Here is a 40660-nt window from a genome sequence, read left to right as displayed (position 1 = left end):
AGCGGAGTGTCAGTGACAAATCACTAACTGACAGGACGCCTTCGCGAGCAAGCTCGCTCCCACAGAGGATCAGAGTGTTCTTCAGTGCAAATCCAGCCATTGCCGTTATCATGTCGCCCATTCCGAGCGCCCGGCGCTTCTTTCCCTGGACAGTGAACACCTACATGCACACCCTTGCTCAATTGCGCGCCGGCGAGTTGTCGGGCATTACCCGGCTTGATCTGTCTTGCGGTCTGACCGAGTTTCCCCGCGAGATTTTCGAGCTGGCCGACACGCTGGAGGTACTCAACCTCAGCGGCAATGCCTTGAGCAGCCTGCCCGACGACCTGCATCGCCTGACCCGAATGCGCATTCTGTTCTGCTCGGACAACCACTTCACCGAGGTACCAGCCTGTGTCGGCCAATGCACGGCGCTGACGATGATCGGCTTCAAGGCCAACCGCATCAGCCACGTGCCGGGCGCAGCACTGCCGCCGCTGCTGCGCTGGTTGATCCTGACCGACAACTGCATCGAAACCCTGCCGACCGAACTGGGTGAGCGTCCTTACCTGCAAAAACTGCTGCTGGCCGGCAATCGCCTGCAAACGCTGCCGGCCTCCATGAGCCAATGTCACCGTCTGGAGCTGATCCGCATCGCCGCCAACCGCTTGCGCGAACTGCCGCAATGGTTGCTGACCCTGCCAAGCCTGACCTGGCTGGCCTATGCCGGTAATCCGCTGGAAACCGAAGCCGACGCCGCCGCGCTGGAAGCCACGCCGCTGATCGACTGGTCGGCGCTGCGTCTGGAGCAACGCTTGGGCGAAGGCGCTTCGGGGGTGATTTCCCGGGCATTGTGGCAGCGCGCCGACGGCTCGCAGGTGCCGGTCGCAGTGAAGCTCTATAAAGGTGAAATGACCAGCGACGGGTCGCCGCTGCACGAGATGAACGCCTGCATCACCGCCGGCCTGCACCCGAACCTGATTCGCGTGGAGGGCCGCATTCACGATCATCCTGACGGCCAACATGGCCTGGTGATGCAACTGATCGATCCGAGCTTCCGTAACCTCGCGGCATTGCCAAGCCTGGCCAGTTGCTCGCGGGATGTGTATGCCGAGGATTGCCGGTTCAGTGCAGAGGTGGCGTTGAACATTGCCCAAGGCATCGCTTCGGCGGCTGAACACCTGCATCAACAGGGCATCACCCACGGCGATCTCTACGGCCACAACATTCTGTTGAACGATCAGGGCGATTGCTTGCTGGGGGATTTCGGCGCGGCGTCGTTCCATGCCACCACCGACAACCTGGAAACCCGGGCGCTGCAACGCATCGAAGTGCGGGCGTTCGGGATTCTGCTCGGGGAATTGCTGGCGCGCATCGACTCAGGGTTGAGCGATGAGCGGCGCGAGCGGCTGCAAGCGCTGGAACAGCGTTGCTGTCAGCCGGATGTGCTGGCGCGACCGGGGTTCAGCGAAGTGATCGAGGTGCTGGAAAAGCTTTAACTGACGCAAATCCTGTGGCGAGGGCACTTGCTCCCGCTGGACGGCAAAGCCGTCCCAAAAACAACGACTGCTGCGCAGCCGAGCGGGAGCAAGCTCCCTCGCCACAGTTATCTTTGCAACAGATCAGCCCGCCAGACCAACAAACATGTCCTGCACATCGTCATGGTTGTCGAGGCCTTCCAGGAACGCTTCAACTTCAGCCATCTGCTCGGCACTCAGGCCGCTGACCGGGTTCTTCGGCTGGTAGCCGAGTTTGGCCGACAGCACAGTGAAACCTTGCTCAGGCAGGGCCTTCTGTACCGCGTCGAGGTCGGTCGGATCGGTCAGGAACAGGGTCGCGCCCTCTTCGCCCGGTTCGAAGTCCTGGGCACCGGCCTCAATCGCGGCCATTTCCGGATCGGCGTCCGGAGTGTCCGGCGCAGCTTCGATCATGCCGACGTGGTTGAAATCCCAGGCCACCGAACCGGAAGCACCCAGTTGGCCCTTACGGAAGGCCACGCGAATTTCTGCGACGGTGCGGTTGATGTTGTCGGTGACGCACTCGACGATCAACGGAACCTGATGCGGCGCGAAACCTTCGTACGTCACGCGGTGGTACTGCACGGTTTCGCCCAGCAGGCCGGCGCCTTTCTTGATGGCGCGGTCCAGGGTTTCCTTGGGCATCGAAGCTTTCTTGGCCTGTTCGACCACCAGACGCAGGTGTGCGTTGGTGGCGGTATCGGCACCGTTGCGGGCAGCGATGGTGATTTCTTTCACCAGTTTGCCGAAGATCTTGCCCTTGGCGTTGGCTGCCGCTTCTTTGTGTTTAACCTTCCACTGTGCGCCCATTACTCACTCTCTTGATCTGTGGCGCCGAGACATCTATTGGCCGACGCGTGGCGCCAAGTTTATACGGCCTAAAGTTGGCAATCGACCAAAAATATTCATTGTTGAATCGACATCTTCACCACACCTTGTAGGGCGATTCTGAAAACCACACTAGCCATGACCATTCGTGCTCGCGTTTTCGTACCCTCTGCCGTCCGTATTGCCCCACAGAGCCCGTACGAATGCTCAATGACAAGGAAAGCCCTTTCACCCTGACCCTGAGTGACGGCCAACTGTGCCTGCCGGTGCTGCGTTTCAGCGGCAAGGAGGCACTGAATCAGCCTTTTCGTTTCGAGATTGACGTGATCGGCCTGGCCCCCGCCCTGCCGCCGGGAAGCCTGCTGCGCCAACCGGCGTTCCTGCGTCTGGGCGTCGATCACGGGATTCATGGCCTGATCCACAGCGTAAGTTGCGAACATCGCGCCAGCCACCGTATCGGCTACCGGCTGACGCTGGTCCCGCATCTGCTGAGTCTGGAGCAGTCGCCGCGGCGCCGGGTCTTCGTGCAAGCGAGTGTGCCGGCGATCCTCGCGCAATTGCTCGGCGAACATGAACTGCCGCCGGACAGTTACCGGATCGAGATGAGCGTCGGCCAATACCCACCAAGGGAATTTTGCCTTCAGTTCGAGGAAAGCGACCTGGCCTTCATGCAACGGCTGTGTGAGGAGGAAGGCATTCACTATCACTTCGAACATCGCCCGCAGGGGCATGTCGTGGTGTTTGCCGATGACAACCTGAGCCTGCCGCAGGAACCATTGCCCGTGCCGTTTGCCGTGACCGACGACACGCCGTCACCGCGCATCAGCACCCTGCTGCAACGCCATGACGCGACACCGGTCATGGCCGCGCACAGCATTCGCAACCGGGGCCAGGAGATCAGCGCCGCAGACGCGGCCAACCACCCCGTGCCCGCGCTCACACCGTTGAACCTGTCGGGCGAACAGCGCCACGCCGAACAACGCAGCCGTCGCCACCTGCAACGCCAGCGCTGCCAGTCGCGCACGATCCGGGGCTGCTGCGATTGCAGCGCACTGCGCAGCGGCCATCTGTTGCAGATCAGCGGGCACCCGATCAATGCCTTCAACGAACAATGGCTGATCACCGAACTGCACCATCAAGGCCAGCACCCTTCGATTCTTGATCCGACTACGGGTGTGCATCGCTATCAAAACGACTTTACTGCCCTGCCTTGGTCGAGCGATTTCCGCCCGCCTCTGGCACAGCCACGTCCGAACATCGGCGGCTATCACCTGGCGCAAGTGCTGGGATCGCCCGGCCAGCCAGCGCCACTGGACGATCGCGGGCGCATCGGCGTCAGCCTCTGGCCGGCGCAGACCGCTGAGTCTGCATGCCTGTGGCTGCCGATCGCGCTGACCGGCGCCGGCCAACTCGCCGCCCACCAGCTACCCCGCGCCGGCAGTGAGGTGTGGGTGAGCTTCCTCGACAGCGACCCGGATCGACCGATCCTCTGCCTCGCCAACCCGCGGCCCGCGCCACCGCGCGAAACGTCGCCACCGCGCGACAGCAGCCTGTTGCTCGATTGGCTGCTCCATGGCGCCGATCCGTAAGCGCCGCAGACATTGGAATTGAGTACAGCGGCCGGAACCTGGTTGGCTGGGAGGGCGCTATCGCGAGCAGTCTCACTCCTACAGTTGGAATAAGTGTGGTCAGTTAGAGAATGGTCGGCTGTCAGGCCGCCATCGCCAGCAGGCTGGCTCCTACAGCTCAGAGAGCGTGCCCCGCATGCGGCGAAGCCGCCCCACTTAACACAATGAGCGTTAGCTCGAGTAAAGCTTTTGATCTCAGGGCCCGTCGGCAGGCTGAGTGGAGGGATTTATCCGGGGGTGGGAGCGCAGCGACCGTTTGGCGCAGCCAAACACAGCGAGAGGAGGTGCAGCGAAGCAAACCGTAGGCGCTGCCCCCCGGATGAATCCCGGAGCGAAGGAACCCGAGCCCAGGCGAGGGCCGAACGTCAGGGCATAGACCTTTTGGTTACTTTTGGGGCGTTTGCCAAAAGTGACCCGCCGTAAGGGCGGAACCATAGGAGGCCGTTACCGCAGCAACGGATATGCCCCCATAAATCAAAGCCCCCCAATCATCCCTTGTCAGCCTTCCCCGCCGCCGCCGCAAACCTCGCCAACCGCACATCCAGATGCCGCGGCCGCCGCCCATGATCCTCAGCCCGCTCCTTGCGCCGAATCGCATTACGCACCATCAACGACCCCAGATACCGAATCGGCTCCGGCGGAAAATACCCCAACGGCCCATTCACCAATGGCGAACGGGTCCAAGGGTTATCAAGCCCCTGCACCAACGAGGCAAGAATCTGCCCGCCCATGTGACACGGCCCGACACCACTGCCGGAATATCCAAAGCCATAAAACACATTGCCACTGGCACTCATCTGCCCAAAAAACGGCAACCCGGTCACCGAGCGATCCGACGGCCCATTCCACGTCGCATCGACCTTGACCTCGGTAAACGCCGGAAAAAACTCCCCAAGGCTGCGCTTGAGCAAATCCGCATAAGGCGACGGCTGATCGAACACCGGCAACATCCGCCCACCAAAAGCGAAGGTGTTACCCCCCTTGCCAAGCATGATCCGGCCGTCCGGCGTGTTGTGGTAGTAGTGCACGAAAATCCGCGAATCGAGCACCGTGACGCCGCTGGTCAAACCGATGTCCTGCAGCAGATCGGGGCGCGGCTCGGTGATCAGCATGTCGCTGGAAACAATCGCCACGCTACGCTCGAACTGCGGAAACGCCCGGGCCATCCACGCGTTCATCGCCAGTACCACCCGGTCAGCAATCACACTGCCGCCGGCGGTGTGAATACGCGCTGGGCGCCCTTCTTCCAGGCCGGTCATCGCAGTGTTTTCATGGATCTTCACGCCCAGTTGCAACGCCACCCGGCGCAGGCCGCGCACCAGCTTGCCCGGTTGCACACTGGCAGCTGCCGGCGAGAACCAGCCCTCCAGATGCTTGCCGGAACCGGCCATGCGCTGCACATCGGCCACCGGGCGCTGGGTGAATGAGTTGATGCCCTGCCCCTCCAGCGCCGCGATCACTGCGTCGGTCGAGCCGACCTGCGCCTTGTTTGTAGCGGTGTACAGCGTGCCGTCGAGGCGGTAATCGGCCTCGACGCCGTACTGTTCGCAGAACGCGCCGATGGCGTGGATGCTGCGCTCGGATTCCTTGACCAGACGTACCGCCTCCTCGACGCCGAACAGCCGCTCGAGGGTGAAATACTTGGCTGACCACGACAACGCACAACCGCCGTTGCGCCCGCTGGCACCGGCGCCGCAGATGTCGGCTTCGATCAGCAGCACGTCGAGTTCAGGGTTCTGCTGCTTGAGCATGATCGCCGTCCACAACCCGGTGTAGCCGCCGCCGACGATGCACACGTCAGTGCGTACTTCGCCTTGCAGCGGTGGGCACGTTGCGGATGGATCGGCCTGCAAGGCCTGTTCGAGCCAAAACGGTCGCATGGGATTCTCCAGTCAGATGGCCACGACACAGCCTGCCGCGAGCGCCGCAGCAGGCCGCGAGGCAAGGGTTTTCAGTTACGCAGGGGTTTGATGGTCAGCGGGCAATTGGGGATGGACGCGCGCGGTTCCATCACCCCGACCGGGCGGCTGTTCCAGTGCGGAATCAGCACCAGCGCCGAGAACAATGCGCAGCCGGCGAAGACGATGAACACCGTCACCGAATCGAAGTAACCCGGCAGCAATCCGCCGAGCACTGCGCCGACCGAGCCGCAACCGTTGACGAAACCGGCCGCGGTGGCACCGGCCTTAGCCTTGCCAAAGTCGATCGCCGCCGCGCCGCTGATCATCGAGTCCGGTCCGTACAGGGTCAGACCCATGACAAACAGCAGCGCCACCACCAGCATCACGCTGCCGGTGTGCAACGCGCCCATGAACAGCGCTAGGGTCACGGTCAGCGCCAGCAGGCTGAGGACGCAGGCTGGCATGCGCCGGGCGCCGAACAGTTTGTCCGAGGCCATGCCGATCATGATCGGCCCGAGCAGACCGGCCAGTTCGAACGAGGTGGGAATGATCGCCGCGCCGACCTTGCCGACACTGGGCATCTGTTCGAAGACAATCACCGGGCCCCACAGCAGAATCGCGTAGCGCGCCGGTTTCAGCATGAAATACGCCAGGCCCAGCACCAGCACCGTGCGGTTGCGCAGGATTTCCTTCAACGGCTCCCAGACGCTGAGTTTGCTGTTGGCTTCGGTCTCTGCCGCACTCAATTCCGGCTCCGGCTCCACCGCTGGCAAGCCGACGTCTTCCGGTTTGTTGCGCTGGAATATAAAGAACAGCACCGCCACCGCCGCCACTACCGCCGCACTGGAAATGAACGCGGCGTGCCAGGTGCCCATCAGCGTATACGCCCACCAGCCGGCAAACGGCGAGGCCACCAGACCGCCAAACGCGTAGCAGGAACTCCACAGACCGAGTACCCGCCCACGCTGTTCGGCCGGGAAGAAACTGCCGAGGTTCTTGCACAGCCCCGACCAGCCGGTGGATTGCGCCAGGCCCTGAATCAGCATGCAGGTGGCGAAAATCGGCAGCGTGGCGAAGCTGCCCATCACCAGTGCCGCACCCGCGGAAATCAACAGCCCGCCGAGCACCACAACCCTTGGGCCAAAGCGGTCGGCGAGCATGCCCCAGGTGAATTGGCCGATGGCGTAGGCCGCCAGATAGATCGCATCGAGGTTGGCCATGGCCATCTTGTCGAGCATGAACGTCGGGTCTTCGGCGATGCCCAGTTTGGCCACCGAAAACGCTTTGCGGGTGAAATAGAAAGCGGCGTACGCGAGCCAGGTGATAGCGAAAATCTGCATGCGCCAACGCGCAATGGTGCCGATGTGCTTGTTCATTGTGGTTCTGACCTCAGGATGTGAGTGTGCCGGCAGAATCGTTAAGTAAACGCCTGTGTTTTTTATTGTTGAGCACTGCGCCAGCGCCCCATCCCTAATGGCGATAGCGGTCAGATGAGTCCTGTTCTTGCACGCACAGGCTCATCGCCAACCCTGCTGTCCGTACAGACAGGCAGCGATGGCGTGAGCGGATCAAAGCAATTACTGTTTAATAAATAAAATCGATTTATCGTATTTCACACATAAGCTCAGCTTGTTACTGGAGGCTGCATGTCGGTGTCCCACGCCCAGCTCAAAGCCTTTCACGCCGTGGCTGTCCACGGAAGCTTCACCAAAGCCGCCGAACGGCTTTTTCTCACACAACCGGCGATTTCCGACCAGGTGCGCAAACTCGAGGAACGCTTTGGCGTGTTGCTGTTTCACCGCAACAAGCGTTCGGTGCGCCTGACCGATCTCGGTGAGCGTCTGCTGGCGATTACCCAACGGCTGTTTGTGATTGAGGCTGAAGCACAGGAGTTGCTGCAGGATTCCCGGGCCTTGCAAACCGGCAGCCTGATTCTGGCAGTGGATGCGCCGGTGCATGTGCTGCCGCAGATCGCGCGGTTTTGCGAGCGCTACCCGGGGATCAGCGTGAAGATCGAAACCGGCAACACCGATGAATCGCTGTTTCGCCTGTTCAACTATCAGGCCGATCTGGCGCTGCTCGGGCGCGATGTCACTGATGAGCGCCTGCTGTGCGTGCCACTGCGCAACGACCCGATGGTGGCGTTCGTTTCGCGCCATCACCCGTGGGCCGAGCGTGAGTCGATCTGCCTGGCCGATCTCGACGACACGCCGCTGGTGCTGCGCGAACACGGCTCGGTGACCCGGCAGACCCTGGAAGAAGAAATGGCCCGCGCCGGGTTCCGTATTCGCCCGGCGATTCAGGTCGAGGGCCGGGAAGCCGCGCGTGAGGCGGTGGTGGTGGGAATTGGTGTGGGGGTGGTGTCGGCAGCGGAGTTTGGCGCGGATTCGCGAGTCTGCGCGTTGCCGATTACCGATTGCACCCGGCGATTGACCGAGACGCTGGTGTGCTTGCGTGAGCAGAGTTCGCGGCGGGTGGTGGCGACGTTTCTCGATATGGTGCGCGAGAGTCTTGCGTAAACAGGTCTGGCCCCTTCGCGAGCAAGCTCGCTCCCACAGGGTTCTCGGTCGTTCACACATTATGTACACGCCACAATACCTGTGGGAGCGAGCTTGCTCGCGAATGACGCGCCGCGAATTGTCAGACTGTCGTCAGACCAAAGAACGCCTGAATCAAGCGCAATTCCCGCCGCCGCTCCATGCACCCGATCATGTGCCGATTGACCAACCCGTCCCCGACAATCGGAATCGCCACCACCCGCGGGTCATGGCTGACCTCCACCGACGACACCACACCCACCCCGAGTTCCGCCGCCACCGCTTCGGTCACCGCCTCGCGACTGTCCAGCTCCAGCAACACTCGCGGATGCACCGCCGCCTGCGTGCAGGCCTGATCAAAGGTGCGCCGGGTGATCGAACTCGGCTCGCGCAGCACCATGATCACCTGATCCAGCTCCTTGAGCTTTACTTCGCCGGCACGCTGCGCCCACGCATGCCCGGCGGGCACCAGCGCGCAGATCCTCGATTCGCTCAAGGCTTGCAGATGCAGGCCCTTGCGCGGTTCGACCTCGGTCAGCACCGCCACGTCCGCATGCTCGGATAGCAGCGCGGCGAGGGTTTCCTGCGCATTGCCCAGGCGCAGATTCACCGTGATCCCCGGATAACGTGCGCGCAGGCTGGCGAGCATCGGCATGACCATGTGCGGCCCGTCCGCCGCCACCTCCAGACGCCCGGTGAGCAACTGGCGGTTGGCCTCAAGCATGGTCTGCGCTTCTTCGGCCAGACCGAACATGGCGCGGGTGATCGCCGCCAGTTTGGTGCCCTCCTCGGTCAGCTCCACCCGGCGTGCCGTACGGCGCAACAAGGTGATCTGGTAGTGCTCCTCCAGCGCTTTGATATGCCCGGTGACCGCCGGCTGGCTGATAAACAAGCGTGCGGCGGCGCGAGTGAAGCTGCCTTCCCGGGCCACGGCGTCGAAGGCACGCAGCTGGAACAGATTCATGAATAACCCTCACTGATGGCTGGCATAACAACAAACAATTTGATTGATGCAACGCCGAATTGCAACGTATGCCCCGTAGCTTCATCCCACAGCGCTTTCGCGAGGACACACGAATGAGTACTGCCGCCCCCATCCTGCTCACTCCCGGCCCGTTGACCACCTCGGCGCGCACCCGCCAGGCAATGATGGTCGACTGGGGGTCATGGGATGACCGCTTCAATCAACTGACCGCCAGCCTCTGCGAGCAACTGCTGGCGATCCTCAACGGCGCCACCACTCACCACTGCGTGCCGTTGCAGGGCAGCGGCACCTTCGCCGTCGAAGCTGCCATCGGTACCCTGGTGCCGCGTGACGGTAAAGTCCTGGTGCTGATCAACGGCGCCTACGGCAAGCGTCTGGCAAAGATCTGCGAAGTGCTCGGCCGCTCGTTCAGCACCTTTGAGACTGCCGAAGACGAACCGACTACCGCCGCCGACGTCGATCGTCTGCTGCGCGCCGACGGCGACATCACCCACGTTGCGCTGATTCACTGCGAAACCAGCACCGGCATCCTCAACCCGTTGCCGGAGATCGCTGACGTCGTTGCGCAACACGGCAAGCGCTTGATCATCGACGCCATGAGCTCGTTCGGCGCACTGCCGGTGGACGCGCAAAGAGTGCCGTTCGACGCACTGATCGCCGCCTCCGGCAAGTGTCTGGAGGGCGTGCCGGGAATGGGTTTCGTCTTTGCTCGCAAAGAATCACTGGCCGCAGCCGCCGGCAATTCGCACTCGCTGGCGATGGACCTGTACGACCAGCACAGCTACATGCAGAAGACCGGCCAGTGGCGCTTCACCCCGCCGACCCATGTGGTCGCGGCGCTGCACGAAGCGCTGCTGCAATACAACGAAGAAGGTGGTCTCCCCGCTCGCCATGCGCGCTACGCCGCCAACTGCCAGGCGCTGATGGAAGAGACGGGCAAGCTCGGGCTGCGCAGCTTTCTGCCGGCGGCGATCCAGGCACCGATCATCGCCACCTTCCATGCCCCGCAAGACCCGCGCTACCAGTTCAAGGACTTCTACGAACGGGTCAAGGCCAAGGGTTACATCCTCTACCCCGGCAAGCTGACCCAAGTCGAAACCTTCCGCGTCGGCTGCATCGGCCACGTCAGCCCGGACGAAATGCGCCAGGCCGTCGCGGCAGTGGGTGAAGTGCTGCGCGAGATGGAAGTCCTCGAGATCTGAACAACACCCCAATCCCCCTGTGGGAGCGGGCTTGCTCGCGAAAGCGGTTGAACATTCAACATTAATGTCGACTGACACAACGCCTTCGCGAGCAAGCCCGCTCCCACAGTTTTGAACCGTATTGCCAACTCAGGAATTGATTGCCATGAACTACACCAACCCAAGCAAACTGCAAGCCGCCATCCTCGACTGGGCTGGCACCGTGGTCGATTTCGGCTCGTTCGCGCCAACCCAGATCTTCGTCGAAGCCTTCGCCGAATTCGACGTGCAGGTGTCCATCGAAGAGGCCCGCGGCCCGATGGGCATGGGCAAGTGGGACCACATCCGCACCCTGTGCGATCAGCCGCAAGTGGCCGAGCGTTATCGCAAAGCGTTCGGCCGCACGCCGACCGATGACGACGTCACCGCCATCTACAACCGCTTCATGCCACTGCAGATCGAGAAGATCGCCGAACACTCGGCACTTATCCCCGGCGCACTGGACACCATCGCCAACCTGCGCCAGCAAGGGATCAAGATCGGCTCCTGCTCCGGCTACCCGAAACAGGTGATGGACAAGGTCGTGGCGCTGGCCGCCAGCAACGGCTACGTCGCCGACCACGTGGTGGCCACCGACGAAGTGCCAAATGGCCGTCCGTGGCCGGCCCAGGCCCTGGCCAACGTGATCGCCCTGGGCATCGACGACGTCGGCGCCTGCGTGAAGATCGATGACACCGTGCCGGGCATCCTCGAAGGCCGTCGCGCCGGGATGTGGACTGTGGCGCTGATCTGCTCGGGCAACGCGCTGGGCCTGGATTACGCGGGCTACCGTGCACTGGGTAGCGACGAACTGGCCAGTGAACGCAAACGCATTCACGCGCTGTTCGCCGATTCGCGTCCGCACTACATGATCGACACCATCAGCGACCTGCCGGAAGTGATTGCCGATATCAACAAGCGCCTGGCCAACGGTGAAATGCCACAATCGAGCTGATCGCCGCTGCGTTAAAAGAAAAAACGCCAGTGTCTTCGTGACACTGGCGTTTTTTTATGAAAAAGCAGCACAACACCTGATTCAGCGCATTAAAAGACCGATCAGCATCAGGCAAATCCGTCAAAGCGGATTACAGTTAAAGCATGCCGTCGCACAAGAACGGCACGCAGTGACCCTGATCCGTGAGGAAATACCGTATGCCGTGGACAAGTTCCGAATCCCGCTACAGCACCGTGTCCGTGCTGCTGCACTGGCTGATGCTGGTCCTGTTGATCCTGGTATATGCCAGCATGGAGTTGCGCGGGATCTTTCCCAAGGGCAGTGGCGGCCGCACGCTGATTCGCGAAGTGCATTACATGCTTGGCCTGACCGTGTTCGTGCTGGTGTGGTTTCGTCTTGTAGCCCGCAGCATCGGCCCGGCACCGAAAATCTTCCCGGCGTCCCCCCAATGGCAGACCTTGCTGGCGCGGGTGATGCACTGGCTGTTGTACCTGTTCATGATCAGCATGCCGATCCTCGGCTGGCTGATCACCAGCGCCGAGGGGCATCAGGTGATGTTCTACGGCTTCGATCTGCCACTGCTGGTCAATGAAGACAAGGCTTTCGCCAAGCAGGTGGAACACTGGCACGTGTTGATCGGCAACATCGGCTACTGGCTGATCGGCCTGCATGCGCTGGCGGGGCTGTATCACCATTATGTGGTCGGCGATAACACCCTGTTGCGGATGATGCCCAAGCGCGCGGAACGCTGAGGCCCAGTTTTGACCATGCCTTGTGGTGAGGGAGCTTGCTCCCGCTGGGCTGCGCAGCAGACCCAAATTCTGAAAATGCGGACAGTCAGGCAGAGCGATGTCGCTGGACTTGCGACGGCTGCGCCGCCGAGCGGGAGCAAGCTCCCTCGCCACATAAGTTCAACTGCAGGAACTGAATCCGCGGCGCCCCTGCAAGCCGCCGGTATGCACGAAGATCAGCCGCGTGCCGTGCTCGAACCTGCCCGCTTCAACCTGCTGCTTCAGCGCCAATAACGCCTTGCCGGTGTACAGCGGCTCCAGCGGAACGCCACTACTGCGCTCAGTGCTGTCGATGAATTCAAGCAACTGCGCATCAACCTTGGCAAAACCACCCCGGCTCGCGTCGAACAGCGCGTAGTCCACCGCAACCCGCCCCGCCTCCTGAACAATCGCCTCAACCTGCGGCGCCACGCCATGGTCCTCCGGCACCGCCAGCGCACCGTACACCGGATGCTCTCCCGCCTCGGCGAGCACCAGCCCTGCCAACGTCGTCCCGGTGCCGCAGGCCAGCCACCAGCCGTGATAATCGCTCCAGCTCAATCCGGCCAATTGCGCGTTGACCTGCGCCTTCAGCGCCGCACAACCGAGCGCCCCGGGCAATCCGCCGCCGCCCTCCGGCACCGCATGAAAGTCCGGATACTGTGTCTGCCACGGCTGCCAGAACCCCGGCGCATGCCGATCCCGATAGCCGCCAAACCCCAGCCAGTGCAGTTGCATGCCGAACGCCTGCAAATCCGCAACCGTAGGTGTCTGCTGCGGATGCCCGCGCAACAGGCCGACTGTTTTGAAGCCCAGACGTTTGCCCGCCGCTGCGAGCGCATGCAGATGATTGGAATGCGCGCCACCAAGACTGATGATGCCTCGCGCCCCGGCGCGATCGGCGGCCTTGAGGTGCTCAACGAGTTTGAACCACTTGTTGCCACTGATCAGCGGGTCGATCCGGTCCAGACGCAGGATGGCGACCTCGATACCGGCGGTGCTGAGCCAGTCGAGCTGAAGTCGTTCGAGGGGGGCTTGGGGTAGCCAGTTGGCGGGAGGGAGAAGCATGGCCGAATGATCATTCTGGATTGAGCCGGCATTCTAATCGCTCACAGGACGCCATCGCGAGCAGGCTCACTCCTACAGGATCCGCGCCATCCATAAATTCTGCGAACACCACAAATCTACTGTGGGAGCGGGCTTGCTCGCGAAGGCGTCGTGTCAGTCGACATGTGTATTGGCTGACACTCCGCTTTCGCGAGCAAGCCCGCTCCCACATTGGAGATTTGTGGGGCTTAGAGTTCAGCAGCCAGACGCGACCCCTGATTGATCGCGCGCTTGGCATCCAGCTCCGCTGCCACATCGGCGCCGCCGATCAGGTGCACGTTCTGCCCCGCCGCCACCAGACCGTCCTGCAGCTCACGCAGCGGATCCTGGCCGGCGCAGATCACGATGTTGTCCACTGCCAGCACTTGCGGCTCGCCGGTTTCGCCGATACGGATGTGCAGGCCTTCGTCGTCGATCTTCAGGTATTCGACGCTGTTGAGCATCTGCACCTGCTTGTTCTTCAGGCCAGTGCGGTGAATCCAGCCGGTGGTCTTGCCCAGACCGTCGCCGACCTTGGTTTTCTTGCGCTGCAACAGGAACACTTCACGGGCCGGTGCATGCGGCGCCGCTTTGATCCCGGCCACGCCACCACGGGCTTCCAGATTCGTGTCGATGCCCCACTCTTTCCAGAACGCGGTGCGATCCAGACTGGTGGCCACGCCTTGGTGGACAAGGAATTCCGAGACGTCGAAACCGATACCGCCCGCACCGATCACCGCCACGCGTTTGCCCACCGGTTTGCGCTCGAGGATCACGTTCAGGTAGCTCAGCACCTTGGCATTTTCGACACCCGGAATCGCCGGCACACGTGGCGCGATGCCGGTGGCGAGGATGATTTCGTCGTAACCGCCCTCGACCAGTTTCGCCACGTCAACGCGAGTGTTCAGGCACACCTCGACATGGGTGGTCTGCAGCTTGCGCTTGAAGTAGCGCAGGGTTTCGAAGAACTCTTCCTTGCCCGGCACACGCTTGGCGATGTTGAACTGGCCACCGATTTCGCTGGCCGAATCAAACAACGTCACCTGGTGCCCGCGCTCGGCGGCCACGGTCGCGGCGGACAGACCGGCAGGGCCGGCACCGACCACCGCGATCTTCTTGATCTGCTGCACCGGCAGGTAGTTGAGCTCGGTTTCGTGGCAGGCACGCGGGTTGACCAGGCAACTGGTGAGCTTGCCGCCGAAGGTGTGATCGAGGCACGCCTGGTTGCAACCGATGCAGGTGTTGATTTCATCGGCGCGACCTTCCGCGGCCTTGTTGACGAAGTCCGGATCGGCGAGGAACGGCCGGGCCATCGAGACCATGTCGGCATCGCCTTCAGCGAGGATCTGCTCGGCGATTTCCGGGGTGTTGATGCGGTTGGTGGTAATCAGCGGAATGCTCACCGAACCACGCAGTTTGGCGGTGACCTTGCTGAACGCGGCGCGCGGCACTTTGGTGGCGATGGTCGGGATGCGTGCTTCGTGCCAGCCGATGCCGGTGTTGATGATGGTCGCGCCGGCCTGCTCGATGGCTTTGGCCAGGGTCACGATTTCTTCCCAACTGCTGCCGCCCTCGACCAGATCGAGCATCGACAGGCGGAAAATGATGATGAAGTTCGGGCCCACCGCTTCACGTACACGACGGACGATTTCCACCGGCAGGCGCATGCGGTTTTCGTAGCTGCCACCCCAGCGGTCGGTACGGTGGTTGGTGTGCGCGGCGAGGAACTGGTTAATGAAATAACCTTCCGAGCCCATGATTTCCACGCCGTCGTACTCGGCGCTCTGCGCCAGTACCGAACAGGTGACGAAATCGCTGATCTGTTTCTCGATGCCTTCCTCATCCAGCTCTTTGGGCTTGAACGGGTTGATCGGTGCCTGAATCGCACTCGGCGCGACCTGTTTCGGGCTGTAGGCATAACGCCCGGCGTGGAGGATCTGCATGCAGATCTTGCCGCCCGCCTCATGCACCGCGCGGGTGACGATGCGGTGCTTGAGCGCTTCTTCCTCGGTGGTCAGTTTGGCTGCGCCGGAGTACACGCCGCCCTCGTCGTTCGGGCCGATACCGCCGGTGACCATCAGGCCGACACCACCCCGGGCGCGCTCGGCGAAGTACGCCGCCATGCGTTCGAAGCCGCCCGGTTTTTCTTCGAGGCCAGTGTGCATCGAACCCATCAGGGTGCGGTTGCGCAGCGTGGTGAATCCCAGGTCCAGCGGGGCCAACAGGTGCGGGTAATGGGCGGTCATCGGTAACTCCACAACGAGCGATCACGGAAATTGCGGGAGCTCTGCGTCCCCCGTCAGTCATGTTCGACAGACTAAGAGTCGCACTGCTGTCACTCAATGACCGAAACTGACAACTTATTGATCCAAATGCGCAGCGCCCCTTGGCAAGCGCCGGCATGCGCCCTACCCTAGGTGCCACACCCTGTACCCGGCTGTTGTTGGTTTTCATGCGCAAACTTCTGTACCTGTTTTTCTCCATGGCCATCGTTGCCGCCCTGACCACCTACGCCATGTGGGCGGCGGACCGGCCGGCGGGCCATTACCTGTCGGACCTGCGCATCAAACTGGCGGTCGATCAGGGCACCCCAGCTGATCGAGGCAACCTGCTGGGCATCCAGCCGGAACTGTTCCCTACCGACTACCAGAGCCCCGAGCGCCTGCACCGCAAACTCGCGTCTTATCTGCAGCAGGCGCAGGATCAGGGGCTGCTGAACGAAAAAACCGTGGTGGTGCTGCCCGAGCATGTCGGTACCTGGCTGATGATCAGCGGCGAAAAAGACGAGCTGTACCAGGCGCCGACTCTCGTCGAAGCGATGAACTGGCTGGCGGCGAGCAATCCGCTGCTATTTGCTCGCGCCTGGCTCACTGCCAAGGGCGAAAATCGCCTCGACGACGCGCACCTGCGCATGAAGTCCAAAGCCATGGCCAAGGATTACCAGGCGCTGTTCGGCGGGCTGGCCAAGGAATTCCACGTGACCTTGGTGGCCGGTTCTATCGTCTTGCCCGAACCGAGCATCCGCGAAGGCCAGCTCAAACCCGGCAGCGGCGCGCTGTTCAACAGTAGCGTGGTGTTCGGCCGTGATGGTGTGCCGCTGGGCCAGCCACAGCGGCAGATGCACCCGATTTTCGAACAGCGCGACGTGATCAATAGCGAAGACGAGCATGCGATCAACGTGATCGAGACCCCGGCCGGGCGTCTGGGTGTGCTGATCGGCAGCGACAGCTGGTACCCCGACAACTATCGCCGACTCGACGAGCAAGGCGCGCAACTGGTGGCGGTGCCCGCCTTCGTCGTCGGTCACGATGCCTGGAATCAGCCGTGGGCCGGCTACAAGGGTTCGAGCACACCGGGTTCGGTCAGCCTCAAACCCGGGGAAATCAGTGAAGGTCAGGCCTGGCATCGCCTGACGCTGACCGCGCAGCCGCCGAGCAGTCGCGCGATTGCTGGGATGAGTGTGTTCCTGCGCGGCCAGTTCTGGGACAAGCCCGGTTCGGGACAAAGCTTCCTCAGCAGCAACGGCCAGCAATTCGCCGATGGCGAAGCCCGTGGCGCGCGTCTGCTGAACATCTGGTTGTAACCCATGAAACCAATGCCGATGCGCCTTGGGGATCTGTCGGTTGGCTTCGTCCACAGCCTTGCCGATGCCGTGCGCAGCCATGGCGTCGACCCGCAACCGCTGCTGGAACAATACGGACTGGACGCCGCTCGACTGGCCGAGGCCGGCGCGCGGCTGTCGATCCCGCGCTACATGCGTCTGGGGCACAGCGCGATTCAGTTGACCGGCGACCCGGCTCTGGGCCTGCGCATGGGCCAGCTCAGTCGTTTGAGTCAGGCAGGACTCGCCGGGGTCACCGCCGCTCAGGCGCCGACCGTGCGCGAGGCCGCCCGTTGCCTGATCCGCTTCGAGCCGTTGTACGGTTCCAACTATCGCGGCCAGTCGAGTTTTCATGAAGACGCGAATGGCGCCTGGCTGCGCTTCTATTCGATCAGCCCGTACAACGCCTATAACCGCTTTGTGGTGGATTCAATCATCGCTGGCTGGCTGCATCAGCTGTCCAGCGTCGGCCGCGAGCAACTGCGAGCGGAACGCATCGAAATCGAATTTGACGAGCCAACCTATCGCGACGCCTACAGCGTTCTGGGCGACTGCCCGCTGCAGTTCGGCGCCGAACGCAATCAACTGCGCTTAAGCCTCACCAGCCTCGCTCAGCGCAACCCGGAGCACTGCCCGAGCACCTGGAAGCATTTGCTCGCGTTGTGCGAACGGGAGCTGGAGCAATTGACCCGCACCCGCAGTCTGCGTGAACGCATCACTCAGCTGTTGGGGCCGTTGCTCAATGGTGGCCGGGAACCCGACCTGGAAGAAGTGGCGGCGCGTCTGAAGCTGCCGACCTGGACGTTGCGGCGCAAACTGGCCGAGGAAGGCACGCAGTTTCGCGCGATCCTCAATGACACCCGCCGTGATCTGGCGATGACCTACATCCGCGACACCGAACTGGCGTTCGGCGAAATTGCCTACCTGCTGGGCTTTGCTTCAGCCGAGGCGTTTCAGCGCGCTTTCAAACGCTGGAGCGGTCAGACCCCTGGCGAGTTTCGCCGCAGTCACCGCAAAACCGCCTGACGCCTTACAGCTCGGTGGCGTCTTCTGCCGGTTCTGGCTGATCGAGTTCAAAGGCCTGGTATTCGAGCAGTTCTTCTTGATAGTCATCCATCGTGTCATCCCCCTGCTGCTCGCTTGAAAAATAGCCCGGTCAAATAACCAATGCTTCGAGCATAACGTGCCCGTGTGAAGGAAAAGTGAAACCCTTCCTTCATGAAATAAAACGTAGCAGGTGGTCAGGAATTTATCGCGGGATTTTTGTCGGGGGAATGTAACGAGAGTTGAGTACACCACAAAACAAATGTGGGAGCAGGCTTGCTCGCGAAGCCGGAGTGTCAATCAACATATACATTGACTGACACTCCGCTTTCGCGAGCAAGCCCGCTCCCACAGGAGGGCTGCGCGCAGCTTATTGCATCGCCGGAATCGGCTCGGACGGCGGCGGGATATTGGTCGGGTTGGCCGGCGGCGTGATCGTTTCGGTAGCCGGAGCAGGTTCAGCACTCGGTGCCGGGGTGATCGGCGCGGGCTCGGCAGGCGGCACCACAGGTTCGGAACCCACTGGCGTCGGTGCAACCGGGGCCGGCGCTGGGGTCGCTGCTGGGGCTGCCGGCGCCGTGGTCTGGGCTGGCTCGACAATCCCGGCTGGCGGCGGCGCAGGCGTTGTCTCTACCGCCGGTGCCGGGGTAGCCGGGGTTGCCGGCGCTACAGCGGCAGGCTTCGGCTCCGGCACGCCGAGGTCGGTCTTGGGTTTTTCTTCGATGTGCGCGGCTTTCTTCGCATCCGCCGGCAGGAACAGTTCGACCAGGGTGAAGAATCGCTCGTAGAACTTCTGCGAGGTCACGGTCTCACTGGCGACCTTGACCATCGAATCATCGGAGGAACCGATCGGCATCGACACCGAACCCAACACGCCGACTCCGAGGCTGGCGGAGTTGTTGGTCTTCTTCAGCGCGTAGCGATCCTGCAAGGCGTTGGCGAACACTGTGGCATGGTGCTTGGCACTGCCATCTTCGGCGCAGACCACGTTGAAGCTGATCTCCAGGTGGGTTTCACCGGTCTGCTGGAAGCTCTTGTGGCCACTGACCAGTTTCGGGTCACTGCTGGTGATGATGTAGCCCTGGCTGAGCAGCGCACGACGGGCCGCCTCGCAACTGGCGACATCGGCAACCGGGTAATTGCGAGAATACGTACCGGAATCGTCGAAATTCTCATGCTCATAGATCGGCTTGTCTTTCGAACAGCCGGCCACAGCGGTCAACAACAGCGCCAACCCAACGACACGCATGGGAGTTGAAATCAACATTAAACATCCTGAGGGAAAACGGTCCGGGGCGTATTGTGCAACAGATCGCGGCCCCGCGGCGCACGGATTAGTGTCTTAAAACAGTTACAACTTTACCGAGGATGAGCGTCGGGAAAAAGCCGCGTCGATAAATGATCGATAAATACCCGCAATTTGGCGGTTGCATGGCGGCTCGACGGCCACAACACCCAGAACTGACCGACGTGTTGCAGATGAGCATCCAGCACCCGTTGCAAGCGCCCCTGCGCCACCGCCTCATGGGTCATGAAGTCCGGCAGGCAGGCGATGCCCATGCCGGCAATGGCTGCATGGCTGACGGCTTCGATAGAGGTGCTGACCAGTCGGGTCGGCAGACGCGCTTCAGGTGCGCTTTCCTCGCGGATCAACGGCCACGGTTCCAGTTTGCCGGTGGCGTGAAAGGTATGCCGCAAACAGGCGTGATCCGCCAGATCGGCTGGGATCTGCGGCATGCCACGTTGCTGCAGATACAGCGGGCTCGCCACCAGCACCATGTGAAAATCACCCAAGGGCCGCGCCATCAGCCGTGAATCCCGAGGCTTGCCGGTGCGAATCACTGCGTCGAAGCCCTCCTCGACCACATCGACCATGCGATCGGTCAGGTCCAGATCCAGCTCGATCTGCGGGTACAGCGCCATGAACTCGTTCATCACCGGCATCACCAGTCCATGCACCTGCGGCAGGCTGATACGCAACTTGCCATGGGGTTGCGACGCGGAATTGCACAGTTCGAACTCGGCGGCTTCCACCTCGGCGAGAATCTTGCGACAGCGCTCGAGGAACAGCGCACCCTCGCTGGTCAGGGTGATGCTGCGAGTCGTGCGATGAAACAGCCGCACGCCAAGTCGCGCCTCCAGCCGCGCGATACTTTTGCCGACCGCCGAAGACGACACGCCCTGCAGCCGCCCCGCTTCGGTAAAACTGCGGGTCTCGGCAACCTGCACAAACACCGAAATACTGCCCAGGCTGTCCATTCCACTCCTCCCATTCACGACATCCGTGTCCGATATGTTCGGAACCGTAACCCATTTTTCTCCAATGCGCAGCGCCCTAGCCTATGGCCTTCATCCCCTTCGGCACATGGACGCTGAATCATGAACGACGCACAACTCACCTCACCAGGCCTCGACAATGCACTTGAAGAACCCGAACGCTTGCCCCTCGGCGCCCTGCTGGCCCTGGCCACCGCCGGCTTCATCACCGTGCTGACCGAAGCCATGCCCGCCGGCCTGCTCCCACAGATGAGCGCTGGGCTGAATGTCTCGCAAGCGCTGATCGGCCAACTGGTCACGCTGTACGCCATTGGTTCGATGCTCGCCGCCATTCCGCTGACCATCGCCACCCGCAGCTGGCGCCGGCGCCCATTGTTGCTGTCAGCCATCGGCGGCTTCGCCATCGCCAACAGCATCACCGCCCTGTCAGAGCTGTACTGGCTGACCTTGATCGCACGACTGCTGGCCGGGGTCTTCGCCGGGTTGCTCTGGGCATTGCTGGCAGGCTATGCCAGCCGCATGGTTGCGCCCCACCTGCAAGGCCGGGCCATCACCGTCGCCATGCTGGGCGCGCCGCTTGCACTGTCGCTGGGCATCCCGGCGGGAACGTTGCTCGGCACGATGGTTGGCTGGCGCCTGAGCTTCGCGATCATGACCGCACTGACGCTGCTGCTGGTGGCCTGGGTGCGCTGGCAAGTGCCGGACTTCCCCGGCGAGCGCGTAGGAAAACAACTGCCCCTGCGTCAGGTCTTCACCCTGCCCGGCGTGCGACCGGTACTGTTTGTGACCCTGTCCTACGTGGTTGCTCACAACCTGCTGTACACCTACATCGCGCCGTTCCTGCAACCGTCGGGGCTTGGCGGCGATATCGACCGCGTGCTGCTGGTATTTGGCCTGGCGTCGGTGCTGAGCCTGTGGATCGTCGGCAGCCTGATCGACCACTGGCTGCGCGAGCTGGTGCTGATCAGCACGCTGCTGTTCATGCTCTCCGCCATCGCCTTGGGCCTGTGGCGAGAATCGGCGACCGTGGTGTACATCGCCGTCGCCGTGTGGGGCCTGGCGTTCGGTGCGATGCCTTCGCTGCTGCAGACAGCTTCGGCGAAAACCGCTGGAGAGGCTGCTGATACGGCGCAGTCGATGCTGGTAACGCTGTGGAATGTCGGGATCGCCGGCGGCGGACTGGTGGGGGGATTACTGCTGGGGAATCTGGGGGTTGGCGCGTTTCCATGGATTGTTGTGGGGTTGCTGGTTTTGACTTTGTATGCGGCGCTCAGGGCGCGGGGGAATGGGTTGGCTTGATTGGGACTGTGAGGGAGTGGGTGGCTGCTAGGCTGCCTTCGCGAGCAAGCCCGCTCCCACAGTGGGGCCGAGTACATCAGTAAGAGGTTGGTCGGCTGTCAGGCCGCCTTCGCCAGCAGGCTGGCTGGCTCCTACAGTTTAGAAAGCGTGCCCCGCATGCGGCGAAGCCGCCCCACTCAAATGGCCGAGTGTCAGCTCGCCGAAAGCTCTTGATCTTGCCGTGCCGGCCCCATCGGCAGGCTGAGTGGAGGGATTTATCCGGGGGTGGGAGCGCAGCGACCGTTCGACGCAGTCGAACACATCGAGAGGAGGTGCAGCGAAGCAAACCGGAGGCGATGCCCCCGGATGAATCCCGGAGCGAAGGAACCCGAGCCTAAGCGAGGGCCGAACGCAGGGGCCCAGACTTTTGGTTACTTTGGGGCGTTTGCCAAAGTGACTCGCCGTAAGGGCGAAACCGCCAGCCGCAGCACCCGAAGCAACGGATATACACCCAAATCCCAACCATAAAAAAAAGCCCCGACCATAAGGTCAGGGCTTTCCTGCTACCACTCAGTCAAACATCAATACCGCTTGATATCAGCCTGGCTTTCCAACTGCTTACGGAACGCCGCAAAGTCCTGCTGGCCTTCACGCGACGCGAGGAAGCGACGGTACTGAGCCTTCTCTTCCTCAGTCGGCGCCACCGCCTCGTTGACACCATTCAGACGCACAATCATCAGACTGCCGTCCTGCAAGGTCACGCTGGTGAACGTCGGTTTGTCCTTGGCCGCCGGTTTCGGCATGCGGAACAACGCCTGCAGCACAGTCGGATCAATGCCTTCCTGAGCACGGGTCGCCGCCGTCACAACCTTCCAGCTCAGGCCATCAACCGCCTTGTCCAGCGGAGTCTTGCCATCACGCAGACTGGCGATCAACTGTTCAGCCTTGGTCTTGGCCGCAGCGCTGGCATGCTCTTTGGTCAGCTGGGCACGAATAGCAGTGTTGACAGCTTCCAGCGGCAGTTGCTCAGGCTTCAGGTGTTCCTTGGCGCGCAGCACGACCACAGTTTCCGGATCCAGCTCGATGCCGGTGCTGTTGGCATTTTCTTCCAGCACTTCCTGGCTGAATGCAGCGGCCACCACAGCACGGTTGGCCGCGATGCCTTCGCCACCTTCGCGGCCGAATGGCTTGGAGGTGTGCACAGTCAGTTTCAGATCTGCCGCAGGCTGGGCCAGGTCAGACGCTTCGAACGCCGAGTCTTCCAGTTGCTTGGTCGCCTCGACGAAACGCTGCTCGACCTGTTGGGTCTTCAGCTCGCGGGTCAGCTTGTCTTTCAGGCTGGCCAGGGTCGGGACTTCCGGCGCTTCAACACCCAGCAGCTTGATCAGGTGGTAACCGAAATCGGTACGCACCGGCTCGGACACCTGGTCCTTGTTCAACGAGTACAGGGCTTTTTCGAAGGCTGGGTCATAGACGCCAGGACCTGCGAAACCGAGGTCACCGCCATTGTTGGCCGAACCCGGGTCCTGCGAGAACTCCTTGGCCAGCGCTTCGAATTTCTCGCCCTTGGCCAGACGCGCCTGGACTTCTTCGATCTTCGCCTTGGCCTGAGCGTCGGTCGTCTTGTCGTTGACTTCGATCAGGATATGCGCCGCGCGACGCTGCTCCGACAGGTTGGCGATCTCTTTCTGATACGCCGCCTGCAGGTCTTCGTCCTTGACCGCAACCTGGTCAAAGAACGAGGACTTCTTCAGCTCGACGTAGTCGACAACCACCTGCTCAGGAGTCATGAACTCCTTGGCGTGCTCGTCGTAGTAAGCCTTGACCTCATCGTCGGTCAACTTGACCGCGGCCGGATCGGCCTTGACGTTCAACGAAGCGAAGTCGCGGGTCTGTTTTTCCAGACGGGCGAATGCCAGCACTTCGGCGTCGGTGACGAAGCCGCTGCCGGCAACACCGGCGCGCAACTGACCAATCAGCATTTCCTGAGCCAGCATCTGGCGGAATTGCATACGGGAGTAGCCCAGTTGACGGATCACCTGGTCGAAGCGCTCGGAGCTGAACTTGCCGTCCACCTGGAATTCAGGGGTCTGCAGGATCACCTGATCCAGTGCGCCTTCGGAGAAAGCGAATTTCGATTGTTCTGCGCCTTGCAGCAGCAGCTTGCGATCGATCAGGCCCTTGAGGGCCGACTCGCGGAGCATTTTTTCGTCAAGCAAGGAAGCATCGAAGTCCTTGCCCAGCTGTTGCATCAACTGGCGACGTTGCATGTCAACGGCCTGGCTCAGCTCGTTCTGGCTGATTTCTTCACCATTGACCTTGGCCGCATCGTTGGAGTGCGTAGTGGCCTTGAAAATGGCATCGAAACCGGTCAAAGCCATCAGTGCAACGATGACCCCGATAATGGTCTTGGCAATCCAGCCTTGTGAATTGTCCCTGATATTCTGCAGCATGCGTCCCCCAGAAACGGTTGAACTTCAAAAATTAGGCAACCGTGGAGCGTGGGTAGAATCCGGATAGAAGAAAGGCGCATCCGAGGATGCGCCTTCTCGTAACTGGCGGAGCGGACAGGGCTCGAACCCTCGATCCCGGCTTAACAGGCGGCTGTTCCAGCGACCTGCTCTACCGCTCCGCTGCCAAGTCAGGCTTGACCCCGACCCGGATGGGTAAAAACCTGAAACAAACTAACTTAGTTGACAGCTTCTTTCAGTGCTTTACCGGCTTTGAAACCTGGCTTTTTAGCAGCAGCGATTTGCAGCGTCTTGCCGGTCTGTGGGTTACGACCAACGCGAGCTGGACGATCAGTCACGGAGAAAGTGCCGAAACCAACCAGAACAACGGAGTCGCCAGCCTTGAGAGCGCCAGTGACGGATTCGATTACAGCGTCCAGCGCACGGCCAGCAGCAGCTTTCGGGATATCAGCGGATGCAGCGATAGCATCAATCAGTTCCGACTTGTTCACTCTAAGTCCCCTTATATCTATTTTGAGATGATTCTAAGTTTTTTGGTGAAAGCAAAAACAGTGCTGAATGGCCTACAGACACTTAAGAGCCGCTTTATAACAAGGGCTCTAAAAAGCTGTCAAGGAAGCCCCCCAGGCAAAAACGGATTAATGCGTGCTAATTCTTTCCTTTGAATCAGACTCACGTTTTTCGTCCTTGGAAACTATCTCCGGAGCCACATCCGGCAAGGGCTCCGGCGCGTATTGCAGCGCAATTTGCAGGACCTCGTCAATCCATTTAACCGGTTTAATCTGCAGATCCTGCTTGATATTGTCAGGAATCTCCTTCAGATCGCGCACGTTCTCTTCCGGAATAATCACAATCTTGATTCCGCCGCGATGAGCCGCGAGCAGTTTTTCCTTCAGACCACCAATTGCCAGCACTTGACCACGCAGAGTGATTTCGCCGGTCATGGCGACATCGGCGCGTACCGGGATCCCGGTCAATGCCGACACCAGTGCCGTGCACATGCCCACACCAGCGCTAGGGCCGTCCTTCGGGGTCGCCCCTTCCGGCATGTGAATGTGGGTGTCGCGCTTCTCGTGGAAGTCCAGAGGAATGCCCAGGCTCTTGGCACGGCTGCGTACAACAGTCAGCGCGGCAGTGATCGATTCGACCATTACATCGCCCAGCGAACCGGTCTTGATCAATTGACCTTTACCCGGCACCACAGCCGCTTCGATGGTCAGCAGTTCGCCGCCCACCTGCGTCCACGCCAGGCCAGTCACCTGACCGATCTGGTCCTGTTGCTCAGCCAGACCGTAACGGAATTTGCGCACGCCGAGGAAATGCTCCAGCAGATCAGCTGTCACTTTTACCGAGAAGCGTTTTTCCAGCGCGTGCTCTTTGACGGCCTTGCGGCAGACCTTGGCGATCTGACGTTCGAGGCCACGCACACCGGCTTCGCGGGTGTAGTAACGGATGATGTCGCGAATCGCTTCTTCGTCGAATTCCAGCTCGCCCTTCTTCAGACCGTTGGCGGCAATCTGCTTCGGCGACAGGTACTTGACGGCGATGTTGATCTTTTCGTCTTCGGTGTAGCCCGGCAGGCGAATGACTTCCATCCGGTCCAGCAGTGCCGGCGGGATGTTCATCGAGTTCGAGGTGCACAGGAACATCACATCGGACAGGTCGTAATCGACTTCCAGATAGTGATCGTTGAAGTTGTGGTTCTGCTCCGGATCAAGCACTTCCAGCAACGCCGACGCCGGGTCGCCACGCATGTCGCTGCCCATTTTGTCGATTTCATCGAGCAGGAACAGCGGGTTGCGCACACCCACTTTTGTCATCTTTTGAATCAATCTTCCCGGCATCGAACCGATGTAGGTCCGGCGGTGACCACGAATTTCCGCCTCGTCACGCACGCCACCAAGGGCCATGCGCACGAATTTACGGTTGGTGGCGTGGGCAATCGACTCCGCCAGCGAGGTTTTACCCACGCCAGGAGGACCGACCAGGCACAACACCGGGCCACGAATCTTCTTCACGCGCTTCTGCACGGCGAGGTATTCAAGGATGCGTTCCTTGACCTCTTCAAGGCCATAGTGATCGGCGTCGAGAATGTCTTCAGCACGCGCCAGGTCGAGGCGTACCTTGCTCTGTGCCTTCCACGGCACCTGCACCAGCCAGTCGATGTAGGAGCGCACCACGGTGGCTTCAGCGGACATCGGCGACATCTGCTTGAGTTTGTTCAGCTCGGCGGTGGCCTTGGCCAGGGCATCTTTTGGCAAACCGGCAGCGTCGATGCGCTTTTTCAGCTCTTCGATTTCGTTGTGACCTTCGTCACCGTCGCCGAGCTCTTTCTGAATGGCCTTCATCTGCTCATTCAGGTAGTACTCGCGCTGGCTGCGCTCCATTTGCTTTTTGACGCGGCCGCGAATGCGTTTTTCGACTTGCAGCAGATCGATCTCGGCATCCAGCAACGCGAGCACGTGCTCGACCCGGGCCGACAGATCGATGATTTCGAGAATTTCCTGCTTCTGCTCGATTTTCAGCGCCATGTGCGCGGCCATGGTGTCGACCAGGCGGCCAGGCTCATCGATGCTGTTGAGCGATGACAGGACTTCAGCCGGGACTTTCTTGCCCAACTGCACATATTGTTCGAACTGCGACAGCAGGCTGCGCACGAACACTTCGGATTCGCGCTCGGCGGCATCGACTTCATCGATCAGCGAGACTTCGGCGCGGCAATGCCCGTCGACTTCACTGAAGCGCTCTACAGCGCCGCGCTGCTCACCTTCGACCAGAACCTTGACCGTGCCATCCGGCAGCTTCAGCAGCTGCAGCACAGTAGCAATCGTACCTACGCGATAGAGAGCGTCTTCACCGGGATCATCGTCAGCCGGGTTTCTCTGGGCCAGCAGCAGGATCTGCTTGTCGCCCGTCATCGCGGCCTCGAGGGCTTCGATGGATTTCTCGCGCCCCACGAACAGCGGGATAACCATGTGCGGATAAACCACGACATCGCGCAATGGCAGGAGAGGCAATTCGATGGTTGTCTTCATGATTTCGCCTCTACGGCGGCCATATGGCCGTAATCAGATGGAATTAAGCTTGAAACCAAGATGGGGGCTGCCTTGAAAAAAAACAAGCGCTAAGCGGATGTAAAAAACGACATAAAAAAAGAGGCCCGAAGGCCCCTTCTTTGTTCCGGCAGTGTGGACGCTTACGCGTCCGGCGCTGCCTTGGCCGTCGGCTCACTGTTTTCGTAGATATACAGTGGCTTGGACTTGCCTTCAATCACGCTTTCATCGATGACGACTTTGCTCACCTCGGACTGCGAGGGGATTTCGTACATCGTGTCGAGCAGCACACCTTCGAGAATCGAGCGCAGGCCACGAGCACCGGTTTTGCGTTCCAGGGCACGCTTGGCGACCGATTTCAGGGCGTCGGTCCGGAACTCCAGATCCACGCCTTCCATCTCGAACAGCTTGGCATACTGTTTGGTCAGAGCATTTTTCGGCTCGGTGAGGATTTGCATCAGCGCAGCCTCGTCGAGCTCGTCCAGCGTCGCAAGCACCGGCAGACGACCGACGAATTCCGGGATCAGACCGAACTTGACCAGATCGTCAGGCTCGACTTCACGCAGGGATTCACCGACTTTCTTGCCTTCTTCCTTGCTGCGTACTTCTGCGTTGAAACCGATGCCGCCCTTGGTGGAACGGTTTTGAATAACCTTTTCCAGACCGGAGAACGCACCACCACAGATGAACAGGATGTTACGGGTGTCGACCTGCAGGAATTCCTGCTGCGGATGCTTGCGGCCACCTTGCGGCGGAACGGAAGCGACCGTGCCTTCGATCAACTTGAGCAAGGCCTGCTGCACGCCTTCACCGGAAACATCGCGGGTGATCGACGGGTTGTCGGACTTGCGGGAAATCTTGTCGATTTCGTCGATGTAGACAATGCCCATCTGGGCCTTTTCCACGTCGTAATCGCACTTTTGCAGCAATTTCTGAATGATGTTCTCGACATCTTCACCTACGTAACCGGCCTCGGTGAGGGTGGTTGCGTCAGCGATGGTGAACGGAACGTTCAGCAGGCGAGCCAGTGTTTCGGCCAGCAGGGTTTTACCGGAGCCTGTCGGGCCGATCAGCAGGATGTTGCTCTTGCCGAGTTCGACGTCGTCAGCCTTCTTGTCACGCTGATTCAGGCGCTTGTAGTGGTTGTACACCGCTACGGCCAGAACCTTTTTCGCACGCTCCTGACCGATTACATACTGATCAAGGATGCCGCTGATTTCTTTAGGCGAAGGCAATTTATGCGCGCTGCTTTCGGCCTGGGCTTCCTGCACCTCCTCACGGATGATGTCATTGCACAGGTCGACGCACTCGTCGCAGATAAAGACCGAGGGGCCGGCAATCAATTTGCGTACTTCATGCTGGCTTTTGCCACAGAAGGAGCAATAGAGCAGCTTGCCGTTGTCCTCGCCGTTGCGGGTGTCAGTCATTCGTTCGATCCAAATCCGATAGGCTTGCAACACAAGATGAAGGCTATTGCGGGCTTTTTCAAGCCCGCTGGTGGTCGGACCTGCCGACCAACCTTATTTTGAGCTGCTTATTTTACGCAGGACGCTGGCTGATGACTTCGTCGATCAGGCCGTATTCCTTCGCAGCTTCTGCACTCATGAAGTTGTCGCGATTGGTGTCGCGCTCGATTTCTTCAAGGGTACGACCGCTGTGCTTGGCCATCAGCGTGTTCAGACGCTCGCGAATGAAGAGGATTTCCTTGGCATGGATTTCGATATCCGAAGCCTGACCCTGGAAACCGCCCAGTGGCTGGTGAATCATCACACGCGAGTTCGGCAGGCAGAAACGCTTGCCAGGAGCACCGGCCGTCAGCAGGAATGCACCCATGCTGCACGCCTGACCAATGCAGGTCGTCGATACGTTTGGCTTGATGAACTGCATGGTGTCGTAGATCGACATGCCCGCTGTCACCGAACCGCCCGGGGAGTTGATATAGAGATGGATGTCCTTGTCCGGGTTTTCCGCTTCAAGGAACAGCAATTGCGCACAGATCAGGTTGGCCATGTAGTCCTCTACAGGACCCACCAGAAAGATTACACGCTCCTTCAGAAGGCGCGAGTAGATGTCATAGGCGCGCTCGCCACGAGCAGATTGCTCGACAACCATCGGGACCAGGCCGCCGGCGGCCTGGATATCAGAGTTCTGCTGAATATACGAATTACGGAACATGCTCTGCAGTCACTCCCAAATAGTTATGTCTTGAATACGCATAAGCCAGCTCGAAGGCTGGCTTATGTGTGTACTTCTTAACGCAAAAACAATCAGTCGGCTTTTGGAGCTTCTACCGGCTTGACCGCTTCTTCGTAAGAGACCGATTTGTCGGTCACGCTAGCTTTCTGCAGAACAGTATCCACAACTTGTTCTTCCAGCACAACCGAACGGACTTCGTTCAGTTGCTGCTCGTTCTTGTAGTACCAGGACACAACCTGCTCAGGCTCCTGGTAAGCAGAAGCCATTTCCTGAATCATTTCGCGAACGCGGGCTTCGTCAGGCTTCAGGTCGAATTGCTTGACCACTTCAGCCACGATCAGACCCAGCACTACGCGGCGCTTGGCTTGCTCTTCGAACAGCTCGGCCGGCAGTTGGTCAGGCTTGATGTTGCCACCGAACTGCTGAACAGCCTGCACGCGCAGACGGTCAACTTCGTTGGACAGCAGAGCCTTAGGCACTTCGATCGGGTTGGTGGCCAGCAGACCGTCCATAACCTGATTTTTTACCTTGGACTTGATGGCCTGACGCAGCTCACGCTCCATGTTCTTGCGAACTTCGGTGCGGAAGCCTTCCAGACCGGTTTCCTTGATGCCGAATTGAGCGAAGAACTCTTCGTTCAGCTCTGGCAGCTTTGGCTCGGAAACGGTGTTTACAGTCACGGTGAACTCGGCGGTTTTGCCAGCCAGGTCCAGGTTCTGATAGTCCTCTGGGAAGGTCAGGTTCAGAACGCGCTCTTCGCCCGCTTTAGCGCCCACCAGGCCTTCTTCGAAGCCCGGGATCATGCGACCCGAACCCAGCACCAGCTGAGTACCTTTGGCCGAGCCGCCAGCGAATGCTTCGCCGTCAACCTTGCCAACGAAATCGATGTTCAGCTGGTCTTCGTTCTGAGCGGCACGATCGGCCACTTCGAAACGGGTGTTCTGCTTGCGCAGGATGTCCAGCATCTTGTCCAGATCAGCGTCAGCCACTTCAGCGCTCAGGCGCTCGACAGTGATGCCGTCGAAACCGGCAACGGTGAACTCAGGGAACACTTCGAATACGGCAACGTATTCCAGGTCCTTGCCAGCTTCCAGCGACTTAGGCTCGATCGAAGGCGAACCGGCAGGGTTCAGCTTCTGCTCAACCACAGCTTCGTAGAAGGAGGACTGGATGACATCACCAACAGCTTCCTGACGAGCGTCAGCACCGAAACGGCGCTTGATTTCGCTCATTGGCACTTTGCCTGGACGGAAGCCAGCAATTTTGGCCTTTTGGGCAGTCTGCTGCAGACGCTTGTTGACCTGGCTCTCAATGCGCTCAGCCGGCACGGTGACGCTCATGCGGCGCTCAAGAGCAGTAGTATTTTCAACAGAAACTTGCATGGATATTCCTCGTTGCACAGACGTTAGCCGGCCGTTTCCGACCCCAGAATCAAGGGCATGCATTCTAGTGGGTCAAACTCAAGAAGTCACCCTACTGAAAACGGGTAAAAAAACAGCAGGCCATTTATAGGTGTGAATGCATCAATGCACTCCACCCCGAAGATGAATAAAGACCATCACGCCAGGGCTCTGCTTCAACCGCTTCTATATATAGAAGAGACCGCGAGCCATCTCCCTGACGGCCGATCCTGCGAACATGGCCGGTGGTCGGCACGCTGGCCGCAAGCCCATGAACACGACGAAACGCCTTGCCCTTCGAGCCGAAACCCAGCGCAACAAACCACAAGCCGTAAAACAAAAAAGGCGCCAGACTGTTAAATCTGGCGCCTTTCGAAATATGGGGTGGACGATGGGGATCGAACCCACGACAACGGGAGTCACAATCCCGTGCTCTACCAACTGAGCTACGCCCACCATATCGCGTCACAAAAAAGCCATTCAACTTCTTTGCTGAACTTCATCAGGCCTGCGGCATGAATGAAGCTTTAATTGGTGCGGATGAAGAGACTCGAACTCTTACGCCTCGCGGCGCTGGAACCTAAATCCAGTGTGTCTACCAATTCCACCACATCCGCAGATGAAGCTTTTTAAAGCAAAGGCGCCAGACTGTTACATCTGGCGCCTTTCGAAATATGGGGTGGACGATGGGGATCGAACCCACGACAACGGGAGTCACAATCCCGTGCTCTACCAACTGAGCTACGCCCACCATATCGCGTTACTTGTGCCAAAGCTGCCTAATGGCGCACCCGGCAGGACTCGAACCTGCGACCATCCGCTTAGAAGGCGGATGCTCTATCCAGCTGAGCTACGGGCGCCTTGTTAATCTGTACCCTTGGAGGACTACAAACTAAGTGCTTTCCAGCTTCGCAGAACCGTAATTCCGCTCGACCTTCTTAACCAGTGCTAGGCTGTGCCCGACAAGTGCGACGAATAGTATAGAGCGACCTTTAGGTCGTCAAATCTTTTTTGAAAAAAATTCATTTAATTAAAGGAGTTAGGGGAATTTGCTGACCAAGCGCCTTTGCCCTCACCGCCTGACATGCGAGAATGCGTTCTCTTTTTTTCCCCTCTCGATGGTTAATCACGCGCAATGACTGCACAACTAATCGACGGCAAATCGATCGCCGCCAGCCTGCGCCAGCAGATCGCCCAACGAGTTGCCGAGCGTCGCCAGCAAGGCCTGCGCACTCCCGGCCTCGCGGTGATCCTGGTCGGCAGCGATCCTGCCTCTCAGGTTTATGTCTCGCACAAGCGTAAAGACTGTGAAGAGGTCGGCTTCCTCTCTCAAGCCTACGACCTGCCTTCCGAAACCACTCAAGAAGCACTGACCGATCTGATCGATCGCCTCAACGACGACCCGGCCATCGACGGCGTATTGCTGCAATTGCCGCTGCCGGAGCACCTGGATGCCTCCAAACTGCTGGAGCGCATCCGCCCGGACAAGGACGTCGATGGTTTCCATCCTTATAACGTCGGCCGCCTGGCCCAGCGCATTCCGCTGCTGCGCCCGTGCACTCCGAAAGGCATCATGACCTTGCTGGAAAGCACCGGCGTTGACCTTTATGGTCTGGATGCGGTGGTGGTTGGCGCGTCCAACATCGTCGGTCGCCCGATGGCGATGGAACTGCTGCTGGCCGGCTGCACCGTGACCGTCACGCACCGCTTCACCAAGGATCTGGCCGGCCACGTTGGTCGTGCCGATCTGGTAGTGGTAGCCGCCGGCAAGCCAGGTCTGGTCAAGGGCGAGTGGATCAAGGAAGGCGCGATCGTGATCGACGTCGGCATCAACCGTCAGGACGACGGCAAGCTGGTCGGTGACGTGGTGTACGAAACCGCCCTGCCCCGCGCCGGCTGGATCACTCCGGTACCGGGCGGCGTTGGCCCGATGACCCGTGCCTGCCTGCTGGAAAACACCCTCTACGCGGCAGAAACCCTGCACGCCTGAGACGTTTTTTCGCAATAAAAGAACCCCGCCCTGTGCGGGGTTTTTTGTTCCTGAGAAAAAACTCTAACCGTTCGACGGAAACCCCTCTTTTCACAGGCCTTTTCACGAGATTTTCAGGTCATTCAAACAACCATCGACAGTTCTTCAGCCATACTCCTAAAATGCGCCGTTTCTAAGAAATAACCCGTTACAAAATAACGGAATATCCAACCTTTATGAGTTCGCCCGCGTGAAAATTCGTCTTTCGATCCTGAGCCTGTTTTTCGCTTTTTCAGGCACATTCGTCACGCCAACCGTCAACGCCGCTGAAACCACCGCCGCGCCGCGCGACGCTTCGCAACTGAAGATCGCCTCCGGCAGCGCCCTGCTTATGGATTTGCAGACCAATAAAGTCATCTATTCGAGCAACCCGGATGTGATCGTGCCGATCGCTTCGGTGAGCAAGTTGATGACTGGCCTGGTAGTGGTCGAGGCGCACCAGAACATGGACGAATGGATCGACGTCGACATCAGCCACACGCCGGAAATGAAAGGCGTGTTCTCCCGAGTCAAACTCAAGAGCGAACTGCCGCGTCGCGAGATGTTGCTGATTGCCCTGATGTCCTCGGAAAACCGCGCAGCCGCCAGCCTCGCCCACCATTATCCGGGTGGCTATGCCGCGTTCATCGCGGCAATGAATGCCAAGGCCAAAGCGCTGGGCATGACCAACACTCACTATGTCGAGCCGACCGGTTTGTCGGAACGCAACGTTTCCACCGCCCGCGACCTGAGCAAATTGTTGGTGGCCGCGAGCAAGCATCCGATCCTCAGCGAGTTGACCACCACCAAGGAAAAAACCGTGTCGTTCCGCAAACCCAATTACACGCTGGGTTTTCGCAACACCGACCATCTGGTGAACAAGGCCGACTGGGACATCAAGATCACCAAAACCGGCTTTACCAACCCGGCGGGCCATTGCCTGGTGCTGGTGACGCGGATGAGCAACCGTCCGGTCGCTCTGGTGATTCTCGATGCGTTCGGCAAGTACACCCACTTCGCCGACGCAAGCCGTATCCGCAGCTGGATGGAAACCGGCAGGAGTACCAACGTGCCGGCGGTGGCGCAACAATACAAGGCGGAGAAAAACCTCAAGGGTCGCCAGAGCGGCGTGGTCGAAGCCTCCAAGTAAAACGACGCACTCAACTGTGGCGAGGGAGCTTGCTCCCGCTGGGGCGCGTAGCGGACCTTCTTTTTTAACAAGAAAAGGCCTGCTGCGCAGTCCAGCGGGATCAAGCTCCCTCGCCACAGAGGTATTCAGCCAGCTGTTGAATACCCGTTATTCAATCATTGGGTAACGGCATTTTGTCGTCGTCCGGAATGCCGTCACCAGCGCTCGGATCTGGTGTCATCACATTAGGCCGCGCCAGCGGATCACGCAGCGGGCTGTCCGGGTCCAGCACGGGGTCCAGCTCTTCCTCGGGCGTAGTCGGCACACTGTCCGGATGTTTATCGTCGAAACTGGAATCGGTACTCATACGCACCTCACTTCAAGGTTTCAGATCGGCTAACGGGTCATAGGGTTTGGCCGGGCGCTTGCTGTCTTCGCCGGACTCCACGTCCTTCGGCGCCTTCGCGGGGCCAACCGGATCGACCTGCGGATCGTCGAGGTCCGGCGAGTCCGGGTCGAAGCCCAGTTCGTGACCAGAGGAATGCTCGCTCGAGTGCGGGCCTTTAGGGGATGGGGAATCTGCCATGCTCGCCTCCTGAATCACCCGCCAATTCGGGCTCTATCATTAAGAGGCGTGCCGGGCGTGAGGGTGCCCGGCAGATGACGAACGGAAGTTTAATGTGCTGCCAGCGCCTTTTTAGCTTGCGCAGCTTCACGTTCCTGCCCTGCCTGCGCCAGCTCGTCCGCAGCCTTGAGCCAGCGTTGACGGTCGACTTCGGCGGGAATCTGCGACGGTTTCTGGATCAGCACCGCCCAGCCGCCCGACTTCTCGAACGCCGACTCAAAGGAACTGAAACTCATCAATTCGCGATGGTTCATGCCGGCGCGCAACAATACTTTCTGCTTGCGTCGGTCGTAACCGGAGAGGATTGCGTAACGCGGTTCAGCCCAGAAGGCCGAACCCTCGCTGAATCGCACCATCACCGGATAGCCGGCCGCGACCTGGGTCAGCAAGGCTGGCAGGTTGCTGTCCAGCGGGTACACGACCATCCCGTATTCACGCGCGAGGCTCTGCAGGTTCTGTTGCAACTTGTCTTCGGCGCCCGGCAGATGCAGCGGCTTTTCCAGCAAACCCGGGGTGATCACGATGCCCTGCTGCGACAACAGGCTCGCCAACACCTGCGGCCCGCTCTGATTAGCCTCGCCGCGATAAAACGTACCACTGAGCTCGACCCGCTCCGGCAAGCGCTTGACCTGCGGCGCCACACTGCCCGCACACCCTGCCAACACCGCCGCGCAACCGGCTACCAGCAATGCCGCACGAATTCGAGAAAATACCTGGCCCATCATCGCTCTCTGTTCAGACGCCGGTCATCTTGTTCCGGCAAAGCCCCGATCATAGGTCGACACAGGTCAGCGGTATAGCCTTAAACGGCAGATGCAGTGCTTACATAGAGCAAAGTGATTGGTCACCACCGACCTTTGGTCAATAGCTTGAAACACGCCAATGACTAGACTGTCAGTGAAAAAGACTGAAATGAAAAAAGTGGGTGCCCGATGCAGGGCAAAGAGGAGGCACTGATGAGCCTGACCATGACTATCGTAATGCTGATTGCCGGCTGGCTGGCTGTGGCCACCGCCATGTTGTGGGGCGTGCTGCGCATCGCCCGGCGCCACCATCATCCGCTGCCGCCTGTGGCGGTCGAGAAACCGCAAAAGCACAACGCACGCCACGCGACCGCGCACTGAAAGCCCAAAACCTTCCTCCATAAAAAAGCCCCCTGAACTCAAACGGTTCAGGGGGCTTTTGGCTGGTCAGCGATTACGCCTGCTCAGCCAGTTTCCTCTGCTTCGCCCGGCGCGACATCATGTTCAGCACTTCAATCGCTGCCGAGAACGCCATCGCCGCATACACATAACCTTTCGGTACGTGGGCGCCGAAGCCTTCGGCAATCAGCGTCATGCCGATCATGATCAGGAAGCCCAGCGCCAGCATCACCACCGTCGGGTTGTCGTTGATGAACTTGGCCAGCGGCTCAGCCGCAAACAGCATCACCATCACCGACACCACCACCGCGATTACCATGATCGGCAGGTGTTCAGTCATGCCCACCGCGGTAATGATGCTGTCGATCGAGAACACCATGTCCAGCATCAGGATCTGACCGATCGCGGCAGCGAAGCCCAGAGTCACAGTCGATGTCGCGGTTTTCGGGTCTTCCGGCGCCGGGTCCATGCTGTGATGGATCTCGGTCGTGGCTTTCCACACCAGGAACAGACCACCGGCAATCAGGATCATGTCCTTCCAGGAGAACGCCTGACCCATGATTTCGAGCACAGGGGCGGTCAACTGCACGATGAAGGCGATGGTGCTCAACAGGGCCAGACGCAGGATTAGCGCCATGCCGATACCGATTCGACGCGCCTTCTGCCGATGTTGCACGGGCAGTTTGTTGGTCAGGATCGAAATAAAGATCAGGTTATCGATGCCGAGCACGATCTCCATCACCACCAGTGTGGCCAAAGCAACCCAGGCGGCGGGGCTGGCGGCGAGTTCTAACAGATATTCCATGGGTCAGTCCTGACTCTTCGTATGACGGTTTAGATGTTCTTGGAGGACGATTCGGATTTTTCCGCATCTTTTTCCGGTGCTTCTTTGTTCTCGATCAGGCCGCCGGTGGCGTCACTGAGCGCCTGTTCAGCAGCTTTGTGCGTATCGTCGATTGCCTGTTTGGCGCTTTCGGCAGCCTTGCCCATCAATTGCTGGGCGCTTTTCTCGGCCTGATCGCAACCGGCCATAAGCAGTAAAGACGTAAACATCAATGCAGGGATTGTGTATTTCATGAGGCTTTCCTTCGAATGAACAGACAGGGTCACAGACCGCCCGTCGATGGCTGGGCATTCTAGGGAGACAAACACTTCAGGAAAATTCGTATTTTTATCGGCTATACTTCGGCTTTAACGAACTATGACAATTAGTGTAGGAGCTGCCGAAGGCTGCGATCTTTTGATCTTGCTTGAAAAAATCAAAGATCGCAGCCTGCGGCAGCTCCGACAAAGGGGGACGCGGCGGATGCTGAATTACCGACAACTGCATTACTTCTGGGTGGTCGCCAAGACCGGCAGCATCGTGCGTGCCTGCGAGCAACTCAACCTGACGCCGCAAACCATCAGTGGGCAGATCTCGCTGCTCGAACAAACCTACGGCATTGAACTGTTTCAACGGGTCGGCCGGCAGCTTGAGCTGACTGAGGCCGGACGTCAGGCCCTGCCCTACGCCGAGCAGATGTTCCAGCTGGGCGGCGAGCTGGAATTGATGCTGCGCGCCCAGCCCAATGAACAGCAGATCCTGTTTCGCGTCGGCGTGGCGGATGTGGTGCCCAAATCCATCGTCTATCGACTGATCGCACCGACCATGGAGCTGAACGAGCCGCTGCGCATCACCTGCCGCGAGGACAAACTCGAACGTCTGCTGGCGGATCTGGCGATCCAGCGTCTGGACCTGGTGATTTCCGACAGCCCGATGCCGTCGCACCTCGACATCAAGGGCTACAGCCAGAAGCTTGGCGAATGCGGGATCAGTTTCTTCGCCACCGCAGAACTTGCGGCGCAATACGGGGAGGATTTTCCGCGCAACCTCAACGGCGCACCGCTGTTGATTCCCGGGGCGGAAACCGTGGTGCGCAGCCGTTTGCAGCGCTGGTTCGCCGAGCAGCAGATCCAGCCGCGAATCGTCGGGGAGTTCGATGACAGCGCCCTGATGCAGGCCTTCGGCCAATCGGGCAGCGGGATTTTCATCGGTCCGAGCGTGATTGCCGATGAAGTCAGACGCCAGTACGGCGTCGAAGTGATTGGCCAGACCGACGCGGTGACTGAGTCGTTCTATGCCATTTCGGTGGAGCGCAAGGTCAAGCACCCCGGCATCGTTGCGATTACCGAAGGTGCCCGACGCGAGCTGTTTACGGCGTTATGAAGCCTGCGCGCACTCTTCGCGCGGCTTGAGCGTCATCAGCACCATGGCGAGGAACACCGACAACAGAATGAATCCGGCAGCGGCGAACCCCAGAAAGCCGAGGCCGGCACTGTCGATCACCCGACCGCCGATCATCGCGCCCAGGCCGATCCCGAGATTGGCCCCGGCGATATTCAACGAAGCGGCAAACGCCGGTGCCTGCGGCGCGGCTTTCATCAGACGCACATGGCTGACCAGGAACAGCGCAGCCTGAGTGATGCCCCAGATGCCCATGGCCACCGCCAGTCCCACCGTCGAATGAATGTTCGGCACCAGCGACACCATGCCGGCAATCATGAACGCGCAGAACAGCACCGAAGCGCCCAGCGGATGTCGATCCACGGCGCGGCCGCCCAGCGAGTTGCCGATCAGCCCGACCGCACCGAAGCCCATCAGGCACCAGCCAACCACCGTGCCGTTGAAACCGGCCAGCCGTTCGAGAATGTCGGCCAGATAGGTGTAGGCCGTGAACATGCCGCTGAACACCAGAATCGACAACACAACATGGCCGATCATCAGCGGGTTGCGCAGGATCTTGAACTGCGAGGCGAAGCTGACCTGATGCTGGTGCAGGCTGGTTTTCGGCAGGTACACAAACAGCAACAAGGCCTTGGCGAAAGCGATGACCGCCAGAATCGCGAACGCGCTGCGCCAGCCGAATGCATCGGAAATCAACGTGCCCACCGGAATACCGAACACCGTCGCGCAAACAATGCCGAAGCCGATCTTGGCAATCGCACGGCCAGCGTAATCCGGGCCGACGATGTCCACCGCCGTCTCACTGGCCAAGGCCCAGAACACCGGCAGACCGAGCGCCGGGATCAACCGGGCGATCGCCATGACCCAGATGTTCGGCGCCAGCGCCGCCACCGTGTTGGCCAGGCCGAACATGATCAGAATGGTGATGAACAGCTTGCGCCGCTCGAAGCGGGCGAAATACGCGGTCAAGAATGGACCGAACATCGCCACGGTGAAAGCGAATAAAGTCACCAGCAGACCGGCCTGCGGAATGGTCACCGCCAGGTCTCGGGCGATTGCCGGCAACAGGCCGACGATGACGAATTCCGTGGTCAGCACCGTGAAGCCGGCGGCGGACAACAGAAGAATGGGCAACAGCATGAGCAACTCCAGCAAAACGACGACACCAGCGATGACCGAGAGGCCCGCTGGCAGACTATGAAAATGAGGATGGCGAATCTTAACAGAGTGTTTCCGGGCTGACTTGCACAAACCTGCCGACTTGCCGATCAATCCGGTGGCAGATCGTCACAGGCCTGAAGGATAACGCCTGCCCTGTGATAAAGTCCGCGCCCCGAAAAACGTACACCCTGATCAACGACCAGTTTAATGGCGTTGATATCGCGTCAGCCCTTTCGTTTCGTGCCGGTGACCTGCCCCCGATGTATCACCGGTTTCACGCAACCCTGAACCGTATAAAAACAGAGATGCCGTTATGACTGCTTCATCCCCTTCTCTCCTGCAACGCCTGAAAAACCTCAGCCTGGTCACACAGATCCTGATCGGCCTGATTGCCGGTATTGCCTTGGCGCTGTTCGCTCCGGAAGCGGCGAAAGGCTCGGCGTTCATCGGCAAAGTGTTTGTCTCGGCGCTGAAAGCCGTGGCGCCGATTCTGGTGTTCGTGCTGGTGATGGCGTCGATTGCCAATCACAAGCACGGTCAGGAAACGCACATTCGACCGATCCTGTTCCTGTACCTGCTCGGCACCTTCGCCGCAGCCGTAGTCGCGGTTGTCGCCAGCATGGCATTCCCCTCGCATCTGGTGCTGTCCACCGACAACGTGTCAGTCACCGCGCCGGGCGGCATCGCCGAGGTGCTGCAAAGTCTGCTTTTGAGCGTGGTCGACAATCCGGTCAGCGCCCTGATGAATGCCAACTTCATCGGCATTCTGGCCTGGGCGATCGGCATGGGCGTTGCCATTCGCCACGCCGGTGACACCACCCGCGAAGTGCTCGGCGACCTGTCCAACGGCGTGACGCTGATCGTGCGCGTAGTGATTCGTTTCGCGCCGCTGGGCATTTTCGGTCTGGTGGCCTCGACCCTCGCGACCTCGGGCTTCGGCGCGCTGATCGGTTACGCGCACCTGCTGGCCGTACTGCTGGGCTGCATGCTGTTCGTCGCGCTGGTGATGAACCCGCTGATCGTGTTCTGGAAACTGCGTCGCAACCCGTACCCGCTGACCCTCAAGTGCCTGCGCGAAAGCGGCATCACCGCCTTCTTCACCCGTAGCTCGGCGGCGAATATTCCGGTCAATCTGGAACTGAGCAAGCGTCTGGGCCTGCATGAAGACACCTACTCGGTATCGATCCCGCTGGGCGCGACCATCAACATGGCCGGCGCGGCGATCACCATTACCGTGCTGACCCTGGCGGCGGTGCACACGCTGGGCATTGCCGTGGACATCCCGACCGCGATCCTGCTCAGCGTCGTCGCGGCGATCTGTGCCTGTGGCGCCTCAGGCGTGGCCGGCGGTTCGCTGCTGCTGATTCCGCTGGCGTGCAGCCTGTTCGGCATTCCGAGCGAGATTGCCATGCAGGTGGTGGCGGTGGGCTTCATCATTGGCGTGTTGCAGGATTCGGCGGAGACTGCGCTGAATTCGTCCACCGATGTGCTATTTACGGCGGCGGCTTGCCTGGGTGAAGAAGCGAAAGCCCAACGCACCGCATAACCCCTGTAGGAGTGAGCCTGCTCGCGATAGCGGTGTGTCAGTCACATCGTCTCGGTATGACACACCGCTATCGCGAGCAGGCTCACTCCTACAAAAAAC

The 40660-nt window shown here is 60.1% G+C and carries 34 protein-coding genes and 4 tRNA genes; 14 read left to right on the top strand and 24 right to left on the bottom strand.

Features of this window, described 5'->3' with window-relative positions; genetic code table 11:
- The first annotated feature begins 164 nt into the window (after nucleotides 1-164).
- Complete coding sequence (locus tag NTD85_RS05070; RefSeq protein ID WP_103521613.1) at nucleotides 165-1478, top strand: protein kinase; 1314 nt, start codon at nucleotides 165-167, stop codon at nucleotides 1476-1478.
- A 123-nt stretch (nucleotides 1479-1601) separates the two neighbouring features.
- Here NTD85_RS05070 and NTD85_RS05065 read toward each other — a convergent pair whose 3' ends face one another.
- The gene (locus NTD85_RS05065) at nucleotides 1602-2306 is read right to left on the bottom strand and encodes a YebC/PmpR family DNA-binding transcriptional regulator (RefSeq protein WP_003223660.1); all 705 of its coding nucleotides are present in this window, start codon (nucleotides 2304-2306) and stop codon (nucleotides 1602-1604) included.
- Between the two features lie 221 nt (nucleotides 2307-2527).
- On the opposite strand from NTD85_RS05065, the gene NTD85_RS05060 reads away from it, so the two are divergent.
- Nucleotides 2528-3913: a type VI secretion system Vgr family protein gene (locus NTD85_RS05060; RefSeq protein ID WP_262141584.1), complete on the top strand. Its 1386-nt coding sequence runs from the start codon at nucleotides 2528-2530 to the stop codon at nucleotides 3911-3913.
- Nucleotides 3914-4440: 527 nt separating this feature from the next.
- Here NTD85_RS05060 and NTD85_RS05055 read toward each other — a convergent pair.
- Together NTD85_RS05055 and NTD85_RS05050 are read right to left on the bottom strand one after the other, a co-directional pair.
- Nucleotides 4441-5832 carry an FAD-dependent oxidoreductase gene (locus NTD85_RS05055; RefSeq protein WP_262141583.1) on the bottom strand — a complete coding sequence of 464 codons (1392 nt, stop codon included), beginning with the start codon at nucleotides 5830-5832 and terminating at the stop codon, nucleotides 4441-4443.
- A 71-nt stretch (nucleotides 5833-5903) separates the two neighbouring features.
- Entirely contained in the window at nucleotides 5904-7229 is a 1326-nt protein-coding gene (locus tag NTD85_RS05050; RefSeq protein ID WP_103521220.1) for an MFS transporter, read from the bottom strand.
- 270 nt (nucleotides 7230-7499) lie between these two features.
- Between NTD85_RS05050 and NTD85_RS05045 the strand changes: the two genes are divergently transcribed.
- Nucleotides 7500-8372: a LysR family transcriptional regulator gene (locus tag NTD85_RS05045; protein ID WP_103486580.1), complete on the top strand. Its 873-nt coding sequence runs from the start codon at nucleotides 7500-7502 to the stop codon at nucleotides 8370-8372.
- Nucleotides 8373-8493: 121 nt separating this feature from the next.
- Here the strand turns inward: NTD85_RS05045 and NTD85_RS05040 are convergent, their stop codons facing one another.
- Entirely contained in the window at nucleotides 8494-9354 is an 861-nt protein-coding gene (locus tag NTD85_RS05040; RefSeq protein WP_262141582.1) for a LysR substrate-binding domain-containing protein, read from the bottom strand.
- 113 nt (nucleotides 9355-9467) lie between these two features.
- Here NTD85_RS05040 and NTD85_RS05035 point away from each other — a divergent pair, with 113 nt between their 5' ends.
- The 3 genes from NTD85_RS05035 to NTD85_RS05025 all read left to right on the top strand — a co-directional run bounded on the left by NTD85_RS05035 (nucleotide 9468) and on the right by NTD85_RS05025 (nucleotide 12302).
- Nucleotides 9468-10577 carry a 2-aminoethylphosphonate--pyruvate transaminase gene (locus tag NTD85_RS05035; RefSeq protein WP_262141581.1) on the top strand — a complete coding sequence of 370 codons (1110 nt, stop codon included), beginning with the start codon at nucleotides 9468-9470 and terminating at the stop codon, nucleotides 10575-10577.
- Between the two features lie 145 nt (nucleotides 10578-10722).
- Nucleotides 10723-11550 (top strand): phosphonoacetaldehyde hydrolase, encoded by an 828-nt coding sequence (phnX, locus tag NTD85_RS05030; RefSeq protein ID WP_262141579.1) that lies wholly within the window; start codon nucleotides 10723-10725, stop codon nucleotides 11548-11550.
- 197 nt (nucleotides 11551-11747) lie between these two features.
- Nucleotides 11748-12302 carry a cytochrome b gene (locus NTD85_RS05025; protein ID WP_262141577.1) on the top strand — a complete coding sequence of 185 codons (555 nt, stop codon included), beginning with the start codon at nucleotides 11748-11750 and terminating at the stop codon, nucleotides 12300-12302.
- Nucleotides 12303-12461: 159 nt separating this feature from the next.
- Here NTD85_RS05025 and NTD85_RS05020 read toward each other — a convergent pair whose 3' ends face one another.
- Nucleotides 12462-13388 (bottom strand): 1-aminocyclopropane-1-carboxylate deaminase/D-cysteine desulfhydrase, encoded by a 927-nt coding sequence (locus NTD85_RS05020; RefSeq protein ID WP_262141576.1) that lies wholly within the window; start codon nucleotides 13386-13388, stop codon nucleotides 12462-12464.
- A gap of 227 nt (nucleotides 13389-13615) precedes the next feature.
- A complete protein-coding gene (locus NTD85_RS05015; protein WP_262141575.1) occupies nucleotides 13616-15652 on the bottom strand; it encodes an FAD-dependent oxidoreductase in 2037 nt (678 codons plus the stop codon).
- 206 nt (nucleotides 15653-15858) lie between these two features.
- On the opposite strand from NTD85_RS05015, the gene NTD85_RS05010 reads away from it, so the two are divergent.
- Together NTD85_RS05010 and NTD85_RS05005 are read left to right on the top strand one after the other, a co-directional pair.
- The gene (locus tag NTD85_RS05010; protein ID WP_262141574.1) at nucleotides 15859-16989 is read left to right on the top strand and encodes a nitrilase-related carbon-nitrogen hydrolase; all 1131 of its coding nucleotides are present in this window, start codon (nucleotides 15859-15861) and stop codon (nucleotides 16987-16989) included.
- A 3-nt stretch (nucleotides 16990-16992) separates the two neighbouring features.
- Complete coding sequence (locus NTD85_RS05005) at nucleotides 16993-18033, top strand: AraC family transcriptional regulator (protein ID WP_103486572.1); 1041 nt, start codon at nucleotides 16993-16995, stop codon at nucleotides 18031-18033.
- Between the two features lie 388 nt (nucleotides 18034-18421).
- On the opposite strand, the gene NTD85_RS05000 is transcribed toward NTD85_RS05005, so the two are convergent.
- Nucleotides 18422-19318, bottom strand: a complete 897-nt coding sequence (locus tag NTD85_RS05000; RefSeq protein ID WP_201138176.1) for a DUF2242 domain-containing protein — start codon at nucleotides 19316-19318, stop codon at nucleotides 18422-18424.
- A 92-nt stretch (nucleotides 19319-19410) separates the two neighbouring features.
- Nucleotides 19411-20310: a LysR family transcriptional regulator gene (locus NTD85_RS04995; RefSeq protein WP_262141573.1), complete on the bottom strand. Its 900-nt coding sequence runs from the start codon at nucleotides 20308-20310 to the stop codon at nucleotides 19411-19413.
- Between the two features lie 120 nt (nucleotides 20311-20430).
- Between NTD85_RS04995 and NTD85_RS04990 the strand changes: the two genes are divergently transcribed.
- The gene (locus NTD85_RS04990; protein WP_262141572.1) at nucleotides 20431-21627 is read left to right on the top strand and encodes an MFS transporter; all 1197 of its coding nucleotides are present in this window, start codon (nucleotides 20431-20433) and stop codon (nucleotides 21625-21627) included.
- A 560-nt stretch (nucleotides 21628-22187) separates the two neighbouring features.
- Here the strand turns inward: NTD85_RS04990 and NTD85_RS04985 are convergent.
- From NTD85_RS04985 to NTD85_RS04940, 10 genes are all read right to left on the bottom strand, one after another.
- Nucleotides 22188-24059 (bottom strand): SurA N-terminal domain-containing protein, encoded by a 1872-nt coding sequence (locus tag NTD85_RS04985; RefSeq protein ID WP_262141571.1) that lies wholly within the window; start codon nucleotides 24057-24059, stop codon nucleotides 22188-22190.
- A 236-nt stretch (nucleotides 24060-24295) separates the two neighbouring features.
- Nucleotides 24296-24568, bottom strand: coding sequence for an HU family DNA-binding protein (locus NTD85_RS04980; protein WP_008077714.1), 273 nt, complete (start codon nucleotides 24566-24568; stop codon nucleotides 24296-24298).
- A 147-nt stretch (nucleotides 24569-24715) separates the two neighbouring features.
- A complete protein-coding gene (gene lon / locus NTD85_RS04975; RefSeq protein ID WP_003223634.1) occupies nucleotides 24716-27112 on the bottom strand; it encodes an endopeptidase La in 2397 nt (798 codons plus the stop codon).
- Between the two features lie 161 nt (nucleotides 27113-27273).
- The gene (gene clpX, locus NTD85_RS04970; RefSeq protein WP_003223632.1) at nucleotides 27274-28557 is read right to left on the bottom strand and encodes an ATP-dependent Clp protease ATP-binding subunit ClpX; all 1284 of its coding nucleotides are present in this window, start codon (nucleotides 28555-28557) and stop codon (nucleotides 27274-27276) included.
- A 112-nt stretch (nucleotides 28558-28669) separates the two neighbouring features.
- Entirely contained in the window at nucleotides 28670-29305 is a 636-nt protein-coding gene (gene clpP / locus NTD85_RS04965; RefSeq protein WP_003223631.1) for an ATP-dependent Clp endopeptidase proteolytic subunit ClpP, read from the bottom strand.
- 92 nt (nucleotides 29306-29397) lie between these two features.
- Nucleotides 29398-30708 (bottom strand): trigger factor, encoded by a 1311-nt coding sequence (gene tig / locus NTD85_RS04960; RefSeq protein WP_003223629.1) that lies wholly within the window; start codon nucleotides 30706-30708, stop codon nucleotides 29398-29400.
- Nucleotides 30709-31106: 398 nt separating this feature from the next.
- A tRNA-His gene (locus tag NTD85_RS04955) sits at nucleotides 31107-31182 on the bottom strand.
- 76 nt (nucleotides 31183-31258) lie between these two features.
- Nucleotides 31259-31343 (bottom strand) — tRNA-Leu (locus NTD85_RS04950).
- A 58-nt stretch (nucleotides 31344-31401) separates the two neighbouring features.
- Nucleotides 31402-31477: transfer RNA gene (locus NTD85_RS04945), tRNA-His, on the bottom strand.
- A 32-nt stretch (nucleotides 31478-31509) separates the two neighbouring features.
- Nucleotides 31510-31586: transfer RNA gene (locus NTD85_RS04940), tRNA-Arg, on the bottom strand.
- A gap of 275 nt (nucleotides 31587-31861) precedes the next feature.
- Here NTD85_RS04940 and folD point away from each other — a divergent pair.
- A complete protein-coding gene (gene folD / locus NTD85_RS04935) occupies nucleotides 31862-32716 on the top strand; it encodes a bifunctional methylenetetrahydrofolate dehydrogenase/methenyltetrahydrofolate cyclohydrolase FolD (protein WP_003223627.1) in 855 nt (284 codons plus the stop codon).
- A 229-nt stretch (nucleotides 32717-32945) separates the two neighbouring features.
- Nucleotides 32946-33884, top strand: coding sequence for a D-alanyl-D-alanine endopeptidase (gene pbpG / locus NTD85_RS04930; RefSeq protein ID WP_003223625.1), 939 nt, complete (start codon nucleotides 32946-32948; stop codon nucleotides 33882-33884).
- A gap of 151 nt (nucleotides 33885-34035) precedes the next feature.
- Here pbpG and NTD85_RS04925 read toward each other — a convergent pair whose 3' ends face one another.
- The 3 genes from NTD85_RS04925 to NTD85_RS04915 all read right to left on the bottom strand — a co-directional run bounded on the left by NTD85_RS04925 (nucleotide 34036) and on the right by NTD85_RS04915 (nucleotide 35210).
- Nucleotides 34036-34230 (bottom strand): hypothetical protein, encoded by a 195-nt coding sequence (locus NTD85_RS04925; protein WP_003223623.1) that lies wholly within the window; start codon nucleotides 34228-34230, stop codon nucleotides 34036-34038.
- A 12-nt stretch (nucleotides 34231-34242) separates the two neighbouring features.
- On the bottom strand, nucleotides 34243-34449 hold the full coding sequence (locus NTD85_RS04920; protein ID WP_201138179.1) for a DUF6021 family protein: 207 nt from the start codon (nucleotides 34447-34449) through the stop codon (nucleotides 34243-34245).
- A gap of 89 nt (nucleotides 34450-34538) precedes the next feature.
- Nucleotides 34539-35210 (bottom strand): peptidase C39 family protein, encoded by a 672-nt coding sequence (locus tag NTD85_RS04915; RefSeq protein WP_201138180.1) that lies wholly within the window; start codon nucleotides 35208-35210, stop codon nucleotides 34539-34541.
- A gap of 246 nt (nucleotides 35211-35456) precedes the next feature.
- Between NTD85_RS04915 and NTD85_RS04910 the strand changes: the two genes are divergently transcribed.
- A complete protein-coding gene (locus tag NTD85_RS04910) occupies nucleotides 35457-35612 on the top strand; it encodes a hypothetical protein (RefSeq protein ID WP_410017530.1) in 156 nt (51 codons plus the stop codon).
- A 73-nt stretch (nucleotides 35613-35685) separates the two neighbouring features.
- On the opposite strand, the gene NTD85_RS04905 is transcribed toward NTD85_RS04910, so the two are convergent.
- Both NTD85_RS04905 and NTD85_RS04900 read right to left on the bottom strand, forming a co-directional pair.
- Nucleotides 35686-36435, bottom strand: a complete 750-nt coding sequence (locus NTD85_RS04905; protein WP_103484112.1) for a TerC family protein — start codon at nucleotides 36433-36435, stop codon at nucleotides 35686-35688.
- A 29-nt stretch (nucleotides 36436-36464) separates the two neighbouring features.
- Nucleotides 36465-36707: a hypothetical protein gene (locus tag NTD85_RS04900; protein WP_003223614.1), complete on the bottom strand. Its 243-nt coding sequence runs from the start codon at nucleotides 36705-36707 to the stop codon at nucleotides 36465-36467.
- A 229-nt stretch (nucleotides 36708-36936) separates the two neighbouring features.
- On the opposite strand from NTD85_RS04900, the gene nhaR reads away from it, so the two are divergent.
- Nucleotides 36937-37836: a transcriptional activator NhaR gene (gene nhaR / locus NTD85_RS04895; protein ID WP_045122374.1), complete on the top strand. Its 900-nt coding sequence runs from the start codon at nucleotides 36937-36939 to the stop codon at nucleotides 37834-37836.
- Here nhaR and NTD85_RS04890 read toward each other — a convergent pair.
- The gene (locus NTD85_RS04890; RefSeq protein WP_003223612.1) at nucleotides 37831-38994 is read right to left on the bottom strand and encodes an MFS transporter; all 1164 of its coding nucleotides are present in this window, start codon (nucleotides 38992-38994) and stop codon (nucleotides 37831-37833) included. The genes nhaR and NTD85_RS04890 overlap by 6 nt on opposite strands.
- Before the next feature lie 334 nt (nucleotides 38995-39328).
- On the opposite strand from NTD85_RS04890, the gene sstT reads away from it, so the two are divergent.
- On the top strand, nucleotides 39329-40561 hold the full coding sequence (sstT, locus tag NTD85_RS04885) for a serine/threonine transporter SstT (RefSeq protein ID WP_003223611.1): 1233 nt from the start codon (nucleotides 39329-39331) through the stop codon (nucleotides 40559-40561).
- Nucleotides 40562-40660 lie beyond the last annotated feature (99 nt).

It is taken from the genome of Pseudomonas sp. 13B_3.2_Bac1 (assembly GCF_025466205.1).
Lineage (GTDB): Bacteria > Pseudomonadota > Gammaproteobacteria > Pseudomonadales > Pseudomonadaceae > Aquipseudomonas > Aquipseudomonas fluorescens_H.
This window is presented reverse-complemented; position numbering and strand designations above follow the sequence as displayed.

Bases quoted from the DNA above. Each gene is read 5' to 3' on its own strand.
- NTD85_RS05005 (WP_103486572.1), top strand. From the start codon at position 16,993: ATGAAACCAATGCCGATGCGCCTTGGGGATCTGTCGGTTGGCTTCGTC.
- phnX (WP_262141579.1), top strand. From the start codon at position 10,723: ATGAACTACACCAACCCAAGCAAACTGCAAGCCGCCATCCTCGACTGG.
- clpP (WP_003223631.1), bottom strand. From the start codon at position 29,305: ATGTTCCGTAATTCGTATATTCAGCAGAACTCTGATATCCAGGCCGCC.
- NTD85_RS04900 (WP_003223614.1), bottom strand. From the start codon at position 36,707: ATGAAATACACAATCCCTGCATTGATGTTTACGTCTTTACTGCTTATG.
- NTD85_RS05050 (WP_103521220.1), bottom strand. From the start codon at position 7,229: ATGAACAAGCACATCGGCACCATTGCGCGTTGGCGCATGCAGATTTTC.
- NTD85_RS05060 (WP_262141584.1), top strand. From the start codon at position 2,528: ATGCTCAATGACAAGGAAAGCCCTTTCACCCTGACCCTGAGTGACGGC.
- NTD85_RS04995 (WP_262141573.1), bottom strand. From the start codon at position 20,310: ATGGACAGCCTGGGCAGTATTTCGGTGTTTGTGCAGGTTGCCGAGACC.
- nhaR (WP_045122374.1), top strand. From the start codon at position 36,937: ATGCTGAATTACCGACAACTGCATTACTTCTGGGTGGTCGCCAAGACC.
- NTD85_RS05055 (WP_262141583.1), bottom strand. From the start codon at position 5,832: ATGCGACCGTTTTGGCTCGAACAGGCCTTGCAGGCCGATCCATCCGCA.
- NTD85_RS04985 (WP_262141571.1), bottom strand. From the start codon at position 24,059: ATGCTGCAGAATATCAGGGACAATTCACAAGGCTGGATTGCCAAGACC.
- lon (WP_003223634.1), bottom strand. From the start codon at position 27,112: ATGAAGACAACCATCGAATTGCCTCTCCTGCCATTGCGCGATGTCGTG.
- NTD85_RS05065 (WP_003223660.1), bottom strand. From the start codon at position 2,306: ATGGGCGCACAGTGGAAGGTTAAACACAAAGAAGCGGCAGCCAACGCC.
- NTD85_RS05025 (WP_262141577.1), top strand. From the start codon at position 11,748: ATGCCGTGGACAAGTTCCGAATCCCGCTACAGCACCGTGTCCGTGCTG.
- NTD85_RS04890 (WP_003223612.1), bottom strand. From the start codon at position 38,994: ATGCTGTTGCCCATTCTTCTGTTGTCCGCCGCCGGCTTCACGGTGCTG.
- folD (WP_003223627.1), top strand. From the start codon at position 31,862: ATGACTGCACAACTAATCGACGGCAAATCGATCGCCGCCAGCCTGCGC.
- NTD85_RS04915 (WP_201138180.1), bottom strand. From the start codon at position 35,210: ATGGGCCAGGTATTTTCTCGAATTCGTGCGGCATTGCTGGTAGCCGGT.
- tig (WP_003223629.1), bottom strand. From the start codon at position 30,708: ATGCAAGTTTCTGTTGAAAATACTACTGCTCTTGAGCGCCGCATGAGC.
- NTD85_RS04905 (WP_103484112.1), bottom strand. From the start codon at position 36,435: ATGGAATATCTGTTAGAACTCGCCGCCAGCCCCGCCGCCTGGGTTGCT.
- sstT (WP_003223611.1), top strand. From the start codon at position 39,329: ATGACTGCTTCATCCCCTTCTCTCCTGCAACGCCTGAAAAACCTCAGC.
- NTD85_RS05010 (WP_262141574.1), top strand. From the start codon at position 15,859: ATGCGCAAACTTCTGTACCTGTTTTTCTCCATGGCCATCGTTGCCGCC.
- NTD85_RS04990 (WP_262141572.1), top strand. From the start codon at position 20,431: ATGAACGACGCACAACTCACCTCACCAGGCCTCGACAATGCACTTGAA.
- NTD85_RS05045 (WP_103486580.1), top strand. From the start codon at position 7,500: ATGTCGGTGTCCCACGCCCAGCTCAAAGCCTTTCACGCCGTGGCTGTC.
- NTD85_RS05015 (WP_262141575.1), bottom strand. From the start codon at position 15,652: ATGACCGCCCATTACCCGCACCTGTTGGCCCCGCTGGACCTGGGATTC.
- NTD85_RS05035 (WP_262141581.1), top strand. From the start codon at position 9,468: ATGAGTACTGCCGCCCCCATCCTGCTCACTCCCGGCCCGTTGACCACC.
- NTD85_RS04920 (WP_201138179.1), bottom strand. From the start codon at position 34,449: ATGGCAGATTCCCCATCCCCTAAAGGCCCGCACTCGAGCGAGCATTCC.
- NTD85_RS04910 (WP_410017530.1), top strand. From the start codon at position 35,457: ATGACTATCGTAATGCTGATTGCCGGCTGGCTGGCTGTGGCCACCGCC.
- NTD85_RS05070 (WP_103521613.1), top strand. From the start codon at position 165: ATGCACACCCTTGCTCAATTGCGCGCCGGCGAGTTGTCGGGCATTACC.
- clpX (WP_003223632.1), bottom strand. From the start codon at position 28,557: ATGACTGACACCCGCAACGGCGAGGACAACGGCAAGCTGCTCTATTGC.
- NTD85_RS05040 (WP_262141582.1), bottom strand. From the start codon at position 9,354: ATGAATCTGTTCCAGCTGCGTGCCTTCGACGCCGTGGCCCGGGAAGGC.
- NTD85_RS05020 (WP_262141576.1), bottom strand. From the start codon at position 13,388: ATGCTTCTCCCTCCCGCCAACTGGCTACCCCAAGCCCCCCTCGAACGA.
- NTD85_RS05000 (WP_201138176.1), bottom strand. From the start codon at position 19,318: ATGTTGATTTCAACTCCCATGCGTGTCGTTGGGTTGGCGCTGTTGTTG.
- NTD85_RS04925 (WP_003223623.1), bottom strand. From the start codon at position 34,230: ATGAGTACCGATTCCAGTTTCGACGATAAACATCCGGACAGTGTGCCG.